Source organism: Gordonia bronchialis DSM 43247 (genome assembly GCF_000024785.1).
GTDB classification, from domain to species: Bacteria; Actinomycetota; Actinomycetes; order Mycobacteriales; family Mycobacteriaceae; genus Gordonia; species Gordonia bronchialis.
The window spans coordinates 572116-626561 of the sequence record NC_013441.1; the positions used below are offsets into that span (position 1 = coordinate 572116).

The following is a 54446-nucleotide window of genomic DNA, read 5'->3' on the forward strand; positions in this document are numbered from 1 at the left end:
GAAGTGGACGAAGACGTCTGCGCCCTGATCGTCGGGAGCGATGAAGCCGAAGCCCTTTTCGCCGTTGAACCACTTGACGGTTCCTTGTGCCATTGCTTTGTACCTTTTTCCTGTGTTGCTGAGAACCATCGTGGCTCTCGGCCTCCATTGTCGCACAGATTCCGGGATGGATCCGAAACGGCGTCCGATACGTCCAAGTAGGTGAGCCGACTTGGGCATGTCACCAGGCGGCTGTCCGACGATCATCCGGGAGGAAATCCATGTCACCCATCCAGAGCGTGCGCCACACCGTCGACCGCCTCGGCGCCCACACGATGCGCGTCATCGCCGACGAGGACGGCATGTCCACGGCGGAATACTCCATAGAACCTAATTACACCCTGCGACACTGAGACCTTCTCGGCGCCTACCGCGATTGACTGTGACAACATAAAGGGCTGTGCCGCAGTAGATTTCGTCGGTACAATCGACACTATGAGCACCCGATCCAGCGCGCCCCGCGAATCCGCCATCGAGCGGCATCTCGTCCAGCGCTGCGCCGAGATCGGCGTCCTCTGCCTGAAGTTCACGTCACCAGGGCACGTCGGCGTACCCGACCGAGTCCTGATGGGCCACGACGCCAACGACGACTCGGTAACCCTGTTCGTCGAGGTCAAGCGGCCCGACGAGGCGCCCCGCCCCAGCCAGGTCGCGATGATCCGGAGGATGCGCGACCACGGCCAGCACGCGGTGGTCGCCGACAGCAAGGCATCCGTCGACGCTCTCATCAGTGACTACTTCACTCACCCCACGGTTCCCATCGCCAAACGCGACCCTCACGCAGCCCCGCTGCCCGGTCGCACCGGGGCCGTCATCACCGCACTGAGATAGACACCACCGGCGCAGCCGGCGGCAAGGACCTCCTCGACACCCATGTCGAGGAGGTCTTCTCATGTCCGCACCCACCACCACCGTCACCGATCCGTGGATCGAACGCCAGATCCAGGCCCATCACCTGTCGCCCGGCGCCCGCGGGCTCACCCGCGAGGAGGCCGCGCACCAGCACAACAGCACAAACGCCCTGACCCCCGAGGACGTCGACTACCTCTACACCCCGGGTCAGGCCCAGGTCGTCGCCCGCGACGCGCTGGCCGTCATCGGCATCGAGGTCGACCCCGACACCCGCGTCGTCCTCACCGACGGTCGCGCCGGGCCACGGTGCAGCTACTACCTGCTCAACCCTGGCCAGGTCGAGGCCGCCGTCGAGCAGCACCGCCTAACCACCAGCGAGAATCTCTCCGCCGACGCACTTATCGCGAGCTTGCCGTGGGAGTGACCGTCACCGCCGCCGAGGCCCTCATCACCCGCGCCTGGGACGTCGCCGAGGCTCACCGCCTCACCGGCAGTCACGCCCTCGTGCAGGCCATTTGGACCCTTGAGTACGCGCTGGACCACAACACCACCGACACCGGCCATGCCGCCGCCCGCGTTGAGACCCTGATCGGAGAGCTGCCATGACCACCGCCCACGACCGCCCCGCCGTCGACGAGCCGCGAGTCTGGATCGGGTGCTTGGAGTGCTACAACGCCGGCCGACTCGTCGGCGACTGGTACGACTGTGCCGACGCTGCCGAGGTCACCACCTCCCAGCTGCACGGTCGGCCGATCCGCGAGCACACGCACGAAGAGCTATGGTGCCTCGACACCGACAACATCCCGGTGGACCGCGAGATGTCGCCGGTGGAGGCCGGCGAGTGGGCCGAGACGTACGACGAGGTCGGCCCCGAGCAGTGGCCAGCACTGTGCGCCTGGGTCCGGTCGGGGAGCTACGTCGCTCAGGGCGACAGCGACCTTCCCTGTGTCGGCGACTTCGAGGAGCGCTACGCGGGAGAGTGGGATAGCTTTCGCGACTACGCATTCCAGCTCGCTGAGGATCTCGCATTGTTCGACGGCCTCGACGACGACCACGTCGCCGTCAGGTACTTCAACTGGGACAGCTGGATCTCCGACCTCGAATCCGACTTCACCGTCGTTCCCACAGGTCACGGAGGCGTCCACGTCTTCCGGAGCCTGTGACATGGAGGATCTCTACCCGTCCGAGCCCTCGATCCTGCGGTGCCCGACGTGCCGCCGCACGGCCCTCCACGACAAGCGGGGTTGCCGGCTGTGCCGCAATGAGGCGCTCGACCGCCTCATCGACAAGACCGCCGGGCAGCCTGGTGTGGATGACAGTTGACCGCCGTCGCGCGGTGGCCGGCCGGAGAGCGTGGCAGGCCACCACGGGCGGACATGTCGTACCCCCACGACAGGATGGCGCGGTGACCGCCATCCGCCACACCGTCGCTGCCCGTGACCTGCGCGGCGGGGACCGGATCGTCGGCTTCACCCACGACGCCGACGTCGGGATCACCGGCATCGAGGTCATGGAATCCGGCGGCATCATGCTGTCGATGGTCGTCATCGACCACGACGGCCACGAAATCGCCGGCCGGACGGTCTTCATTGCCCATCCCGACGTCGAATACAGCATCCGACGTCATCTATAAGGAGGGACCATCTTCTGCGAGTCCACATTCCAGCGAATCAAGTTCGCCGATCTTCGACGCGGTGACGTGCTGATCGACGTGCCCAACATGGTGGGCGTCGCGAACATCGACGGTCCCGTCCATGTCGACGGCCCGGGCCTGGCCCTGGTCACACTCAGGGCCTACACGCCGGGCGGCGCGCGGATCGGCACTCGGGACCAGGCCATTGCGATCGTCGACGACCTCGACAGTGTCCGCCTCGTGGCGGTCCGGGACCGTCCGAGATGGCGGCCGGACCCTCGGATCGCCACCGTTGACCGTTTGATGGCGCGCGTTGGGCCGATCGACCCGACCAGCACGAGGAGTGAGGAGTGACTAACGGGAACCTTCGACGAGCTTGAGATCGACGGGATCACTTGGCAGACAAGGGCTTTCGGCAAGCGCATGGGCGTCCGCCGCCCCGGCGACCCCGTCGAGGTGCAGCGGGTGGCCGGCCCTGACGATCCGGCAGACGTCGCCGCCTACACCTACGGCGCGGTGCCCGAGCGCTACGTCGTGCAGGTCCAGGCACTCGCGTACGCCCTGGTCGTGGACGGCAAACTCGTCGGCCTGGCCAGCGAGACCGATCGCGAGGCGTTGAGCGACGCCGCTTTCGACTACCTCGGCCGTGACGAGCATGACCTGCTCACCCACGACGGGCCGTTCGATCCGCAACGTCCGCGCCGCGCGATGACGCCGGTCCCGCGGTGCAACGGCGACGCGTAAGGTCGACCGCGATTGACCGGTACCCCTTCACCGGCTCACGAGGACCCCGCACCCGACGGCGCGGTGTCCTCGTCTTCATCGTCACAGTCCCGCCGCCGATACCACCTGGCCGGTCCTCTGCGTGACGTGCATGACTCAGCTGGTCAATCGCCTGTGTCCCCGACCTACCCACTCGAAGGCCTGGGCGGTTTGCCGCGCCCACCAGCCGAGCGCTCCTTCATCCACGCTTCGACAGTTTCCCTGCTCCACCCGCGGATCGGCCGGGTCGTATCCCGCCCGATCTCGACGTCGGGGGCGGGCAACTGGCCTCGTCGGTGCATCGACCTGACAGTCTCCACGGGCATCCCGGCGACCTCGGCGAACTGCGCGATCGACAGAGCTTGAATGGTCATGATCGGATTGTACACCGACACCGACTCAAACTTTTAGGAAAATTCCAGTATTATCGCTTGATACTGCATCAGTGTCGGTGCATAATTGAGTCATGCGAAGGCATTCCGCCGACGCGCCAGGCAAAGGAGAGCGAACATGATCACTGCGAACACCACCGACACCCACATCGACGATGACCGCACGCTGGTCGAGGTCGTCCACATCCACAAGGACACGGTTGTCTACACCCAGTACCAGGGCGAATTCGAACCGCAGCCCGTCTCCATCGAGGTCTCGCTCGACACGGGACTGATCATCGTCGACATCGACTCTGAGGTCGGTTGCGTATTCACGCCGCGCCAGTTCGGCGGAGTCGACCGCAACTACTCCATCCCTGCCACCGCGTCGGCCACCGACATCAACAAGCTGCTCGACGTGATCGCCCCGCTGGCCCAGCAGATGATCGACAACGCCGAGACCGGGCTCGACCGCGACGGCAACCCGGTCGGACGGGTGGACGACGATGATGACCAGGAACTCACCGACACCGACATCGAGTTAGGGCTGGACGCCCACGACCCGATCTCGTTGGCGATCGCACGCTTCCCGTTCGAGGGGCAGCACTCTCAGGCGGCGATCGACGGGTTGATCCGCGAAGTCGCCTGCAAATGGGTGCCGGTTCTCAAGAAGGAGTGGGCCGAGCTCGTTGCCGATCCCGACTACGACTTCGAGCCGTTCGCCCTGATCGAGGCCGCCGGCTACGTCGAGAACGCGCTGAGCTTCGATCAGGGCGTTGGGGGTATTTACCCGATTCCGTACGCTCTCGACTACGTCATGGGTGGTACGGAGTTTTCCATGTTCGAGCTGGCCCTGAGGGAGGGCACCGTGCCGGCGGTCGAACTCATCGACTGACAGCGAACTCGCCCACAACGACCGAAGGCCCGCAATGCGTTACATTGCGGGCCTTCGGTCGTACATCCCCGATACGCGGGGAAAAGGTGACCGTTGCGCAAAGCCGAAGCGTCGCGTTTTCGATTCATCCCCGCTTCGCGGGGAAAAGTGCCCATACCTGCCGGGCGCTAGTTCCATTCTCCCTTACTCTAGCGGCGCATGCAAGGGATCGGCTTGACTCGCGTAATCTGCCCGCGAAACATCCTCGGTGGTGCTCGCTCAGTCGGACTCGTGCCGGTACCACGGCGGCGCGTCGATGCCCACCTCCCACAGCTCGCGTTCGTGCGCCAGCAGCGACTCGATCGCCTCCCACATGCCGGGCGGCGGGTCGGGCGGCAGCGGGTCATCCACGCGCCCAACCTATCCCGGGCCGGGACCGTCGGCCGTTCGTCGGTCCACAGGCGCATGGGCGCGGACCTCGTCCGCGACGGCGTCGGCGACCTCCGCCGCCGGTTCGTGCTCCCAGAACCGCAGCACGGTCCAGCCTGCCCCCTCCAGCATCGCGGTTACGCGCCTGTCCCGCTCGCGATTCCCCTCGATCTTCGCCGACCAGAAGTTCGCGTTCCTCCGCGCGGGGCGGTAGTGATCCGGGCACTTGTGCCAGTAGCACCCGTCGATGAACACCGCGACCCGCGCTCGGATGAACACGATGTCGGCGCGATTCCGTCGGGACTCGGGCAGGGGCGCGAGGTCGACCCGGTAGCGCAGCCCCATCGCGTGCAGGAGCCGGCGCACCTCCAGCTCCGGCCGGGTGTCGCGGCGGCGGTTGCCCCGCATCGAGGCCCGCGCCGCGGGGCTCGACGCCCAGCTCTCGCCCATACCAGCCATTGTCGCCGATCGATCCGAGGACATGCCGTGACCCCGCGTGGAATCCCGACCCCGACTGGCTATCCTCGAGGCATGCGAAGTGTCGAGCTGTTCGCCGGCGGGGGCGGTCTGACGCTCGGGACCCACCTGGCCGGGTTCACCACCGAGGTCGTGGCCGAGTGGGACCGGTGGTCCTGCGACACCCTGCGCGAGAACCGCGACGGCGGCTACCCACTCGTCCGCGACATCGACGTCGAGGAGGGCGACGTCCGCTATGTCGATTGGTCGAGCGTCCCCGAGGGAATCGACCTGGTCAGCGGGGGGCCGCCGTGCCAGCCGTTCTCCGCCGGCGGCAAGGGCGCCGCCGCCGACGACAAGCGCGACATGTTCCCGGCCACCGCCGAGGTCATCCGCCAACTCCGTCCCCGCGCGTTCATCGTCGAGAACGTCCGCGGTCTGACCCGCTCGGCGTTCTCCGACTACTACAGCTACATCCAGCTGCGCCTGGGCCACCCCGAGATCGTGGCCAAGGCGGGCGAATCCTGGGGTGACCACTTCGCGCGTCTGCAAGCCGAGCACACCTCCGTGCGCTCCGACCTCCAGTACAAGGTAATGCCGACCCTGGTCAACGCCGCCGACTATGGTGTGCCACAGCAGCGTTGGCGCGTGTTCTTCGTCGGTTTCCGTTCCGACGTCGACGCCGAGTGGAGCTTCCCGTCGCCCACGCACTCCGCGGCGGCGCTGCGCGCCGCGCAGGACAACGGCTCCTATTGGGAATGGCACAAGGTCGCCAAGAAGTACCGAACCCCCACGGTGCGGACCGCCGCGCTCGTCGATGGCCCGCTCAAGCCGTGGCGGACGGTCCGCGACGCGCTGCGCGGGTTGCCCGAACCCACGCGCAACGGGAGTACCAAGTACCTCAACCACGTGCTGCAGCCGGGAGCCAGGTCCTACCCCGGACACACCGGCTCCTACATCGACGCCCCGGCCAAGGCGCTCAAGGCCGGCGTCCACGGCGTGCCCGGCGGCGAGAACATGCTGCGCGACGTCGACGGCTCGGTGCGGTACTTCACCGTCCGCGAGGCGGCCCGCCTGCAGACCTTCCCCGACCGCTACCGACTGCACGGTCCGTGGTCCGAGGCGATGCGCCAACTCGGCAACGCGGTTCCGGTGATGCTGGCCGAGACCGTGGCCCTGTCGGTCCGCGAGCACCTGGACGTCGCCGACTTCAACGCGGCCAGGGCTCAGGCGGTGTCGCGCCAGAGGGCCAAGCGCGGTTCGGCGAGCGCGTGAGCGCGCCGTTCAACCCCCTCGACATGGGCAACCTCGCGAAATCGGTCGTCAACCAGATCGAGGAGATGGAACCGGTCCCGCTCGACGACGTCAAGGCCTTCTACGGGGCCGGTGTCTACGCGCTGTATTATACCGGCGATTTCCCCGCCTACGCCGAACTGGCCGCCGCGAACGCCGAGTCGCTGGTTCAGCCGATCTACGTCGGCAAGGCCGTGCCCAAGGGCGGTCGCCGCGGCCTGGAAGCCGTGTCGCACACCGACACCAAGACACTGTCGTCGCGAATCCGCGAGCACGCGAAGAGCGTCCGCGCCGCCGAGAACCTCGACATCGCCGACTTCCGCGCGCGCTGGCTCGTCGTCGAGGACATCTGGATCGCCCTCGGCGAGTCCGCGATGATCCGCCGCTACCGGCCCGTGTGGAACGCGGTTCTCGACGGCTTCGGCAATCATGATCCCGGCAGCGGCCGCGTCAACGGCAAGCGCTCTATGTGGGACACCCTGCATCCGGGGAGGCCGTGGGCCACCAAATACCCCGAGCGCGACGACACCGCCGCCCAGATCGCCCAGGACGTCACGCAGTACATCGCCGACCGCCTCAACTGAGCGAGGCCCCCGACGGGCCCCTCAGCTCTCGTCCTCGTCATCCTCGACGATCGGCGGCGCCTCGCCCCGAGTCATGCTGTCCACCAACCTCTTGACGACGTCATCCGCCTTCGCGATCGGCGGGTTATCGGCGAAGTGTTTGGCGATCAGCGCCTCGATCTCTGCACGCTCCATTTGGTTCTTTGTCGGTCTCGTCGGGTCCTTGTCGTTCGCCCAAGGGCGTCCCGGATGCAGGGTGTCCCACGGAGACCTTCCGTTGTTCCGCGTGTCCGCGTCATCACCGTTCTTGCCGAACCCATGGACGTATCTCACCGCCCTCCCGGTCACCGGGTCTTTGGACGCCGCCCGCTTGTTCCACACCGGGCGGAACAGGTTGATCAGAGCACCCTCGGTCACCGGCTCCCAGCCGGGGGCGATGACTAGGCGCCGATAGTCGAAGTCATCGACGTCGAGACCGTGGCCCCAGCCGATGGATTTGAAGTGCTTGGTCAGGCGGTCGGTGAGCGCGACACCCTGCTCGACGAGAACGCCGGACGTGGGCGTCTTCGTCTTCCCGACATAGATGGGCGTCTGAGTGCCGAGCAACGGTCGATACAGGTCATTGTCACCCCGGTAGTACAGCGCATAGACCCCGGACCCATAGGTCTTGACGATGTCGTTGAGGGGTTCGAGATCCTGATGCACCAGGCCCACCGCCGCGACGAGCCCAAACAGTCCGGGGTCGGCGGGATTGAACACGCCCGCCGGCATCTCGTGTCTGTACAACTGGCCATCCACGGTCCTGATGAGGTGATCGCGCGCCGCCACGATCGCCGCCCGGTCGTTCTTGACGGGGGCGTCCCAACCGTCGAGTTGTCCGCTTAGGGTCACCGCCGAGTTCAGCGCGTCGATCAGCTCCTGGATCGCCGCGGTCTTCGTCAGGTTCTTCCGTCCCATCCGCAGAGCCTAACCGGCCGCCGGACCGCCTCGGGGGACCGCGCGGGTCGTTTGGCCTCGGTCATCAGCGCGAACGATCTCATCCGATTAGCACAGAGGGGTAATCTTCAGCCATGCCAAGCACTTTCACCATCGACGGCTTCGAGCCCGAGCACGTATGGACCGCCGTGCGCTACGGCCGGCCCTGGAACGGGTGGGCCACCCCGGTCGTCACCCGCGACGTGCTGGAGTCGGTGATCGCCGCCGCCGAGGGCGAGACACTGCACTTCATCGAGACCACCGCCGTCATCTCCGGCGACAAGCTGCGACCCGACGCCGACGGCAACTACGACCTCGGCCAGATCGGCTGGTGCTTCATCGAGACCGATCGGTGGGACTGAGCAGCGCAGCCGCAGGCACCGAGTTCGGCGCCTATTGTCGGTCCGCCGTTCTAGTGTCGTCGCATGCTGCAGATCACCGACTACACGGGCGCCGATCAGTACGATCAGTGCCTGCACTGCGCCCGGAAGCTGGACGCGAAGCCCACGCGAGACCACGTCCCGTCGCTCGGTTTGCTCGCGTCCCCTTATCCCGACAACCTGCCGACGGTGGACATCTGCCCCGAGTGCAACAACGGGTTCAGCGATGATGAGCGGTACCTCTTCCTGCTGCTTGACTGCGTCCTCAGCGGTAGCGCGGACCCGAACGATCAGCCCGACCCGCGCGTCGCCGAACGATTGGGCAAAGCACCGGGTCTTGCGCGCCGCATCGCCGACCAGCAGGTCCTGACACTCCCGCTCGACGTCGAGACGGTGTGGTGGCAGCCAGAGAGCGCCCGCATCAACACTGTGATTGTCAAGAACGCTCGGGGGCACGTCATGTACGAAACCGGTGTCCCGCTGCACCGGCAGCCCGATTCGGTCGCATTCAGCGCGTTGTCCATTCTGACCGCCGAACAGCGACAGGCGTTTGAGCGGGGCGCTGACGACTCCGCGCACGGAGTCTTGCTGCCGGAGGTCGGCACGAGAGCGCTGGCGCGGGCGTTCACGCCCGATGTAGTCGACGGCTGGGTCGTCGTTCAAACCAGCCGGTACCGCTTCGCCGTCGACACCGGAGACTCCGCGGTGAGGGTGCGCTCGGTCATTCGCGAGTATCTAGCGACGGAGACGATCTGGTGTCTCGACTGAGGGGCGCGGCGAACGACCGCCGAAACGCCTGTCCGCAAGCCGGTCGTTGACCGAGACACGTCAACACGCACTGCCCGACCGGCGAATCCGCAGGCCGGACAGTCTCATAAGACCCGTACTCGCCCGAGTCGCACGATCGCCCGCGGAACGGACAGTTTCACCACGCTCCGAGCGGACCCGAAATAGGGCACGGACAGATCAGCCCCGTCACACCGATTGCCGTGACGGGGCTGATCGACTCTGTCTCGTTACACCAGCGCGCAGATCGGCCCGCCCGGGGTGCTGATCCAGGCTCCGGAACCCAGCCACTCACGTACGGGGTCCGGTGCCGGGTCAGTCACGAAGAAGTACCGATCGCCCACGGGCTCGACGTCGACGATCCGACGCATGTGATCCGGACCGACGTAGTCACGCATGCTCGCGTACACCAGCGCCCGCTCGTCGACCAGCTCTGCCAGCAGCTCGCGGTTGACCGGCCACACGCCGGCCCAGCCGCCGAGCTCGTCGTCGCCAGCCGGATTGTCGGTGAAGTCCACCCCGACCCACGAATACGTGACGCCCCGGACGTGATAGACAGCGGAACGCGGCTGACGCGGTTTCACCGAGACGCGGTAGACCAGCCCGTCAGGGTGCAGCGCCCGCACCTCGTCGAGGTCGATGACGAACCGCGTCCGGGCGACGAACTCCTCGACCTGGGCCTGGTCGAACATGTAGCGCGCGCCACTGCCGACGTTCGTCAAACTGCCCGCGTGCGCGAGCGAGACAACCTTGTCGGCGAATACGCTCGGCTCGTGGCCGTCACGGCCGAGGCCGTCTCTGATTGTGTCCGCGGTCTGAGTGGTGGTTAGCAACATGGCCTGTCCTTCCGTCTGTGCCCGTCCATCTCGCCTTCCGCGGTTTTGCGGTTCGGACCTGTGACGGGCACGAGTTCAATGTGTACATCACCCTTATAGATTTCGCAATGGCCGATCTTGGGGGCGGTCATCAGTCAACTTCCCTCGCGCCGTCACCGTTCAACAAACGGTCGTTGGCCGAACGTCATGAACGCTCCACCGGCACACGTTGATTCGCGCTCAGAACTGTTCATAAACCCGTTCAATAACTGGTAGCCTGGAACCAGGATTACGAACACGATTGTGGAACGGAGACGCGCCTCATGGCCCTCGTCGGACTGGTGCGGGTGAGCACCGACAAGCAGGAGACCCGTCGCCAGCACGACGCGCTCGACGCTGCGTGCGTGAAGGTGTTCGAGGAGAAGGTCTCCGGCAAGCTCGGCGTCGACGACCGGCCGGGCCTCAGGGCCGCGCTGGACTACCTGCGCCCCGACGACATGCTCGCGGTGCTGGAGGTCGACCGACTCGGCCGCAACCTCCTCGAAGGCCTCATCGTGCTGACCGACCTGTTCGAGCGGGGCGTCGGCGTGAAGGTATTGGAGGGCGTCGCCGCCGGCGAGCACACCGAACGGTCGCTGATCCTCGACCTGGCCCTCGCATTGGCCGAGGATCGCCGCCGCGACATCAGCCGCAAGACCCGCAGCGGACTGGAGGCGGCACGTCGCCGAGGCAAGGTCGGTGGCCGGCCGAGCGTCGTCGACGACGACAAGCGTGCCGCGATCCTGGCCCGCCGGGAGCGCGACGAGTCGATCCGCGAGATCGCGGCGGGCGTCGGGGTCTCAGTGGGCACTGTGCACCGAGTCATCACCGCCGATGGAGCCAGGCAGACAGCATGACCACAGCACCCCGCGTCATCACGACGTGGGGTGCTGTTTCTGTCATCGCAGCGGCGCCGCCGCTGCACAGGTCTTCTTCGACAGGGAGGCTTCCGATGTCAGCGCAGACCGCTATCCTCGACCGCGTGACACCCAACCCCTACGACCAGCTGGCCGGCCGCCTGTGGCGCGCGGCTTGGCTCGTCGAGCAGGTCGGGACGCTCATGCAGCGCCGCCGCGGTGCCGCCGGGACCGAACTCGCGCGCATCGACGCCGAGCTGCACCGTCTCCGCGCCGATTTCGCCGCTACCGCGGGCGGCCTGATCCCAAAGGCCCTCATCGACGCCGACTCCATCGCCGCCCTCGCGCGCATCGTCGAGACCGGCCGCGCGGCGACCGTTCCCGACGCGCTGCGCGTGCTCGACGCCGATCGGCGTGCCGCCCAGCGCCAGCGTTCCGATGATCGCGTCCGCGCCATCGAGCGGCGGGCCGCCGACCAGGCCCAATTCGCCGCCCGCGAGGCCGTCCACGCCAACGCGCGCCGGACCCGTCGGGCGATCAGGGACCTCGGCCGCAAGCTCCGCTGATCCGGCTACCGGGTTCGCTCGGTGGGCACATCCGGTCCCGACCCGTCGTCAGGCATGTGCCGGTCGAGCTTGCCGATCACCGACTCCGTCCGCTCCCGCGTCTGCCCATGCTCGGCTTCCCACGCGTCCAGAGCGATCCGGCCGTCGTCCAGTTCGGTGTCGCCGAGGAAGTCCCGGACATCCGCGGCGTCCCCCGGGCTCAGCGGGCCATCGCCCAAGGCTGTTGCACCCTGTTCCCGGCGGCGCTGTTCGTAACGGCTGGCCAGCGCGCGACTGTTCCGGTCCCGCATCCTCTGCATCCAGATGATGACCAGCGCGGCGGGTACGCCGATCAGCGGATTCTCCTCGACGAGATCGCCGACCACGTGCGCCCGCGCTTGGCGCGTCTGCATGATGCGCGACACGCGCGCCTGGTCCGCCGCAGCCGCCTCGCGCTGCGCGTCGGCGTCGGCCACCGCGGCCTGCGCCTTGTGCCTCTTCCCGGCCATGAAGTCGCCGAAATTCCCCGTCATCGTCCCTCTTTCGCTGTCCCTACCTGCGGTTTCAAGGCTAGGTCGTCACGAGCACCAGGTCCACTCAAAGTCACAGTCGCATAACAGATTTGGTGCCGTCTGATAGGATTGGCCGGGTATAGAGCGCACAGGAATTTCTATGGCCCTGACCAGGCACTTCTCGCCGCGCCGCCTCCCAGGCATTCGCCTTCTTCCTTGCGTATAAACGTTCCTTGTGGCGTTTACGCAGTTCAATCGGGGTCATCCGGCCGGATTACTTTCTCTGGCCATTCCCCACCCGCCCTCGCGGTCCGCTCGGGTCGCCACTACGCTCGCCGTGTAGCTCTAGCGCTACAGACGCAGTTCGGCGTCGTACAAGAAGGAGAGACGCGGAGAGATGATTCGTCGGCTCATGGGATCATCGTCGGGTGCCAGCACCCGACGATCGCCTCGACGAGGCCCAGCTCAGGGTCCGGCGCGTGCGTAGGCAGGCGCTGGCCAAAGCGCTGGTCACGGCCCGTCATAAGGCGGGACTGACCCAGGGCCAATTGGCCGAACGATCGGGCCTGTCCCGGTCTGCCATCGCCCGCGCTGAGGCCGGCGAGGCTAGCTTGTCCAGCGACCGGTTCTGGGACTTGGCCAAGGCATTGGGCATCCGCCCCAGCGCACTGTGGCTTGCGGCCGAGGCCGACGAGGCCGCGTCCCGCACGCTCGACTGATCATCTCTCCGCGTCTCCTCATCACCACATGAGGAGGAGACACGTGCCCGGAATAGACCTGTACCAAATCTACGGCCTCGACAGGACCCACCCGCCCGAGGCGCTGGCGGCGGCGCTGACCGACCAGCTGAACCGCGTCGATCCGCGAGACACATTGACGCGCAGCAGGATTGACACGGCTCGCGCCATCCTCGGTGATCCGCAGCGTCGTGCCGCGTACGACCGACAGCTCGGCGATCCGTCGGCGCCGTCCGTCACCGAAGAAGCGCTGGCCCGGATCTCGGGCCGGCCGGTGCCCACTGCACCGCGACCGTCGCTCCGCGCGCAGTTCGCATCCAAGCAGGTGCGCATCGTGTCCGCGATCACCGCCGCCCTCGCGCTGGTCCTCGTCGTCGGCATCACCGCCGTCGCGTGCAGCGGTGGTGGCGACAGCGGCACCGCGGCCAGCGGCGGCGATGCCGGGAACGGGAGCACCGCCGCCGCGCCGTCATCTGGGGACGCCGGGTGCGAACCGAGCAATAACGAGTACACGTCCCGGGCGAAGTGGGACGGGTCGCGCTCGACGGCCCCGTCCTACGAGGTGGCCCTGACGCGGCGGATCGCACTCCCTCGCAGCATGCCCTGGACCGACCGAGTTCTCGGCGGCACCGATTACTACCGGATTGGCGACGGTTTCAGGATCAACTATCGGGGGTTGGCACAGCTGCAGGACCGCTCGATCGGTGTCTTCCAGGGGCCCGACCCCAGCGATGCCTCGACCCCGACGGCCATCGTCACCACGGTGAGCCAGGACGGCGCAATTGTTTCCACTCGCGACTACGCGGGCGCCGACGCGCCCCTGCCCGCCGGCTTCGACCTCGCCCGGACGACCTTGGCAGGCTATTTCCGCATCTCTGCGGCTGACGGCGTGAGCATCCCCGCCGCGGCGACCGGCACAGAGCAGGAGCAGGCGTACGCCGAACAGATCCTGCCCGACGCGTTCGATGAGCACACGGTGTGGGTGATCATGCGCGGCGAGGAGGGCGCCATCTTCAAGGCCACGTTCCAACGATGCACGAATTAGGAACAGTCACAACACTATTCGAGAGGAGAGCACCATGAACAGATTCCGCAAGCCCGCTACTGCACTGGCAGCCGCCGGGGCCATCGTCGCCGGCACCCTGGCCGGCACCGTCGTAGGCGCGGGCGACGCCGCCGCCCGCGTCGACGCCGGGAATTACATCTGGACTACGACCAAGACGCTCACGGGAGCCCGTGGCGCCTACCCGGTGACGATCCGCGGCAACGTCCTCACCGTCGACCTGCCCGGCACGGTCATCGGCGCGCCGAGGCACGCACGCCTGCATCCCACCCGCGCTGGCGCGTGGATGGACTACGGCGGCAACCGGTACACCTTCGGCCGCAAGGGGAACAGATACGTTGGCCAAGAGCTGTGGCTGACCATCAACGGCGCCGTCGTCGGCACCACCACGCTGACCCCGCGCCGCTGACCCGCACAACCCAAAACAGAACCCCCGCACCGAGATCGGTGCGGGGGTTCTGCTCTTACTCATCAGTCCTCGGGCCACCCCAGCCGAAAACAGGTGGTGACGAACCAGTCTGCCGACTGATCCCAAGCCGCCGTACCCGCGTTGCGCGCCAACGCTTTTCCCGGGTCCGCGAGCTCGCGGCCGCACTGGCCAGAACTGCCCTCGTCGCCATCATCCCCATCACTTAGCGGCCAGGAGGTGGGCCCACGTGCTGCCGTTGATGACGATGCCGTAGGTGCCGTTCCAGCCGTCGGACAGCACGACCGGCTGCCCGGCAAGGGTCGTGCGCGCGCCGTCCGCCGTCGGCGTGAGGCGGCCGGACAACCCTCCGACGGTGAGCACGCCGTCGGACACCGTCACCGGCACGGTGGCCACCGGCGGCGACGTGACGGGCCGGATCGGATTCAGGACCTCCGCGCTGTAATTGCCGTCGGGCACGCCAGCCGTGTCGGCGGCCGCGGTGCCCGTGCCCGTGCCCAGGGCCAGGGCGCCTGCGGCAGCGCCGGCCAGAGCGGTTGCGGCGAGCATGTTCTTGGTGTTCTTCATTGTGACTCCTTGCGTTGCAACTATTTTGATGGCTGCGGACCGCTCAAACAGGGCGACGACTGGCTGGACTATTTGCTCGGGACTGCGCTGCTCGACGCCGACGCATCACCCCCTTCCGCGTCGTCGGACGCGGCGAGCGTCACCAGGGCGATCGCGTCGCCCATGACCGCCACCGCTTTCGTCGGCTGACCCGCGACACCCTGAATTAGGTGCACCGTCGCGGTGCCGTCCACCAACCCCGCTGCGCCCGCCGGGATCTGCCCCGACACCGCGTACGCGCCAGGTGTGCCGTGCTCGCACGACCCGGCCGTCGGTGCGTCGCCGCCGGGCCAATCGCGGTCGCCGGTCACCGTGATGTCACCGTCAGCGACGGTGACATCGGCCTTGCGCCACGCCGGTGCGGGCGCGTCGTCGGGTGCGGTGTACGCGTAGGCGGCCCAGGAGTCCTTACCGAGCTGGATCAGGTCCAGACGCTTCGCATTCCGCGCCAGCAGTTTCTTCCCCTGACCTGCATCGGCGGCCTCGGCCCCGGCTTTGGCCCGCACAAACGTCGTCGGCAGTGGTGCGGTCGCGTCGATCACCAACTCCAACCGCGGCCGTGCCGACCCCGTCATCACGGCGTCTGCGAGTGTGCCCGTCGGCGATGACGCGGCGGCGGCGCCCACCCGGCACGTGTCGACCGCACCAACCGTCGCGTCGACCTCGCTGCGCACCGCCGATGACTTCGACGCGACCGCACTCGATGCCTGCGCGTACTTGCTCGACGCGCCGGCCTTGACGTCGGCCGCTGTATTCTCGCTGCCAATCTTCGACAGTCCGACCACCAGCGCCCCGCCAACCGCGAGCGCCACCAACCCGACCGCTCCCAAAGTGAGCTTCACGCTCTTGGGCATTCCCGATCCCGTAGCTGTACCCCCGCCGTGGTCACCCGTCACGGGCACTGGTGCTGCCTCGTCCACCGGTTCGGTGACCACTTCTTCGTCAACGATCTCGTACTCGTCGCCCAGTTCGCTGGGATCGACGACATTGCCGTCCTCGTCGACGTACTCAAATTCATTGTCACTCATGATCATTCACATCCTTCTTCTTTACGACGCGGCGCACGACCTTCTTCGTCGCTGGTGAGCTGGTTGTGGGGGTGACAACACTCGTCGTCGGGGCCGCGTTGGCCACGGTGGGTATCACCACCTGTGCAGGGGCGGCCGGTGCCGCGCTGGCCTCGTCGGTGACCTCGCGGTCTCGCAGTGCCTTGAGCATCGTGGGGATCAGCGTCGGCATGACGACCAGCGATCCGATGGCCAACGCAACGCCGCCCGCGATCCACAAATTCTGAAAAACGCTCATAGCCTGCGTCACGATCTCGCGCACGGCCAGCGTCAGCACGCCATATCCCGCCGCCACCGGTAGCAACATCGCCCAGTGGCAGCGCCGCACGAAACCGTCGCTGTTGCTGGTCAATTCGCGAGCAATCCGGTAAACGTGATCGATGCCCTCCTCACCCGGCAACGAGTTCCACTCGATGACTCGTGGCCCTTCACGCCGTGGTGGACCGAACCGACGGTCGGCGAGGTGCTGCGCCAGGAACCCCAATGCCGCCGTCATCGCGATGCTCAGGTACACCGCCGCACCGTCTCCAAAGATCGATGCCATTGCAACGACGATGACCTCGCGGACGAACAAGAACACGAATCCGATACCGATGGCGATGATCAGCAGCGTGAGCGCCCCCCGTCGCGCCAGCTGGGTGGTGACCGCGTTGACCAGCGACTGTCCCAGCGACGCGCCACCGGCGGGCGTGGCCACCGACGGAACGCCGACGACACCGCGCCGCCACAACTGCCGGGCGAAGAACATCGATCCGGCGGCCGCGACGATCGATGCTTGTTCGGCGAGCGGTCCCTGGGATACCGCCCAGACGAGCACGCCGAGACCGCCGAACAATAGCAAGGTGGCCACGATCCTGATCAGTTCCATGCCCGCATTGCTTTGACCCGCGTGGACGTGGATTTCAGGGGTTGGTGTCGGTGCAGTCATGTCAGTTCGCCTTCTTTCTTTCAAATCCATTGTCGTGGTTATCTTTTGCGAGTCCCGGCACCACGACCCGCGCGACGAGCGAGGGCGTGCCCGCGGTCACCGCCGGGGTGCCATGATCAGCCCGCCCACCACGCACGCGAGACCGAGACTCAGCCAGAGATTTCCGAAAACCGCGAGAATGGTGCCCTCGAAGGCCCCGGTGTCGGCGATGCCCCAGAGGCCGACGCCGATGAGCAGCACGGCGGCGACGCCCGCCAGATCCCAAGCCAGCTCCCGACGCGGTTCGGGGTCGGTGTCCTTCATTTCTTCTCCTCGATGTCGTTGTCACACTTGTCTTTTACGAATCCCGGCGCCACGATCGCCGCGATGCCGACCGCCACCGCCGCGCCCGACGCCCACCGCCACGGCCCGCCCAGGGCGATTCCCGCGACGATGGCGGCGAGGCCGGCCAGCACCGCGAGCATCGCGAGCACGGCGGGTAGTCGACTGACCAGCGATTGCTTTGTCACGACCCGTACAGCTCGTCGAGCACGTCACGGGTGCTGTCGGGCTCGTCGGATGCCGTATTCGACTTCGCGATCTGCGCGTCCAGGTCGAGCTGATCCGCCGCCCGCTCCAGCGCCCAGAGCTCGTGGCCATTGCCCGACAGTCGGGGATGCTCACGCAGGTATTCGCCGAGCGCCGTCTCCAACTCCTCGTTGAGCCGCGGCGATACGCCTTCGGCCTTGACGCGGTGCCGCGCGGCTGCGAGCAGCGCCTCCCACAACCCCGGCACGGCATCCACCTGGGCGACCGCCTCGATCACCGCGACGGTGTCGGCCACCCGGGCCAGGGCCACCAGATCGTGCTCGCGGTCCTCGCGGTCGACCTCGTTCGCCGCGGCCAACCGGCCGACACCGGCGACCATCTTGCGGGCACGGCGGGCGTAGATGTTCAGATCAGTCATTTCTGTTCTCCTTGCTCTTCATCGATCCCATTGCGGGTCACGGTGACCCGCACGGTCTTCACCGGCACCGGCCGCACCGGCTCGGTCGGCTCGGTCTCGGGCAGCGTCGGTTCGTCGCCGATGCGCACCCTGATCGGCGCGGGCGCGTCGGCGTCCCGAGCGGGCACCGCATCCCAGCCGTAGGCGTAGGACAACCACGCGGCGTAGGCGATGCCCGCCACCGGCTGGGCGAGCAGCCACCAGCCCCACAGCGGCACACCGCTTCCGAGCCACGCGACCGCGGCGATCACCGCGACCGGGATGGTCGAGGCACTGGCGGCGACCGCCAGCGCCTTCCACCTCAGCGGACCCCACTGGGGGACCGACCGGTACCAGATGCCGTAGATCGCCCAGCCGAGCCCGATCGCCGGACCCGCCAGCAGAATCCGGGCCGCCTCGTGCAGCGCCGCGATCAGCGTCCACCGGCCTTTGTGCTCGTCGCGCTCGAAGGCGATTCGGCGGAACCGTCGCTGCACGAGGGCCTCGGCGGCGGCGGAGTCGCCGGCGCCGGCCTCGTATCGGGCCCGGCGGTTCGCGCGAACCGCGAGCTGCTGGCCACGCCGCTGGGCCGCCGCGCTGTGCCCGGCCCGGGCCTTGACCCAGTTGGCCCGCTCACGGGTGGCGTGCGCGTCAGCCATCGGTGGTGACCGAAGCCGGTGCGCCGCAGCGAGGATTCGCGTCGCGGGTGATCTGGGCCCCGGCGCCGACGGTGAGGCCGACCGCGAACGACGCGATCATCGCGATGGCGATCAGCACCCACCTCCGGCGCCAGATGCGGGGTTTCGCGGCCTTGGCCATCGCGGTCCTCCGGTCTGTGTGAAGCTAAGGAAGTAATTGCATCTCCACTTTAGCAAGAGATGTAGGACTTGCAACAGTAGTTGCTATGATCAGATCGGAGACGCCACATGGCCGACCCCACCGAAGACCCGACTGCCCCGACCGTGAGGACCGCGATGACCGTCAGCCCGATCGACGCCAAACGCCTCAAACAGGTCGGCCTCGACTTCGGCACGCCCGCGGCCGTAGCGGCTCGCACGTTCGTTAATTACTGCCTCGACCGGCTCGACGATCCAGCCATCTCCGGTGCGCTGACCGAGGCCGCGAAGGCCGAGCGCGAGCGGCGCAGCAGAGCCGCGGCCATGGGGGGCAGACTCGGCGGTGGTTCCAATAAGAAAAAGGAGTAGTGCCCGATGTCGCTGTACCGCAAGGACTCCGGCCCCTACAAGCCGAAGCCGACACCGTTCGGGGGTTTCATCGACGGGGCGCGCGCGATCACCGCCCCGCACCTGCTCTGCGTCGGGCCCACCGGGCGTGGCAAGTCTCGGCGCGTCCTGGGACCGGCACTGCTCATGTGGGAGGGCCCCGGCGTCGCGATCTCGTCGAAGCCCGACTTGATCGAGCTGGCGATCGAGAAGCGTCTGGGCATGGGCGGCCACGGCAAGACCTATGTGCTCGACCTGTCCGGCAAGGTGCCGGCGAGTGTCATGCCGGACGGGGCGGAAATGGTCGTGGCCGATCCTGTCGCCCTGATCACCGACGACGACACCGCGATCGACATGACCGAGATCCTGCTGCGCACTTCGGGATCGAGCGCCGGTGGCGGCGACTCAGCCAAAAAGGACCCATTTTTTGGGCTCTCCTGACCGATCCGTGGGTCATGACCGGCCGGGGAGGACTGGTCGGTGGCCGCCGAGGTTGAGCATGGCCAAGGCGATGAGAGCCTCGGGAGACCTGAATCCGAAGGCAACGCGGGTGATCAGCCGGATCTTGGTGTTGACCGACTCGATGCGACCGTTGGACAGACCGTGCTCGATCGCTGCGAGGATCGAGGCCTGGTGTTTGACGATGCGACGCTGCAGCTCCACGAAGGCGGGAATCCGGCAGCGCCGCGCCCACCGGATCCAGACCTCGAGCGCCTCCGCGGCCTCGGCGTGGGGCAGCTGGAAGACCAGTCGCAGGCCTTCTTTGAGCAGGTAGGCACGGTGCAGCCGCGGGTCGGTCTTGGCGACCCAGGCCAGCTTGGCCTGCTGCCTGACCGTGAGGTTCTCGGGGTTCTTCCACAGCGCGTAGCGGGCATGCTTCAACGCCTTCGCGTGTCCCGATGCGCGGCCGGCACGGCGCTGGGTGGCCGCTCCGCGGGCCTGGTTCCAGGCAGCTCGGCGGACCTCGTCGAGGGCGTCGGTGGCCCACCGGACGACGTGGAAGGGGTCGGCGCAGCGGACCGCGTGGGGGCAGTGGTCGGCGACCACAGTGCTGATCCAGTCCGCACCGTCGGCGGAGACGTGGGTGATCTGGCTGCACCGCTCCTCACCGAGGGCGTCGAAGAAGCCCTCGAGGGTGGCCTTGTCCCGGCCGGGGGCGGCCCAGACCAGCCGACCGGTGTCGTGGTCGACGACCACGGTCAGGTAGCGGTGGCCGCGCTTGTAGGAGATCTCATCGATCCCGATCCGGCGTAGGTCGGCGAACCGGTCATGCAGCTTCTCGACGTCGGCCCAGACCCGGGTGATGATCGCCCCCACGGTGCGCCAGGCGATCCGCATCAACTCGGTGACCGCGCTCTTGGAGCACTGGGTGGCCAGCCAGGCGACCTGCTCATCGAACCCGGTGGTGTGTCCGGCGCCATGCCGGGCCCAGGGCACCGCGCGGACCGTGGGCCCGTGCTCGCGGCAGTTGACCCGCGGTGCGTCGGCCTCGAGATGGACCTGGATGGTGCCCAGGTCCAGCGCCCGCCACCGACGACGTCCCTCGCCACGGTCGTACCAAGGAGACCGTCGCTGACATCGTCCGCAGCGAGCTCCCGCACGTCGCGTGGGCCGAACGCAGGCCACCAGAGTCTGCTCGTCCTCGTCGAACTCGATGTCCTCCACGACTGTCTTCTCGACCCCCAACAGGGCTCGCCATAAGGTGGCGTTCTGCACGCCGTTCTCCGCTCACTGGTTCCTGGTCCTAGACAGCTCAGAAACCTAGACAGGGAACGGCGTGCTCACGTTTCAGGCGCGCTCAACCACCCACGGATGCGTCAGGAGAGCCATTTTTTGAAGACTCGTCCGTGGCACCGCTGGCCGGGCTGTTGCGCGCCGCTGGCGAAGACGGCATCCGATGGGTCCGACGGGCGGTGGGCCGCATAGAGCCACCGACGCCGGAGGACAGGGCCACCCCCTGCTGGCTCAACGCCATCGGGCGGCTCGAACAGCTCGGAAGCATGATGCTCGCCGAGGAGCTGGTCAATACCGCGGCTTTCTCGGATCGCTTGCGCGACTCCATCCAGGCGACGATGAAAGTTGCCGTGGCGCCCTGGTGGCGCGAGGCCGTCGTCGGGCCGACCGACGCCAAGCCGTTCATTCCCGCGATGCTCGAAGACCCGCGAAGCACGCTGTTCATGGTCGCTCCGGCCGACGGCATCGCCGCCGCGGCGGCCGTCGGCGTCGTCGACGCGATCAGCGCCCACTGGCGCGATGGCCAGACACGACCAGTTCCGTTGCAGCACTTGCTGATCGTCTGTGATGAGATGTGCAATACCTTGCCCTGGCAAAAACTCCCGATCGTCATAACCGAATCACGAAGCATGGGCATTTCCGTCCTAGCCGCGGTGCAAGACACACAGCAGTTCGCCCGACGCTACAACCGCGAGATCATGGAGGAGCTTCGCCGAGTCTTCCCGAGCATCCTCATCCTCTCCGGCAGCGAGGAGAAGGAACTCCTCGACAAGGCGGCATGGGCCGCCGGACGGACCGAGCGTCACAAACTCTCCCGCGACCACGCCGGAAAGCAGTCCCAGTCCTCGGAGATGGCACCGGCCTATGAGGGGAGCGACCTGCTTCCCAAGCGCATCGGCGAGGGCCGGCTGCTACGCGGCACCCGGCCCGGCGCCAGCCCCGACGATCCGATCGAACCCGCCGGGCTGCTCGTCGACCTGTTCGACATCAGCCAACTCGACATCGACATCGACGTCGCCTGAATCCCGGCAGCGACAGTGCCCGGCAGTCATCGCTGCCGGGGCACTGCCGCATCTTCGGTCACCGACCGCGGGAGGTGTCGCGCTCACGCTCGCGACCCTGCTGCTGCTTCACCGCCGCATCGCGCAGCGGGGTGCGCGATGCCTCGCGTGACCGGGCCTCGTCGACCCCGCGCTCCATCGCCTCCCTCCCACGCCGTTGTGCGGACCGCTGCTGTGCGCGCGCCTTGGCCGCCTCGGGTGACTTCACCGCCGCACCGCCGAACCTTCGGCGCACCGCGTCGTCACCACCCTTGGCCAGCTCGTGCCGGATCTGTCCAACCCTCTCGGCGTCAAGATCCCGCTGCCCCGGCGCTGAGCGCTTCTCCGCGTCATCGAGCACCCGGCGCCGATCGGCCACCTCGCGAGCCGCGTCCTCCTGCTCCCGGCGGCGCTCCTCGATCCGACGATCCGCCTCCTTGGCGGCGTCGAGCCGGTCCCGCACCGACGTCGATTCCTTCGACTCGTCACTCATGGTCTCTCCTCCACTGGTTCGGCCCCGTCAATCAGAGCCACTTGATCTCGCGGATCATCCCGCGAGGGCTTCGGTAGTCGACCTCCTCGTCGGCGTGGTCGGCGCAGCACCACGTCTCGCCCCAGGTGTCCCCGCGGCTGTAGCGCGTGGTGTAGGTGATGCGCACGACGGCGTTGCGGCCGCACAGCGCGCACTTCGGCCGCGTGGCCTCGATGTGTGCGGTGAGCCTGTCCAGGATCGACATTCGCGACCTCACTTCCTGTAAATCCGCGCCAGCGCGTGACCGGCCTTGTAGACGCCAAAGCCGAGCACGCCGAGCGCGGCGAACCAGCCCGAGGCGATGGCCGCGCGCATCGGCCAGCCGTCCGCCGTCTCGAAGCCGCCCCAGACCCACCGCGACAGCGGGCCGATCCCGGTCACCTCGGCGGCGGGGACCACGAGGAACAGCAGCAGCGCGATCACCACCGCGTACGGGATCGCGGCCAGCGCCAGCTTGGTCAGCCCGGCCACCGCCAGCGAATCGTTCAACCGCGCCGCCCGGTCGCCTACCCGATCCAGACGATCGGTCGCCCGGTCGAGCGCGGCCGCCACCTCGTCCGCGTGCTGCACCGCGCGCTGTGACACCTCATCGCCAAGATTGGCCACGAGGTGTTTGCCGACCGCGGTGCTGTTCAACAACGGGTTGAGGTCGGCGATCCCCGCCTCAATCACCGATTTCACGGCCTCCGTCATCGCGTCCAACTGCGTCGGCGACAGCTCGGTCCCGGAGCGGGGTCGCTCGTTCAGCGCATTGATCCGCTCCTCCAGGCCCGCCACCCGATCGGTCAGCGTCTTCGTCGCGGCCTCGCGCGCCTCCACCGCCGACGTGAGCGACTTCAGCCCGGCCACCGCCTCGTTCTGCGCCGCGGCCAGCTCCTTCAGCAGCTCCGCCGAACCGCTCGATCTCGATCCCGTCGAGGTCGATGATGTCGTCGAGGTCATCCCGCTCCTCCTCCTTCGCTGATTCGTTGATGTCGATGCGGTCGATGCGGTCCACCCGCACTTCGCCCAGGTCGAGCGGCTCGACCGAGCGCACCCGCTCGGCCCTCTCGGTATCGAGCGCGACCGCGACCCGCCCGCGCCTGCCGGACCGGACCCGGACGGTGTCGTCCCCGGCGATCTCCACCCCGTGCTCGGCGGCCACCGCCACCAGGTCGTCGCGGTCGAGCGCGTCGGCGAGCGCCGCGTCCACGGCCTCTCGCGCCCGCCCCTCATACGTGCCGCCCGATTCCCGGACCCGCGCGGCGAAAGCATCGGCGTCGCGCTCCCACGGAGGCCGCCCGCCCGGGGTCAAATACACCGGCACCGGCCGTTCCGCCGGCGCCGGAGGCGCGGGCACCGGCGCTCGTTCGGGCACGTCGAGGGTCTCGCCCCGCCCGATCCGTTCGGCGTTGATCGCGCACTGCGCCTCGACCTCGGCCCGGGTGAAGTCGTTGCCCAAGCCGTCCCGGCCCTTTCGGCTGCGCGCCGACGCCTTGTGCTCCACACCGTCGTCGCTCACCCACGCATAGGAGACACCGCTCGCACCAGTCACACGGGTGTGTACTCCGTCGGCGGCCAACCGCGCGGTGTAGTCATCCCACGAGTCGGCCAGCGCCCGCGCCGCACGGAGCTTGACCCGCACCTCGTCGTGGTTGCTGTACCCACGGCCGTCGGGATCGGCCCGCTGGACCACGTCCCTCGTCGTCGCCCGGTCGCCGCGACCCTTGGCCGCGCTCCGGCACTCCTCGACATATCGAGCGTTGTCGTAGCCGAAGTGTTCGAGGATCTGCTCGTCGGTGCCACCAGGGCCGTGACGGATCTGGTGGATGTTTTTCTTCGCCCCGTCGATCGCGCGGCCGGCGGCATAGTGCCGTTCGTGCCGTTCGTGCGGCGTGCCATCCTTGTCGACCAGCTCCAGCACCGCTTCACGGCTGGAGACATTTGCGATGATGCAATGCGTATGCCATTTGCCCGGCTGCCAGACTCGCTCGCCGTCGACCTCGACCCATCTGCCGTTGTCGCGCTGGGTCACCAGCTTGGCCATGTGACCCGGGAACCGACGCCTCGCCAGCTCTCGGACCATCGTGTGCTGACGGTGCCCGGCCTGCGGGTCGCGCTGGTCGGCCTCCTCATGCGTCTGGCTGACGATCAGGTGATACGCCTCGTGCTTCAGTTTCTCCTTGCCGAACCGGCGGGCGTTCGCGCGGACTCGATCAACGAAGTGCTCCGGCGTGCAGTCGCCGATCGTCGAGACGAACTCATCACGTTGCGTCGGCTCCGGAGAATCCGCGTCCTTCGCCGCGATGCTGCCGGTATAGCGGTCGAGCGCTTCGAGGTTCCCGGCCGGAGAGATCTCGGTGATCGCCATCAGCGCGCCTCCACCAGGACGGCCAACTCTTGCCGGATGAATCGCAGCTGGGTCAAAATCTGCTCGCGCTGGACAACTATTTTCGAGACTTCCTCTCTCAACCCCACCGGAAGCTCGCGATACGTGTTTAAGAAATGCTGCATCTGGTTGTAGTTCCGGGCCACCCCGGCCTCCTGATGCGCCACCTCGGCGAGCCGATCGCCGATCGCCGACAGCTCCGCCGCCAGGTGATCCCGCAGCACCGGATCGACCTCGGCGACCTTGCGGCCGAGCCAGGCGTCGACCGCCAACTCGACCTCGTGCGAGATCGACCGACCGCCCGCCCGCTTCGCCAGACGGGCCCGCGTACCCGGCCGCGGACGGAACGCGATCGGCGCCTCTTTCCGCGCTCCGCGCGGCTTCGGCGACCTCTCCGCCGCGGCAGTGCCGACAGCGCCCGGCACGCCGGGATCGGGCGCTGTCGCGCCCTGCCCCTCTGTGCCGATCACCGTCGTCATCGCTTCGCTCCTGCCCTAGCAACTGCTGTTGCAGTTCCTACGACAGTAGCTCAGATCCTGCGATGCCGCAACGGGGATAGACCCCGGCAAGCATCCCCGTTGTAAACACTTCGGCCTTCGGCCTCGCGTTTCCACCCTCGCTGCGCTCGGGACCGGGGACTCGCCAAGGAGGGGCTGCGCCCCTCCCTGGACCCTCCCCAAAGAGCCTGTGGCGTCCGGTATCCCGACGTTGATCCCAACGGGGGCCTGGGGCGGTGCCGGGGCCGGCGGGCCACCACACAACGCATCGGCACCGGCCCCCGGTCCCACCTGCTCGGCGGGATCGTCGGACCGGTCGCTCGACCGGATGAGCCGGCCTCGACCACTCGCTCGCTCGCGGTCGTCGGCAGGCCACCGGCGGAGGGGACGAAACCCAGCGGCTGCGGATCTGCTGCCCCCACACCGACGCCCGCCACGGCCACCGGCACCGGTGCGCCGACCCGGCCAGCCGGGGTCGTGACGACGGCATCGGAATGGGTGTCGTGGGGAAGTGAAAGGGCCTGCGAGACGGCCGAATTGAGCCCCCGAACTTTTTCTGCGGGTATTTTCGGACGTCACTGTTGGCTACGTTGGCCTTCTGTGACGGCTTTTCATGGTCGACACTGTTGGCTACGTTCGCCTCTTGACAGCACTACTGTCCCTTGATGGTCGACAGCGTCGGCTATTGATAGCCAACACTGTTGGCTACGTTCGCCTCTCGTAGAGCCTGTTGACCATCAAGGGACAGTATTGTCGTCCCGATTCGCCTCCACTGCTGTCCTTGTTCGCCTCCACTGTCGACCACGTTCGCCTCTTCGGGGCGGTAGAGGCGAATTGGGACGGTAATGCTGGCTACGTTCGCCTCTCGTGTCGACCATCGACAGCCACCTATGTCGGCTACGTTCGCCTCTTGGCCATGAAGCGGCTCTTAGCAGCCAGCAGTGTTGGCTATCAATAGCCAACAATGCTGTCCACGTTCGCCTCTACCGAAGCCTGTCGACCATCAAACGGCTCTTGAAGGACGGCAATGTCGTCCATCTTCGCCTCCTCTGTCGGCTATGTTCGCCCTACAGACGACAGGAACCCCGTCCCAGATCGATCCGGGACGGGGCTTCTTGCTCGCGGGGAAACGCGTTACGCCACCGCGGCGAGCTTCCTGATCCTCTCGGGACGGAAGCCGGACCAGTGCTGGTCGCCCGCGACCACGACCGGCGCCTGGAGGTACCCCAGGGCCATCACGTAGTCGCGCGCGGCGTCGTCCTGACTGATGTCGACGACGTCGTACTCGAGGCGGGCCTTGTCGAGTGCCGCCTTGGTGGCCCTGCACGGGCCGCACGAGGGTCGGGTGTAAACGGTAATGCTCATGTCACTCTCCTGCGTCCGGTGCGTACGGATTGTTGATGAACGTGTAGCCGGGGGCGAACGGATTGCACCCGGGTTCGGCCGGTACGGGCGGCGTGGGCCGCTTCACCCGCTTGGGTTTCGACCTCGGCGTCGTGGGCTTGGCCGGCGGTGCGGGCGTCGGCCGCTCTCCCGTGGCCACCAGGCCGCCGACCACCGCCGGGCCCATCGATGCCTGATCGACCGGAGGGTCGACAGGGCCGTCGGTGTCGGCTAATGGATCGGCGAACCCTACGTTGACCACGTCGACGTCGTCGCGGCGCAACAGGCCGCGGTAGTTGGCCTTGAGCATGTCGCCGGGGATGGTGGCCCGGCGGGTCCGGTAGTTCTTGTCGCCGGGCTTGGTCGAGGTGTCGCCCCAGTTGACCAGGGAGTACTCGACGATCAGCGGCTCGGGGTCGACCATGCGCCGGGCCGGACGATGCTGGGCGGTGTGGTCGTCGCAGTACCACTGCGAGGTGGGATCGGCGTCGACGAGCTGGACCAGCTCGGAGATGAACTTGTTCTTGCCGATCGGCTTGGAGTTGGGCATGTAGCGGCCCATCCAGGCCACGTAGAACTCGTGCAGGAACGGGAACGGCAGCAGATCCCACTGGAAGAGCATCTGGTTCTCGTTCCAGAACGCGCGCACGGGGTCGTTGGACTCGCGGAACTGGTTGAGCGCGGCCTGCACGGCGGCGGGCTCGGGCAGCTCGTAGTAGTCCATGGTGAGCACCCGGCGGAGCACGTACTCGAGCACCTCGGGCCGGCGGAGGTAGTCGTCCTTGATGTATTTGCGCTCGGCGCCGGTGAAGCACTTCTCGAAGGGCACGAAGATCTGCCGGCGGTAGATCGACTCCGACTTGTCCTTGAAGACGGGCTCGTCGTTGAGGCACTGCACCATGAAGCCGAAGTGCTGGTGGGCGATCGGCGCCTTGTACTTGCGGTTGATGGTGATCACGTCGTTGGTGATCACCGCCTTGAAGTTGGCGGCCTTCTCCACGAAGGTGCCCACGTCGTTCTCGTCGACGAGGATGGCATTGGCCCTGGTCAGCGGCTCCAGCAGAAAGTCCTTGCCGAAGTCGGCCAGCGGGATGGAGGCGTAGTTGCCCACCCCGAGCATGTTGCGCATGAGCGACAACAGCGTGCCCTTGCCGTTGTTGCCCTTGCGCGAATAGAAGAACATGGCTTTGTTCCAGCTGTTGTAGGGCCGCGCGATGGCGCCGATGCCCTTCCACAGCAGGTCGACGACCTCGGGATCGTCGGACAGGCTGGCCATCCAGCTCTCGACGTCCCACTGGTCGCCGTCGGGGGTGTCGAAGACGGGGTTCTGCGCATCGGGGTTCCAGTCGACGTCGAGCTTGGCCAGGAAGACGTACTTCGGATCAAATTCGTGGAACACCGGCGAGCCGCCGTTGTAGTCGACCACGCCGTTGCGGCAAGCGATCAGGTCGCGGTCGCCGCCGCGGGTGACGGTGGGCGCGAAATCACCCATCGCGGCGAGCACGTCGGAGAACTCCTTGACCGACATGTTCGGCTGGTAACGGCGCGCGATCTTGCGCAGGTGGCCGACCTCGGAGCGGTAGGTGCCGAAGTGCTCGCTGGTGGGGTCGTCGTCGTAGGCGGCCAGGATGTTGAGGTCGGGATCGGTGTTGGAGGTCGAGGGCGTGATCGACACGACCGAGTAGAGAGCGCCCATCAGGCGGGCGACCTCGGCGAAACCGAGCTGCGTGAGCATGTTGCGCTTGGTACCGATCAGCGCCGGCGGATTGTCCTCAGAGCCCTTGATCAGGGCGTTCTCATACGCGATGCGGTCGTTGATGCGGCCGACGAGATCCTGGGCCACATCGCGGGTGCCCTGCTTGGCGCATTCGGCGCGCTGGGCGGGGGTGCCCTTGGTGCCGCCGGAGACCATGTGGCGCAGCGTCGGCAGGTTGTCGGGCGAGAGGTAATCATCGGTGACCGTGGCCGCGAGGATGGCGGTCGGGGTGGCATAGGGGATGCCGTCGCGGTTACGCCCGGGAGCGGTGCTGGCCGACCCCCGGAGGGACTCTTTGACATCCGCGACGCGCCGTAGCAGCGCTTCCTCGGGATCTGTCGGCCCGCCCGGAACAGCCTCGACGACGTCGTCGGGGAGGTCCGGAGCAGAAATTGAATCGAGATCAACGGCGTCGAAATCGACGCCGTTGCTTTCATTGTTATACACTGATCGTGACTTTCTGGTCAGAGCGCGTCAGGTCCGTCAAAAACGTGAAGCGCTTGGTTTTCGGAGACGCCGCCCCCTTCGGGCGGCGTTTCTGCTTTCTTATGCGGCCGGCGCGGCAGGCGAATCGGCCCCGGCTTCGGCCGGGACGGCCGCGCGCGGAATCCGATAGGTCGCACCCTTTGCGATCTGGTGGACGCCCGGGATGAGCCCAGCCCGAATCCGGTCGTAGACGGCCCATTTCGAGATCCGCATCAAGGCGGCGTATTCCGAAACTGTCAAGTATCCCGCCGTTTTCGCCATTGTCGCCCCGCTTCCATTCGTCGAATTCCTGACCCCAAATCTACCCACAGAAACACCCTTGTCCACGGCATCGCCGCAGGCAGTGGCCGATTCTGTCCTCGTCAGGGCATCGATTTCCGACCCGTCACAAAGAACTCGACTTTCACATTTACCCAGGTCGCAGAAAATGGGACTTTCTTCATATGAATTCACTTCAGGCCTCCGACGCGCGCGCAGAAACACCAGTGTGATCCTGGTCATAATCACGTCGGTGAGTAGCCCGGAGTCCGTCGCCGACCGCTCGCGCGACAACGCCGATCTGCGCATCGGTCAGCGGCGGTGCGGCGGCCACCAGCGCGGCGACGGCGGCATCCACCTCGCTCGGCACCGTTGGCGGGATCGAGGGTCGGCAGCGCCCGGCCATCCAGGCGGCCCAGTCGGCCTCGGTGACGCGCCACCCCGTGCTGACGAAGACGGCGGGTAGACGGCCGGACCTGATCGCGCGCAGCACTGTAGCCCTGCACGGCGCACCAGGCAGAGCTATGTAATGGGCGACGGGACGGTAGCCGGGGTCGGCGGTGATGGCGATGGATTCAAAAACGGCAGGCAAGGCCCACTCCTCGGAGTTGGGCACCCTGCACATTTCGCAGGGCCCCTGCCGGGGTAGATCCCTGCTAGCGCGGTTATGGCCCGCGCGGGCCTCGTCGTCAGTCGATCCCCCGGCATACGCAGCTGACGGCCTGCTGTGCCGGATCGGCGGGAATAAACGTTACAGCCGGGGGGAATCCCACCCCGCACCCGGCGTGGTGCATTGGTAAGTCGGCAACAACGATACCGCACCAGAACAACCGGCACCACCCAAAACACACCATTGCAGACCGGTATTCCGATCCGCGACAGACTGTCCTAAATGTCCGATTATCCGCCATGTACCGTTTTTGCACCGTCTTCGCGAATCAGTCCGCGGTGCACAATTCACGGCATCGTCGCAGGTCAGACAGGGTGTGTCCTGTTGTCCCGAAAGATGCCCCCATTTCAAAAAGTCCTACGCCTCCGACTGGCTCGAGGCGGATTCACGATGTTGGCCATAGAAGTTGTCGACGATGTCGCAATCCGCGGTGCAAATCGCCACCACAACCCTGTGACCTGCGGAAACGATGGAATTGCACCTGTACCGCGGATTTCCAAGATCCGGTACACGATGTCGCTAGGCGGCTGACCTGCGACGATGCTTAATTACTTGTACCTACTTTGAGCTTAGAAAAACGGTACACGAGAAAAAGCGGTACAGAAGGAGATGAGAGCGGCGGTTGAGGTGGCCGACACGGGAAGAGATGAGAGCGGCGGTTGAGGTGGCCGACACGGGAAGAGATGAGAGCGGCGGTTGAGGTGGCCGACACGGGAAGAGATGAGAGCGGCGGTTGAGGTGGCCGACACGGGAAGAGATGAGAGCGGCGGTTGAGGTGGCCGACACGGGAAGAGATGAGAGCGGCGGTTGAGGTGGCCGACACGGGAAGAGATGAGAGCGGCGGTTGAGGTGGCCGACACGGGAAGAGATGAGAGCGGCGGTTGAGGTGGCCGACACGGGAAGAGATGAGAGCGGCGGTTGAGGTGGCCGACACGGGAAGAGATGAGAGCGGCGGTTGAGGTGGCCGACACGGGAAGAGATGAGAGCGGCGGTTGAGGTGGCCGACACGGGAAGAGATGAGAGCGGCGGTTGAGGTGGCCGTCGTCTTACTCCACCGAATCGCCCTCGTCAGGATCTCCCTGCGTCCAATGGATCTGAGCGAGTACATCCGGCAGCGACTCCTCCGCCCGCTTCAAAACCGGATCATCGACGGACCATGCCCAGCCGCCCCGCGCTTTTAGTTCCGCCGCCGATGCCACCCACCCCGGCAGTGCCCCCGACTCCAAATTCGGCGCGCCCATGTCGATCTCGAAAGAATCGATCTTCGTCCGACCGCCCTCGGTGCTCGACAACCACGTCGCTCGTATCCCGTGCTCCCGCAACCAAGCCGTCCGCGTCGCCGAGTCCGATCTTTCCCACCACGCCCGCACGGTCTCACCGGTGCCCTCGTACCGCCACGACGGCGCTTCGACGGGCCGGACGCGCAACTCCTCCTGCCGTTCCGTCAGCGCTCGGATGCGGCCATCCAGCCGTTCACGCTGCGGCGTGCCGCGCCTGAACGCCCCCGTGCCGAGTTGGTCGGTGAGGTCGCCGAGCAGCTCGTCGACCTCAGCCAGCTCGCTGCGCGAATCGTTGCCGCTGAACCAGACTCGCGTCATCCGCTCCATCGAGCCCAGCCGCTCCAGGACGTGCGCCTCGACCTCGTGGTCGGCCCAGTCGAGCGGCACGCTCCTGTTGTCGCACGGACCGAGCGCCCCGGCCGCACCCGAACGGTCTTGGGCGAACGCGCAGCGATACCGCGGCTTGCGGCCCGGTCCGCCCGTGAGCCGGTATGCGGGTCTGCCACACTCGCCGCAAAACAGGACCTGTAAGAGCAATCCCGACGTCACCGTCGCGGTGCGATCGACCTCGCGCGACCGCAGCGCCGCGCCGAGACGGTCGAAAACCGCTCGGGTCAGGATCGGCTCGGCCCGCACCACCGGAGCCCCCGTCTCGTCGGTGACGACGAACTCAGGACCTAAGATCCGCTGTCCCTTGGCGTCACGCTGAATCTCCCCCTTCGCGTCGAGCACGGGGTCGCGGGTGACGATCTGACCCAACAGCGTTCGCGACAGCAAGCTCTCTTTCATCCTCTGGCTCGACCACGCGTAGCCCTTGACCTCCCGTCCCTTGACCTGGGCGAATCGGTCTTTTGGCGTCAGTACCCCGCGCTTGGTCAGGTCCGCGGCAATCGGCCGCAGCCGCTCGCCAGCCAGGACGCGCTCGGCGACCTCCTGGATGACCTCGACCTGCTGCGGATCTTGAACGAGCCGCCACACTTTGTCGTCGCCGCGCTCGGGCACGTACCCCCACGGCGGCACCCCGCCGCGCCACTTGCCCGACCTGATGTTGTGCGTCGACGCCGAGGCGTTACGGGCGCTGATCGCCGCCAGCTCCATCTCCGCCGTTTTGGCGACGAGCATCGCGATGATGTCACCGAACGGCGCGGTCAGGTCCAGAAACGCCTCGGTCGCGCTCACGATCGCGACGTCGCGCTCCTGTCCCCAACGGATCACGTCGGCGAGGTCAAGGAGCCGCCTGACAAGCCGGTCCATGCGATACATGACGATCACGTCGATCTCGTTGTGTCTGTTGGCCAGCCAAGGACCGAGCTGCGGCCGATCGAAAGGCGTTGTCGCACCGGCACTTACATCGAGGTCTTCGGCGACGCCTACAACCTCGTATCCGCGCTGATCGCACAACTCGCGACACGCCTCCAGTTGGCGCTCCGGCGATGTGGTCGCGTCGGTGACCCGCGACAGTCGGACGACGATCAGCGCCCTCGGCCTCGATTTCCCCATGTTGGATCATCCTACAAGGGCATGAATAACGACTTACTGAGTACGCGATCGGCACCATCGCGGCCGCGGCCTTCGGCGCCATCCTCTACACGGTCGTCACCGGCGACAACATTGTCAGCGCGCTCACCGGCATCATCGGTAAGGCGCTCAACACCTCGGTCGGGTGAGCTCGCCGGAGTGCATCTGGAAGCGGTTGCGCCGCATCGCCTCCGACGAGCGGGGGATGGTCACTGTGGAGGCGGCGTATGCGATCGCCGCAATCGTGGTGACCGTTCTCATCGCCGTCGGCGGGGTCAGCGCGATGATCGCGCAGATCCGCTGTACCGACGCCGCGCGTGAGGTGGCGCGGCTGACCGCGGCAGGTGACGGTGGTGCGCGCGACGCCGGGCAGCGGATGGTCGGCGACGATGTGACCATCGCGATTGCCGAAGAGCACGAACGGGTTTCGGTGGTCGTCAGCTCGCATGTGCTGTTCCTGCCCGGGCTGACGGTATCGGCGACGGCGGTGGCCGTGAAGGAGCCGCGGGGTGAGGACCAGGTGGACTTCGCACCGGGTGTGACGCCGTGAGGGCAACCGGATCGCTGGTCTCCGACGAGCGTGGCGTCGCAACGGTGTTGGGCGCCTTTGTGATTGCCGCACTCGCGGCCGTCACCGTGCTGGTGCTCTACATCGGTGCCGCGGTCGTGGCCAGGCATCGCGCGCAGTCGGCGGCGGATCTGTCGGCGCTGGCGGCGACCGTCGCCCACGCCGAGGCGCAGCAGGAGCCCTGCGTGGCGGCGCGGGAGCTGGCGTCGGCGCAGCGTCCGCCGGCACAGCTGACCGACTGCCGCATCGACGGCGACGACGTGATCGTGCGGACGACCATTCCGATCGACCTGGGTCTATTCGGGGTGCGGGCGGCGTCGGCGCAGGCCCGGGCGGGTCCGGTCGGATGAGATCACCGGTCAGTCCTCGGTGTCGTCGCCGCTGTCGACGACGATCTCCTTGGGATACACCCGCACCGATTTCAGTGGCGCGAACCAGATCTGGTGGAAGTGCACGGCGGTGTCGCCGCGGTAGGCGAGTTCGAAGATCTCCGCGGTGCCCGGCGTGGGAATCCACGGACGCACCGCCCGCACGAATGCCGACCAGTGGATGAGCTCACCCTCGGTGAGGAAGCCGCCGGCCGCGGCCCAGGTCTCCCCGGAGTGGTTGTCGGTCGCGGCGAGGTAGACCTCGCCGAGCGCGGGTGCGATCCGCGGCCCCACCAGCGCGCTCTGCAGATACCACTGGGCGGTGGTCACCACGCGGGTGAACCCGCCGGAACGGGCGGCGCACCACGCGTAGTGCACATCGAGGGCGTCGAGTGCCTCCGCCTCGGAGAAGAACACGTCGCTCTCACCGATGGAAGAGGGCAGGCTGTCGGTGTCCTCGATGGGCCGCGCCAGCAGGAAGTACACCTGCGACTGGCGGGTGATCAGGCGAGGCGCGTCGATCCCCCGGTTTGACGCATCGTCATACATGTGTCAAGTATTGCCGACCGAGCAACTCCAGGACGGCTACCGCACCGGATTTGTCGAGCGGCTCGTTCCCGTTCCCGCATTTCGGGCTCTGCACGCACGACGGGCACCCCGAATCGCACTCGCATCCGGCGACCGCGGCGCGGGTGGCCTCGATCCACGTCGCGAACGCGCCATACCCGCGGTCGGCGAAGCCGGCGCCACCGAGGTAGCCGTCGTAGACGAACACCGTCGGCAATCCGGTGTCGGGATGCAGATCGGTCGACAGGCCACCGATATCGGCGCGATCACAGGTAGCCACGAGCGGCAGCAACCCGATCGCGGCGTGTTCGGCCGCGTGCAACGATCCGGGCAGTCGGGTGGCGTCGATACCGGCGGACTCCAGCGACTCCGGGGTGAGGGTGTACATGACGGCCCGGGTATGCAGCGTCTGGCGTGGCATGTCGAGTTCGACGGCGTCGAGGACCTCGCCGGAGTAGAGCGTGCGCAGATAGCCGACGACCTGATGGGTCACATCCACCTCCACGAGTGCCACGGTCAGCGGGCCGTACACCTCGCTCTCGATGACGCGGATGATCGAGACGTCGGTGATGTCACGGGCCGATGTGGTCCAGTCGGGTTCCTCGGGATGCGCCAGGGCCAGCCCGTCGTCGAGGTCGAGCTCGTCGATCAGGTAGGTACGTCCCTGATGAATGTGCACCGCACCCGGATGGACGGTGCCGGGAGCGCGCCCGGAGTCGACGGTGCCCAGCAACTGGGAGGTGGTGGTGTCCACGATCAGTACCTGGCCACCGATGCCGCCGCGAATGTCGATGTCGGCGTGCGGTTCCACGCCCGGCGTCACATACCAGCCGGCCTTGCGTCGGCGCAGCAGACCGTCGGCCGCGAGTTCCGCGGCGACCTCGCTCGCGCCCCAGGCGTCGATCTCCTTGTCCGACAGTGGTATCTCGGCGGCCGCGCACAGTAGATGCGGACCCAGGACATACGGGTTGCCCGGGTCGAAGACGGTCGCCTCCACCGGTTTACCCAGCAGGGCGGCGGGATGGTGTACCAGGTACGTGTCGAGCGGATCGTCGCGCGCCACCAGCACCACCAGCGAATCGCCCGATTCCCGCTGGCGCCCGGCGCGGCCGGCCTGCTGCCAGAACGACGCGACCGTCCCCGGGTAGCCGCTGACGATCACCGCGTCCAAACCACTGATGTCGACACCCAATTCGAGTGCGTTGGTGGTCGCGACCCCCACCAGCGACCCGTCGTTGATCGCCTGCTCGAGCCGCCGTCGATCCTCGGCGAGATACCCGGCGCGGTAGGCGGCCACCCGGTCGACGAGTTGCGGGGCGCTTTCGGCCAGCAGCCGCGCAGCGCCGAGCGCGGTGAGTTCGACGCCGCGCCGGCTGCGCGCGAAACACAGTGTCCGGGCGCCCTCCACCACGAAATCGGCCAGCAGACGCGCGGATTCGGAGCCGGCGGAGCGTCGGACCGGGGCTCCGTTCTCCCCGGTCACCGCCGGCAGGAAGTCCGGTTCCCACAACGCGACGGTCCGTTCGCCGCGTGGGGATCCGTCCTGGGTCACCGCGACCGCGGGCTCGCCTATCAAGCGGCTCAACGACTCTGCCGGATCGGCCACCGTTGCGCTGGCCGCGATCACGGTGACCTCGGCACCCGCGGCCCGCGCGATCCGCAGCAGACGCCGCATCACCAGCGAGGTGTGGGCGCCGAAGACGCCACGGTAGTGGTGACATTCGTCGATCACGATGTAGCGCAGATGCCGAAAGAACTGGCGCCAGCGGGCATGCCCACTGAGGATGCCGATATGGAGCATGTCCGGATTGGTGAAGATCCATCGCGAGTGGGCGCGAGCCCATTGACGTATTTCCGGGTCGGTGTCTCCGTCGTACGCACATGGTTGCAAATGGGAATACTCTTCGCGACCGGCAATGAGAGCGGACACCGACCTGATCTGATCAGCACCCAATGCCTTTGTGGGGGAGAGGTATAGGGCGGTGGAATGTGGGTCGGTGAGCAACTCGGTGAGTATTGGCATCTGGTACGCCAACGATTTGCCAGATGCTGTACCGGTGCATATCACGACATGCTCGCCGCGTCGGGCAGCACACGCCGCACTCACCTGGTGTGTCCACGGCCGCTGGATCCCGTCGGCGCCGAAGGCGTCGATCAGCGCAGGCGGCAGCCATTCCGGCCAGTCGTCGAAAGACGGTGGGGCTGAGGGTATTACTTCGATGTGGGTGATCGGTGAACTCTCGGAGTCGCTGCCGGCGAGGCTGCGGCGCAGGAGCTCGGTGCCGTAGGTCGAGTTATGCATTGATGATGTGAATTTTCTACGTCGGCAGCACGTCCGAGTGCCGCCCACCGGGCGCCGATGTTACTTCGCGATGTCGTTTTGCTGAAATCTGCCAGGTTTTCGCTCTCGTTGGTTGGTGCGACTATCGCGGCGCGACCGAACATGATTGACTAGGTGCGGCCGCAAGCTTTCGCCCATCACCGAGGGGTGGTGTCCGCGGGATCGAGTTGCAGCCGTGGTACTGAGGTTAGTTTGGCGGATCAGTTCTGATCTTCGCGGGGCTCTTTGAGGTATGGCGGTCAGACCGGCCACGGCACGGTGACCATCGTGTCGCGACATGAGGATGTAAAGGATTGCAGTAATGGCACAGGGAACTGTGAAGTGGTTCAACGCGGAAAAGGGCTTCGGCTTCATCGCACCTGATGAGGGGTCCGACGACGTGTTCGTCCACTACTCCGAGATCCAGGGATCCGGTTTCCGCACTCTCGAAGAGAACCAGCGGGTCGAGTTCGAAGTTGGCCAGGGCACCAAGGGCCCGCAGGCCACCGGTGTTCGCGCCGTCTAGGACGCACCCGCACACTGCGTGACACGCAGCTTCACCCGCCCCCGGTCGTCTGGCCGGGGGTGGGTTCGTGTCTGGAGCGTTTGCGTCTCACCGAAGGGAGGGGCATGGGTAATGTCGATCACGTGGGCCAGTTGTCGTTCTACTCGGCGGAAACCGAGCAGCCCGCATACGACGACCTCGCGGGACTGCTGGCCGCGCACGGGCAATCGGCGCGCTCCGATTCCGGTACGCGGGTCTCGATCGTCGTGCCCGCACGGTGGCGCGCCGAGCACATCGTCGAAGAGATGACCGCCGCCGGCCTCACCGCCGAGTCCGCCACCTCCGACGAGGGCACCCCGCTGGCGCGGACCGCGGCCTGTCCCGAACTCGACGCCCTGCACCGCGCCTGGACGTCGGGAGCGGTCAAGGCCGTGCCGGCCGGGTGGACCCCGACCCCACGGGTCCTGCGGCTGTGGGTACTGGCCGCCGGCCGCCCCGAAGGCGACCGGTACCTGCTCGGACTCGACCCGTATGCCCCCGACACCCACAGCCCGCTTGCCACCGCATTGATGCGGGTGGGTATCGCACCCACACTGGTCGGAGCGCGCAGCGGACACCCACCCGCCCTGCGCGTCGCGGGCCGTCGTCGGCTGACCCGCCTCGTCGAGTACATCGGCGACCCGCCCTCGGCGGCCGCGACCGCCGACTGGCCGACGGCGATGTGATCGCCGGTCACCGACAGAATGGGGATTTGGTCCCACCGGAGGGCGCTGACCAGCGACGAATGCGGGTCGACGACGCGTTCTCGGTCACACCCGGGGGTGCCGGGCGGAATTCAGATGTGCAAATGACGCTATACATAAGGTACAAACCAGTCGAACAGGCTTGCTCGATGCACATCCTGCCGAAGCAGGCACGAGACCACGCTCGTTCACACTCCGAGTTCAACGCGAAGGATCGCCGGTGGCCGATACCAGCACCGCAACCCCCACGAATGGGCGCACGCTCCGACGACTCGTGATCGTCGAGTCCCCGACCAAGGCCCGCAAGATCGCCGGCTACCTCGGGTCGAACTACGTCGTGGAGTCGTCTCGCGGACACATCCGTGACCTGCCGCGCGGCGCCGCCGATGTGCCGGCCAAGTACAAGGGCCAGCCGTGGGCGCGTCTCGGCGTGAACGTCGACGAGAACTTCGAGCCGCTCTATGTGGTCTCGCCGGACAAGAAGTCCACGGTCACCGAGCTGAAGTCGCTGATGCGGGACGTCGACGAGCTCTACCTCGCCACCGACGGTGACCGCGAGGGTGAGGCGATCGCCTGGCATCTGCTTGAGACGCTCAAGCCCAAGATCCCGGTCAAGCGGATGGTGTTCCACGAGATCACCGAACCCGCCATCCGCGCCGCCGCCGAGAACCCCCGCGACCTCGACATCGACCTCGTCGACGCCCAGGAGACCCGCCGCATCCTCGACCGCCTATACGGCTACGAGGTGTCGCCGGTGCTGTGGAAGAAGGTCATGCCGAAGCTGTCGGCGGGCCGCGTGCAGTCGGTGGCCACCCGCATCATCGTCGAGCGCGAACGTGAGCGGATGGCGTTCGTGTCCGCCGAGTACTGGGACATCGACGCCAACATGGATGCGGGCAAGGACGCCAGCCCGCAGACCTTCAACGCGCGGTTGGTGGGCGTCGACGACGCCCGGGTCGCGACCGGACGCGACTTCGACTCGCGGGGTGCGCTCAAGCGTGCCGACGGTGTGGTGGTGCTCGACGAGACACGTGCCCGGGCACTGGCCGACGCCCTCGACGGCGCCGACATCACCGTCAGCTCGGTGGAGGAGAAGCCCTACACCCGTCGCCCGTACGCGCCGTTCATGACCTCGACGCTGCAGCAGGAGGCCGGCCGCAAGCTGCGGTTCTCCTCCGACCGCACTATGCGCATCGCGCAGCGCCTGTACGAGAACGGTTTCATCACCTACATGCGTACCGACTCGACGACGCTGAGCGAGTCGGCGATCAACGCGGCACGCGCGCAGGCACGAGAGCTGTACGGCGACAACTACGTTCACCCGACCCCGCGCCAGCACACCCGCAAGGTGAAGAACGCGCAGGAGGCACACGAGGCGATCCGCCCGGCCGGCGAGTCGTTCCGGACGCCCGGTCAGGTGGCGGGGCAGCTCGAAGCCGACGAGTTCCGTCTCTACGAGCTGATCTGGCAGCGCACCGTCGCCTCCCAGATGGCTGACGCCAAGGGCACCACCCTGAGCCTGCGGATGACCGGCACCGCGTCCACCGGCGAGACCTGTGTGTTCGCCGCGTCGGGCCGTACCATCACCTTCCCCGGCTTCCTGTCGGCCTACGTGGAGACCGTCGACGATCTCGCCGGTGGTCAGGCCGACGACGCCGAGAACCGTCTGCCGCAGCTGCGCGAGGGGCAGGCGCTGCGGGCCACCGAGCTCTCGGCCGACGGGCACTCCACCAACCCGCCCGCCCGGTTCACCGAGGCGTCGCTGGTCAAGGTGCTCGAAGAACTCGGCATCGGCCGGCCGTCGACGTACGCGTCGATCATCGGGACCATCCAGGACCGCGGTTACGTCGTCAAGAAGGGCAACGCCCTGGTGCCGTCGTGGATCGCGTTCGCGGTCGTCGGGCTGCTCGAGGCGTACTTCCAGGGCCTGGTGGACTACGACTTCACCGCATCCCTCGAGGACGACCTCGACGAGATCGCCAGCGGCCGCGAGAACCGGACACGCTGGCTGACCGAGTTCTACTTCGGCGACGCGGCACCCAACGCGGAGCACGACGCTGAAATAGCCGGTTCGGAGATCGCCAAGCACGGTGGCCTGAAGAAGCTCGTGGGCGTCAATCTCGAGGAGATCGACGCCCGCGAGGTCAACTCCATCCGGCTCTTCGACGACGAGCAGGGCCGGCCGGTGTACGTGCGTGTCGGACGGTTCGGCCCGTACCTGGAACGCAATCTGTCTGCCGCCTCAGCAGCCTCGCCGGACGCCGAGCCGGATCTGCAGCGAGCCAACCTGCCCGCCGACATCACCCCGGACGAACTGACCCTCGCCCTCGCCGAAAAGCTGTTCTCGACGCCGCAGGAGGGACGCTCGCTGGGCGTCGACCCGGTGACCGGGCACGAGATCGTCGCCAAGGAGGGCCGCTTCGGTCCGTACGTCACCGAGATCCTGCCGTCGGACGACGACGATGACGATGGCAACAGCCCCGCAACCGTGCCGGCCGGTCCGACGCCGCGCGATGGTGGTGGCACGGGTGGTCAGGGCTCCGACGCCGAGGTGGTCCCGCTGGACACGCCGTCGGGTGGCGGAACGGCCACCAAGACCGCGGCCAAGGCTGCCGCCAAGAAGACCACCGCGAAGAAGGCGGCCAAGAAGGCAGGGCCGAAGCCGCGGACCGGTTCGCTGTTCAAGACGATGGACATCTCCACCGTCACCCTCGACGACGCACTGAAGTTGCTGTCGCTGCCCCGCGTCGTCGGCGTCGACCCGGAGTCGGGTGACGAGATCACCGCACAGAACGGCCGGTACGGTCCGTATCTGAAGAAGGGGACCGACTCGCGGTCGCTGACCAGCGAGGAGCAGCTCTTCTCGATCACCCTCGACGAGGCGCTGAAGATCTATTCCGAGCCCAAACGCCGCGGTCGTCAGGCCGCTGCGCCGCCGCTGCGCGACCTGGGCAAGGAGGATTCGGTGAGCGGGAAGCCGATGGTGATCAAGGACGGCCGCTTCGGCCCGTACGTCACCGACGGCGAGACCAACGCCAGCCTGCGCAAGGGCGACGAGGTGGCCACCATCACCCCTGAGCGGGCGATGGAGCTGCTCGCCGATCGCCGGGCCCGCGGTCCGGCCACCAAGCGCGCCAAGAAGGCCCCGGCCAAGAAGGCGACGGCTGCGAAGAAGACTGCCGCGAAGAAGACTGCTGCCAAGAAGACCGCCGCGAAGAAGACGACAGCGAAGAAGACGACAGCGAAGAAGACGACAGCGAAGAAGACCGCCGCGAAGAAGACCACCGCGAAGAAGACCACCGACACCGGCGAGTAGTGCGTCGATCGTCGGATACCGGCGAATTGAGGCATTCGAATTCCGTCGTCGGCTGAGACACACTCGACGACGTGGCGAGCGTCGACGTCCCGTTGACCCTGCACACCGCGTTGACGTCGTGGCGTGCCGATCCGACGACGCTGGTGCTCGCGATACTGGCGGCTGGGACCTACTGGTTGAGCTGGCGTCGCTCGTCGCTTCCGCGCTCTCGCGGCTGGTGGTGTTCGGCGCCGCGTGTGTGGTGTGGCTGATCAGCGGATGCGGCTTCGTCGGCGTCTACGGCGACACGCTGTTCTGGGTGCGGGCACTGCAGTTCGTGATGATCCTGTTCCTCGCGCCGCTGCTGCTGGCGCTCGCGATGCCGGTGACCGCGCTGCGCGACGCGAGTTCACCGCGGTGGCGTGCGCGCGGCCGACGGATGATGGCGAGTCGCGTGGCCCGGATGCTCGCCCATCCGGCCACGACGTCGGCGGCGATGCTTGTCATGCCGTGGCTGATCTACCTCACCGCCTGGTATCCAGCCCTGCTGGCCGATCGGGTGGTCGACGACGTCACCCGAATCCTGTTGTTGCTCATCGGTTGTGGCTACTTCTACGTACGCCTGCAGCTCGATCCGGTGCCCCATCGGCGTCCGCAGTCGGTGTCGTTGCTCATCAGTCTCGTCGAGACGCTCGGCGACGGAGTGCTCGGTGTGGTGATCTGGCAGGGCGCGATCCTGGCACCCGACCACTACTCCGCGTTGCACCGCACGTGGGGTCCGTCGATCCGGACCGATCAGACCATCGGGGCCGGGGTGTTCTGGATTCTCGGGGACCTCGTCGGGTTGCCGTTCCTGATGCTGGTGCTCGGCCGGTTCCGTGCCGATGAGCGGGTTCGCGAGATCGAGGTCGACGCGGTCCTCGACGGGACGGTCCCTGGCAGGACGGTCCTATACGGCGAGCCGCCGGACGCGCCGACGTCGGATTCCGGTCTGTGGTGGGAACACGATCCCGCCTTCCGGAACCGCCGTTAGCCCCCGTCAGCGCAGCCTCGGACGGGCCGTCAGGCCTGGCGATACGGTGCCATCAGCGGCCGCGCGAGCAGTGTCTCGATGCCGCGGCCCCGTAGTTCCACGCCTTCGCCGATCTCCCAGTGCTCGGCCTCCTCGCGCGACGCGAGGAACACCGCGCGGGCCGAGCCGAGCACCCGGGTCGGCTCGTCCTTGGCGAGTTCGGTGAGTCGCGCGGCCTCGTTGACCGGATCGCCGATCACGGTGTACTCGAGTCGCTGCTCGGCCCCGATGTGCCCGGCGATCGCCTTGCCCGCGGACACCCCGATCCCGATGTCGGTGTCGCCGAGGGTCTCGTACAGTTCGGCGCGCAGTTCGCGGGCCGATGCCAGGGCCCGGCCGGCGAAGTCCTCGAGATCGAGCGGCGCCCCGAAGATGGCCAGCGCCGCGTCGCCCTGGAATTTGTTGACGAACCCGCCATGGCGTCCGACCACCTCGACCACCACGCGGAAGAACTCGTTGAGCAGTTCGACGATCTCGCGGGGCGGCCGGTTGACGGCCAGCCGGGTCGATCCGACGATGTCGACGAACAGCACCCCCACGTAGCGTTCCTCGCCGCCGAGTTCGGTGCCGGTCTCGATGGCCTTGCGGGCCACGTCCTCGCCCACGTACCGGCCGAACAGGTTGCGCAGCTGCTGGCGTTCGCGCAGGTCGGACACCATGTCGTTGAACCCGGCTTGCAGCAGGCCCAGGTCGCTGCCGTCGTAGATCTTGACCGCGACGTCGAGGTTGCCCGCGCTGACCTGGCTCTGCGCACGCCGAAGCTGCTTGATGGGGTCGTTGATGGCCGACACCACCCGCACGATCGCGAGGAGGCTGAACGCGAGCGCCGACAACGCCATCCACAGGATGGGGCGCTCGAGGCCGGTGGCGTCGGCTTCGATGAACCCGAGTCGGTGCAACACGATGAGGCCGACGATCACCATCATCGGCGCCACCGCGCTGATCACCCAGAAGGTGGTGATGCGGGTGGTGACGCTCGGGGCGATGGCGTTGTCGGGATCGTTGGCCATCGCCGCGACGGTGATCGGGCGCAGCACCTTCTCGGCCTGCATGTAACTGAGGGCACAGGTGACGAGCGCACCGATGACGCTCGCGATCGCCACGATGAAGGCGTTCTTGTTCGACACGGTCAGGTTGACCAGCGTGAACAGCACCCCACCGATCATCCACAGCGCGGCGTTGACCGCCGACAGCAACATCGGCAGGGCCAGCGCGCGGCGTCGGGCCGACTCGTTGTCCAGGCGCGTACGTCGTCGATGCCAGATCAGGACCGGCAACGAGAGCTGGATACTGAGGAACCCGCCGACCAGCATCGCGATGATCAGATAGAACGCGAAGATCACCTGGTTGAGCGCGGTGATCTCGTCGAGACTGATGGAATCCTGTAGCGGCATCCCGAACCGCAGGAACGCGAACGTGAACAGCGCACCGACGAGATTCGCCCGCAACATGTCGAGGGCGAGAATCGGCCACGGCGTATGCACCAGCCATCGGGCGAGATGCACGCCCTTTGACCACCGAGACCGTTGCTGTATCACGCCAACCACGGTAGCTGGCTGCTTGCAATTGTTAAACAACACCGATGTGGCTCGATCGGCGTCGAATCGCCGCAATCGGGCACATCGCCCTGTTCAGCGCGGTGCTTCGTCGAGCGGGCCGGGTGGGAGGGTGTGACAAACTTGGCGTGCGAGCGGTCGCTTCCGGGGGGTTGTGGAGTCATCGCGTCCGGTCAGGGACATGTCCGTGCAGCCGATTACGCTGTGGCGTGTGACAAGTGTCTTCGATCGGCTGACGGGTCAGACGGCCATCGCCGACGATCTGCGATCGGCCGCCCGGGCCGCCCGCGGCCTCGCCAATCGCCTCGACGAGGGTGACGTCGGGGCGGAGAGCATGTTCGCCGACACCGCAGAGCAGGCCGACGACGTCTGCGACGCGGCCTCACGCGCCTCGATGACGCACTCCTGGCTGTTCACCGGGCCACCCGGCAGCGGTCGGTCGGTGGCGGCCACCTGTTTCGCGGCCGCGCTGCAATGCCAGGCCGACGACCCGGCCGACATCGGCTGCGGGCAGTGCCGGGCCTGCGTCACCGTGATGGCCGGCACCCACGCCGACGTGCGCAGCATCGCCCCCGACGGTCTGACATTGTCGGTGAAGTCGATGCGCGAGATCGTGCAGACGGCGTCTCGACGGCCGGGCACCGGACGCTGGCAGATCGTCATCGTCGAAGACGCCGACCGTCTGACCGAGCAGGCGGCCAACGCGCTGCTGAAGGTTGTGGAGGAGCCGCCGTCGCGGACCGTGTTCCTGCTGTGCGCACCGTCGGTGGACCCCGACGACATCTCGGTCACGCTGCGGTCGCGTTGCCGGCATGTCGCGCTGACGAGCCCGTCGGTGGCCGACATCGAGCGGGTGCTGGTCGACCGCGACGGCATCGATCCGGCCCAGGCCGCGTGGGCCGCGTCGGTCTGTGGCGGTCACATCGGTCGCGCTCGGCGCCTGGCCACCGACGCCGACGCGCGCGAACAACGCGAGATGGCACTGCGGCTGGCCCGCGCGGCGACCGTCGACTCGACCGCCTACAAAGCCGCCGAGGAACTCGTCCGCACCGCCGAGGCCGCGTCCAAGGCGATCGCCGCCGAACTCAACGAGCCCGAACTCGAGGAGATGAAGACCGCGCTCGGCGCCGGCGGCACCGGTAAGGGCACCGCCCGCGCGCCCCGCGGCAGTGCCGGTGCGATCAAGGAACTCGAGAAGCGGCAGAAGTCGCGGGAGACCCGCGTCGGCCGGGACGTCCTCGACCGCGCGCTCGTCGACCTCGCCGCCCTGTTCCGTGATGCGCTGGTGGTGGGTGTCGGGGCGCAGGTGACACCGATGCACCCGGACAAGGCCGACGACGTCGTCATCCCGATGGCCGGCTTCGCCCGCCCCGAGCAACTCCTGCAATGCGTCGAGGCCGTGCTGGCCTGTCGTGAGGCTCTCGACGTGAACGTCAAACCCAAGTTCGCGGTGGACGCGATGGTCGCGAGTATCGGACTTGCCATGCGGCGCAACGCTTCTGCTTGAGATGGTCCGATCTGTTTTGACACGGCTCGGGCTCGCTACGCTCGGCCGTGCCGGCTAAACCGGGCTCAACCGGGAGTGGAGGCCCTATTGCTGGTTGAGCCGCCCACCCCCTGTGCTGGTTGAGCCGAGACAGACGAGCTTGCGAGTCTGCCTCGTGTCGAAACCACCAGTGAGACAACGACGTCCGCAACCGCCGACACTCACGAACCCGGAACAGCAACCTCCAGCAGATCCCGTGCCGGCCCGCGCAGCGTAACGTGCGGCGTCCACACCGCACGCAGTGGCCGGATCATGCGCAGACCCTGCACCGATACCCAAACCAAGCGCCCGGCGGCGATGTCGTCGGCCACCGACAACTGCGAAAGAACCGTCGCCACAGGCGAACTGAGAACAGAAGCACGGATCGCGGTGACCGACCGCAGCTCGATGACCGGGTCGGCGGCGCGCAGCCCGAGATCGGCCAGTGCGGCTTCGAAGGTGACTCGGGTACCCGAGCCCGGTTCGCGTTGGATCAGGGGCGTCGCGGCGAGTTCGTCGACACTCACCCCATCCGACGATGCCCACGGATGGTCGGGTGCACACACCACCAGGAGTTCATCCATGGCCACCGTCGTTGAATCGAGTTCCCTTGTCGGTCCGGGTATCTCGATGAAACCCAGATGTGCGTCGGCGGCCCGCACCGCGTCGAGCACCTCCGTCGAATTCATCGGTCGAACCGAGATCTTGGCGTCCGTGCGGGAGGCCAAGGTAATGATCCACGACGGAACCAGGTATTCGGCAACGGTTTTCGACGCGGCGACGATCAGCGTCGCCTGTCGGGCGGCGACGAGCGAGTCGACGCCCGCGGTGAACTCGGCGGCGCGGTCGACGAGGGCCGTGGCCCATTCGAGCACGATCACACCGTTGGTGGTGGCCTCCACACCGGAGGGGGACCGCAGGAACAGTTCCACGCCGAGTTCGTGTTCGATGCTGCGGACGCGAGCGCTGACGGCCTGCTGGCTGAGGCCGAGTTCGCGCGCGGCGGCACCCATGCTGCCGAGCCGGCCGACGGTCACGAGCACTTCGAGTGCGGCGAGGTCGGGAAGACGGCGCGCGACCATGCTGAACACCGTAGCCGCTGAGCCGACACATCTATAGTGGGGACGGCAGACACCGACGGCAGGGAGCGAGCGATGTCGGACTTCATCAAGAAGGTCAAGGACGAGGCCAAGGCGGTGTCCGCGGCCATCGACCAGGAACTGACCGTGCTCGAGGGCGTCGACGGCTACGACCCGCTCCGTGGCGACGATGAGTCCCCGACCGATGCAGCCGCACCGACCGACGCGTCCACCGAAGACGCCGAACCGAGCAGCGCCGATCCCACCGATGCGGGGCGCGGCGACAAGTCCTGAGCGTCGTCTGCTGTTCACCTGAATCAGCGCAATAGGCTTGTCGGTGCGCGTTAGGGTCGACGTCGGGGGAGGACCGGTCCGACATCCTCCGAGAAGTAGGTGAGTGACATGTCCGAATAGACCTTCAGCGCGGCCGTGGTGACCGAATTCGGTGCGCCCCTGAGCATCAACGAGCTCCCACTTCCCACGCCGGGCCCCGGTCAGGCCCTCGTCAAACTCGATACCTCGGGTGTGTGCCACACCGATCTGCATGCGGCACATGGTGATTGGCCAGTCAAGCCGTCGCCGCCCTTTGTGCCCGGGCACGAGGGCTACGGCACGGTCGTCGAGGTGGGGCCCGGTGTCACCGAGATCGCCGTCGGCGACAAAGTGGGCAACGCGTGGTTGTGGTCGGCGTGCGGGCACTGCGAATACTGCCGCACCGGCTGGGAGACGCTGTGCGAGCGGCAGAGCAACGGTGGCTACTCGGTCAACGGGTCCTTCGGGACCTACATGCTCGTCGACGAGCGCTTCGCCGCCCGCATCCCCGAGGCCTGCGATCCGGTGGAGGTGGCACCCATTCTGTGCGCCGGCGTCACCGTCTACAAGGGACTCAAGGTGGCCGACACCAAACCCGGTCAGTGGATGGTGATCTCGGGCATCGGCGGGCTCGGGCACGTCGCCGTGCAGTATGCCAAGGCGATGGGCATGCGGGTGGCGGCCGTCGACATCGACGACAAACTCGACCTCGCCCGCGAACTCGGCGCCGAGGTGACGGTCAACGCGGCCACCACCAGCGACGTCGCGGCGGCCATCCAGGAGCAGACCGGCGGCGCGCACGGCGTCCTCGTCACCGCGGTGCATCCGCAGGCGTTCGGTCAGGCGATCGGCATGGCCCGACGCGGCGGCACCATCGTCTTCGTCGGACTGCCGCCCGGCGACTTCCCGGCTCCCATCTTCGACGTCGTGCTCAAGGGTCTGACGATCCGCGGCTCGATCGTCGGGACCCGGCAGGACATGGTCGAGGCCCTCGACTTCTACGCCCGCGGTCTCATCAAACCGACTGTGGCCACCACTCGCCTCGAGGACATCAAACGACGTCTTCCGGCAGATGGAGGAGGGCAAGATCGAGGGACGGATCGTCATCGACTATCGGTGAGTGCGCGCTCTCCTCGCGGGGAGAGAAATGAAGACTACCGGTGGCCGGCCTCGGTCGGGGTGTCCGGAAGTTTTCGGGGGCGGCTATGGTCGGCGCGTGGGTGAGATTCCTGAGCGGAGGTCTTCGCTGCGCCTGGTCGGGGCGTGGGTGTGGTGGTTGAGTCAGTGCCTGTTTCTGACTGTTATCCAGTTTGTTCCCGGGTCCAGTGTTGTTCCCGACTATCCCGAGGTTCCACGGCGGGACTGCTCTGATCTTCGTCGGGCGCGCCAGAAGCGTGATGCCGAGGTTGCTCGTTCGCGGGCTGCTCGGCGCCGTTGGGCCGCGAAGTTGCCTCGCTGACCCAGGCTGACGCGACGATGACCCGTACCCGGTGCGGGGTCGTGTGGTCTGCGCGTGAGTCCGGCTTCGAGGCGGCAAGTCCACTGTCTAGACCGGGCCTCTGGCGAACCATGCGTTCCCCTACGGCCTCGGATGGGGACCCGGGGTGCGCTTGACACGTCGGGGGTCGCGCGGGCGTATCCGTGCCCTGAAACGAATGAAGGTCGGGAGACGCGGAATGAAAACCGCCATCTACAGGGCCTTTCTGAGCCGCCCAGGGGAATCGAACCCCTGACCTATTCATTACGAGTGAATTGCTCTACCGACTGAGCTAGGGCGGCGTGCTGCACAAGGCAGCGCCCACGAGTGTAGCGAGGACGCGGCGCGGAACAAAAATCAGGCCGGGTAGTCGTGGCCGCAGGGGACGGCCACCCGGTGAGCCGGGTCGAGGGCGTTGCGGACCAGCGCGGCGACGGTCGGGGAGTAGGCCATGCCGACGTGCCCGATCTTCGACGACGGGCAGACGTCCTGGATCAGGGTGTTGGTGACGTTGGGGCCGGGCGGCATCAGCGTGATCGGATACGGCGTGGAGATCTCGTCGAAGCGGGTGGCGAGGTTGATGTACCGGATGTTGGGGTGGGTGGGGCCCCAGTAGTTTTGACCGGGCTCGCGTGCGGCGGGCAGACGGTCGGTGATCGAGCCGATCCGCGAATGCCCACGATTGGGCGACGAGAGGCCGATGATCGTGTCGATCTGGGCCGCCCGCCCGGGCAGTTGCGAGACGAGTTGCGCGATGGCGCCGCCTTGGGAATGCCCCACGAAATCGACCTGGCGCGCACCCGTCCGGCGCAACACCTCGCCGAGGAAGTCGGCGACCTGCCGAGCCGAGCGATCCTTGTTGCCCAGCCCGCCGATGTTCCCGCTCCAACTCGTCTGGCCGTAGGTGAAGCTGAAGACGCAATAGCCCGCGTTGGCCAGAGTCGGCGCGAGGTAGCCCCAGTTCGCGTTCTGGTTCAGCGACGTGCCGTGCAGCAGGATCACCGGGTCACGGCCGAACCGATCGCGACAAGTGAAGCGGTTCGACCCGGCAGGTGCGGTGGTGGCCGGTGCGCTGAAACCGGCGGCGATGGAACGCTCGACCGACGTCGTGACCGGATACGGTGCGGCCTGGGCGGGACCGGCCGTGACGACGCCGCCGATGAGCGCGACGAGGGACGCGACGACGGCTACGAGAGTGCTGCGTGGCATGGCGTCATTGTGCCCGGAGGATGCTCGGCGGCGGGGTGGTTCTGTGCCTGCGGGCGATCCGGGTTCTGTTGGTGTCGGCGCTGGGCGCTGACATTGTTGTCCTGCGGGTGGTTTCGACGCGGCTCGGGCTCGCTTCGCTCGCCCGTGCCGGCTCAACCAGCTGGTTGAGGCGCGGGCTCGGCAAGGCGACCGAGCGGCGGGGCTCAGAGCTCGGCGAAGTTCTCCGCGAGCTGGGTCAGCCGGACGCTGTTGCCGGACGGGTCGCGGAAGCCGGCGTCGATGCCGTACGGGCGTTGCTCGGGAGCCTCGGTGAACTCGACGCCGCGTGCGACGAGGTCGTCGTAGGCGGCCTGGCAGTCCTCAGTGGTCAGGAATACCGTTCCGGCAAAGCCTTTCGCGGTGAGAGAGGCGATCTCGTCGGTGAGGGAGGCGTCGATCAGCGGTGGGCCGGGGATGGCCATCAGCACGATGGTGACGTCGTCTTGTCCGGGTGGCCCGACGGTCAGCCACCGGAAGTTGCCCAACTCGGGCATGGTCACGTCGGAGCGGACCTCCATGCCGACCTTGGTTGTCCAGAAATCGAGGGCCACATCCTGGTCGTGTACCCAGAGTTGGGCGCTGGCGATGCGAATCATGTTGTCCACCTGTCGATGTCGTTACCCTGGCGGCGATTTGTCCGGGGTGTGTGACTCAACGCTACGACGGGGGCTCGCTGCGGTCTTCTTCCCGTGTGCTGTCTTCTCGACGCGTGTCGATGGTCCCGGCCGCGAATACACGCGCAGGACGCAGGCGGGCACATGCGCGAACGTCGCCGCGGCCGGGAACGAGGCCCGATAGGCGGTCGGGGTCCTCCCGAACGCCCTCGTGAAACTGGTGGTGAACGACCCGACGCTGGACAGGCCGACCGCCATGCAGATGTCGGCCACCGAGCGATCGGTGGAACGCAACATCGCGGCCGCGCGTTCGAGCCGTCGGGTCTGCAGGTAGGCATGCGGAGACTCGCCGAAGGCGGTGGTGAACGCGCGGGTGAAATGCGCCCGGGACAGTCCGGCTGCAGCCGCCATGTGGTCCACGGTGACCGGTTCGGCGAATCGGACGTCGACCAAATCCTTGGCACGCAACAGATGTCGCGCCGGATGCACGGCGGTCATGAGTCGATCTCGGTGGCCGCGAGGTAGGCACGGCCACGCGGTGACAACTCGTATCCGACATCGAGACTGTGGGTCAAGCCGAGAGCCTTGAGCTTTCGCACATCGAGTTTGAAATCCGGTCGCGGGCGGCCGAGTTCGGCGGCGAGTTCGGTGGACACCACCGCCGGCCGACGTCCGATGAGCCCCAGCACCTCCCGGGTCCACGGGCCGTGCGTGGAACGCGAGTCCAGCCGGTCGAGGCGAGTGGTGAGGTCGGCGAGGTCGTCGTCGGAGAGTGTGTCGTCGGCGCGCAACGCGATGCGCGGATCCGCGCCCTGCCAGCGCAGGCCGATGCGGAAGGTCGGGTACTCGTCGGGTCCGCGCAGGCGTGCGCGCAGCTTGTCGACATCGTCGAAGCCCGCGCGCGTAGCGTCCCGTGCGCTGATGCGCTGCGGGTCGACCCGCTTGACCGACGCGATCTCGATGACCCCGGCCGGCGAGATGAACGTCGACCCGGCCTTGACCCGTGCGGTGGCCCAGCGTCGAAACGCGAGGTCCACCGAACCGTCGGCAACCCGCTGCGCGATCGGCTTGGGCAGCAGCATGACAACGACGGTAGTCCTGCCGGCAGGTCGGGGAAAGACGTACGGTCGAGGTATGACCGGATCCAGTGGAACCCCAGTCAGTGCCGCCGCCGCAACCGAGGTGGTCTCCGACCCCTGGCGCGTCCTCGCCGACAAACTCGTCGCCGCTTACCAGACCGGCTCGATGGTCAAGGGAGGCGAGTTCGTCGCCAGGATCATCGACGCCGCAGAGGCCGCAGGCCACCACCCCGACATCGACCTTCGTTACGGCACAGTGCATCTGGTGTTGACGACGCACAGTGCGCATCAGCTCACCGAAGCCGACGTGGCGCTCGCGAACACCATCGCGCAGATCGCGTCCGAACTCGGGATCGAGCCGTCCGGTACATCGGTGGCCCAGGTGGACATCGCCATCGATGCCCTCGACATCGCCGCCATCCGTCCCTTCTGGACAGCGGTGCTCGGGTTTCGCGATGCCGCCGAGTCCGAGCCGATCGACCTGGTCGACCCGGACGGCCGTTTACCCGGGGTGTGGTTCCAGCAGATGGACGAGGCCCGTCCGCAACGCAATCGCATCCACCTCGACGTCCTGGTTCCGCACGACGTGGTGCATGAACGCCTGCAGGCCGCGCTCACCGCAGGTGGGCAACTGCTCAGCGACGAGTACGCACCGGCGTTCTGGGTGCTCGCCGACGCCGAGGGCAACGAGGCGTGCCTGTGCACCTGGCAGGGGCGGAACAGCGAGCGATAGTGACTGAGAACGGGCCCCTGAGCGTCCTCCTCGGGAATAATCCATATCTGGCTGCTCAGGGGCCCGTTTTCAGTCATTCGCTGAGGTGCCTCGCCGGATGCGGTGTCGTTGGGGCAGGGTCACCTCGCGAATGTCGGCGAGCGTCTCATCCCATCCGTAGAGGGCGTCATCGTAGGTGAGGCGCATGGTCATGTACTTGTGTCCCAACGACTTCCGGTCCCGTCGTCGGTCCTTGCGGTAGTTCTCCAGGCTGGTGTGATGCAGTTTGCTGTCGCACTCGAGCAGAAGGCGCCCGACCTTCAGATCGACATGCCCCACGTCGGGGATCTTGGGTTGCACCTCCACCCGAAAGCCCAGCGCCCGCAGCCGGACACGCACGATGCTCTCGGTTCCCGACTGCGAACGTGAATCGCAACGGCTCAGAAGATGATCAATCCGCGCATCGGTCCGCGGCATCTGCTCATGGAGGTCCGCGATATCGAGGTCGAGGGAGTTGAGTGCAGAGTCGGTCACCGCAATCCAGTCCTCGGCGGTCATGCATCCCGCCGCGCAGCACAGACACAGCGGAATCTCGTCGAGAATCGTGCCGACGGGCAACGGGCGGCCAGGCAGGTGGCAGTAGTCACGCCGACGACCCTGCGCCGCCTTTCCGGCCCGGACATGCAGGGAGTCGTAGCCCGGCGGTATCCACAGCCCGTGCTTGCGGAGGCCGGTGACGCAGCTGATGGCACCGAAGCGCCGGGCGGCGATCACCGCGTCGTCGTCGGCATCGCGGCCGGCATACCAGCCCGATCGCAGGCGCGTCAGCTCGCCGGAACGGACCTTCCGACGCAGGTCGGCGTCGGTGAGATCGGTGGCGAGCAACTCGGCACGGTTGAGAACTCCGAGATCCATGCCATATTCGACGGCCCCCGGGCCGATCAGGTTCCGTGACGAACCGTCAGTGCCCTTCGGCGCGCGCCACCTCGGCGACGGCCGCGGCCACCGCGGGGGCGACCCGGTCGTCGAGCGGGCTGGGCACGATGCGGTCGACGGACAGATCGTCGGCGACCACGGAGAAGATGGCGTCGGCGGCGGCGATCTTCATGCTCTCGGTGATCCGACGCGCACCGGCGTCGAGCGCCCCCTTGAAGACGCCGGGGAAGGCGAGCACGTTGTTGATCTGGTTCGGGAAGTCGCTGCGTCCGGTGGCGACGACGGCCGCGTATTTGGCAGCGACCTCCGGGTGGATCTCCGGGTCGGGGTTGGACAGTGCGAACACGATCGCCTGATCGCTCATGGTTGCGATCAACGATTCGTCGATCCGGCCGGCGGATACGCCGAGGACGACGTCGGCACCGTCGAGGGCCTCTGCGGCGCCGCCGGTCAGCCCGCGCGGGTTGGTGCGCTCGGCGAGATCTTCCTTGAAGCTGTTGAGGCCGTCGCGGCCCCGCGACACGATGCCCTTGGAGTCGAGCACCACGACGTCGCTGATGCCGGCGGCGAGCAGGATGTTGGCGCAGGCGACACCGGCCGCACCGGCGCCCGAGATGACCACGCGCAGCGCGGTGAGGTCACGTCCGAGGATGGTGGTGGCGCCCTTCAGTGCGGCGAGGACCACGATGGCGGTGCCGTGCTGGTCGTCGTGCATGACCGGGCAGTCGAGGGCGTCGATGACGCGGCGTTCGATCTCGAAGCAGCGGGGTGCGGAAATGTCCTCGAGGTTCACCGCGCCGAAGCTGGGGCGCAGGCGGATGAGGGTCTCGACGATCTCGTCGGGGTCCTGGGTGTCGAGGACGATCGGGATCGAGTTCAGACCCGCGAAGGTGCGGAACAGCGCCGACTTGCCCTCCATCACGGGCAGCGACGCCCGCGGGCCGATGTCACCGAGGCCGAGCACTGCCGAGCCGTCGCTGACGACCGCGACCAGACGGTCGGTCCAGGTGTACTTGTTGACCAGGTGGGACTCGGCGTCGATGGCCCGCGACACCTGGGCCACGCCCGGGGTGTAGGCGATCGACAGATCACGCTGGGTGTCGATCGGGGAACGCAACTCCACCGAGAGCTTGCCCCCGACGTGGGCCAAAAAGATCTCCTCATCGGTGATGGGCAGATCGGCGATGCTGGGCTCGGTACACGGGGCGTCGGGTGTTGCGGCGTTGCCATCCGTATTCGTCACGTGCTGTCCTCCTGGGTCCCCGCACCTGCGGTCTGCGGCGCGGAACCTTCCCAGTGTCCCACCGCACCGAAGGCGCGATCAAGGAGGGTGGTCACACGTCGGGACCTGTTAAGGTACAACTTGTGTCTATGTTGAATCCGACGCGCGAATCTGCTGCTGAACGCGTATATGGCGAGGTCAAAGAGCTGATTCTCACCAACGGCATCGCCGGCGGTGAGCTCATCAGCGAGGGTGAGATCGCGCAGCGCTGCTCGGTTAGCCGCACCCCTGTGCGTGAGGCGTTCCTCCGTCTGGAGGCCGAGGGTTGGATGCGGCTCTACCCGAAACGGGGGGCACTTGTGGTGCCGGTCGGGCAGAGCGAGGCCTGCGACGTCGTCGACGCACGGCTGCTGCTCGAAGGGCATGCGGTGCGCGCGGTCGCGGCTCGACCGGGCGCTGCCGACGAACTCGTCGCGCGCCTGCGGGAGAACCTCGATGCCCATCGCGCCGCCGACGCCGACGACATCGCC

At 67.2% G+C, this 54446-nt stretch carries 65 protein-coding genes, 1 tRNA gene and 3 pseudogenes (2 of these 69 only partly in view); 33 read left to right on the top strand and 36 right to left on the bottom strand.

Translation table 11 applies throughout. From position 1 onward, the window contains the following. Positions 1–93, bottom strand: the start of a protein-coding gene (locus GBRO_RS02570) for a cold-shock protein (protein WP_041919688.1). The gene continues 111 nt to the left of window position 1, outside the view; the window shows 93 of its 204 coding nt (coding positions 1–93); the start codon lies at positions 91–93; the stop codon falls past the left edge of the window. A gap of 167 nt (positions 94–260) precedes the next feature. Between GBRO_RS02570 and GBRO_RS26600 the strand changes: the two genes are divergently transcribed. The 9 genes from GBRO_RS26600 (at position 261) to GBRO_RS02615 (ending at position 4552) form a co-directional block, all read left to right on the top strand. Further along, positions 261–392 (top strand): hypothetical protein, encoded by a 132-nt coding sequence (locus tag GBRO_RS26600; RefSeq protein ID WP_012832440.1) that lies wholly within the window; start codon positions 261–263, stop codon positions 390–392. An 82-nt stretch (positions 393–474) separates the two neighbouring features. Next, positions 475–870, top strand: a complete 396-nt coding sequence (locus GBRO_RS02575) for a PDDEXK family nuclease (RefSeq protein ID WP_012832441.1) — start codon at positions 475–477, stop codon at positions 868–870. A 61-nt stretch (positions 871–931) separates the two neighbouring features. Beyond that, the gene (locus tag GBRO_RS02580) at positions 932–1315 is read left to right on the top strand and encodes a hypothetical protein (protein ID WP_012832442.1); all 384 of its coding nucleotides are present in this window, start codon (positions 932–934) and stop codon (positions 1313–1315) included. Continuing rightward, the gene (locus GBRO_RS02585; RefSeq protein WP_012832443.1) at positions 1306–1497 is read left to right on the top strand and encodes a hypothetical protein; all 192 of its coding nucleotides are present in this window, start codon (positions 1306–1308) and stop codon (positions 1495–1497) included. Before GBRO_RS02580 ends, GBRO_RS02585 begins: the two co-directional genes overlap by 10 nt. Next, positions 1494–2054: an antirestriction protein ArdA gene (locus GBRO_RS02590; protein ID WP_012832444.1), complete on the top strand. Its 561-nt coding sequence runs from the start codon at positions 1494–1496 to the stop codon at positions 2052–2054. Before GBRO_RS02585 ends, GBRO_RS02590 begins: the two co-directional genes overlap by 4 nt. 149 nt (positions 2055–2203) lie before the next feature. Beyond that, positions 2204–2524, top strand: a complete 321-nt coding sequence (locus GBRO_RS02595; RefSeq protein WP_227892842.1) for a hypothetical protein — start codon at positions 2204–2206, stop codon at positions 2522–2524. A gap of 66 nt (positions 2525–2590) precedes the next feature. After that, positions 2591–2878, top strand: coding sequence for a hypothetical protein (locus GBRO_RS02600; RefSeq protein ID WP_012832447.1), 288 nt, complete (start codon positions 2591–2593; stop codon positions 2876–2878). A 69-nt stretch (positions 2879–2947) separates the two neighbouring features. Next, entirely contained in the window at positions 2948–3268 is a 321-nt protein-coding gene (locus GBRO_RS02605) for a hypothetical protein (RefSeq protein ID WP_012832448.1), read from the top strand. Between the two features lie 528 nt (positions 3269–3796). Next, on the top strand, positions 3797–4552 hold the full coding sequence (locus GBRO_RS02615) for a hypothetical protein (protein WP_012832449.1): 756 nt from the start codon (positions 3797–3799) through the stop codon (positions 4550–4552). A 258-nt stretch (positions 4553–4810) separates the two neighbouring features. On the opposite strand, the gene GBRO_RS27340 is transcribed toward GBRO_RS02615, so the two are convergent. Beyond that, positions 4811–4942: a hypothetical protein gene (locus tag GBRO_RS27340; RefSeq protein ID WP_012832450.1), complete on the bottom strand. Its 132-nt coding sequence runs from the start codon at positions 4940–4942 to the stop codon at positions 4811–4813. A gap of 9 nt (positions 4943–4951) precedes the next feature. Then, entirely contained in the window at positions 4952–5419 is a 468-nt protein-coding gene (locus GBRO_RS02620; RefSeq protein ID WP_012832451.1) for a very short patch repair endonuclease, read from the bottom strand. A 72-nt stretch (positions 5420–5491) separates the two neighbouring features. Here GBRO_RS02620 and GBRO_RS02625 point away from each other — a divergent pair, with 72 nt between their 5' ends. Continuing rightward, a complete protein-coding gene (locus GBRO_RS02625) occupies positions 5492–6691 on the top strand; it encodes a DNA cytosine methyltransferase (RefSeq protein ID WP_012832452.1) in 1200 nt (399 codons plus the stop codon). Beyond that, positions 6688–7293, top strand: coding sequence for an Eco29kI family restriction endonuclease (locus GBRO_RS02630; protein ID WP_012832453.1), 606 nt, complete (start codon positions 6688–6690; stop codon positions 7291–7293). Before GBRO_RS02625 ends, GBRO_RS02630 begins: the two co-directional genes overlap by 4 nt. Positions 7294–7314: 21 nt before the next feature. Here the strand turns inward: GBRO_RS02630 and GBRO_RS24570 are convergent, their stop codons facing one another. Further along, a complete protein-coding gene (locus tag GBRO_RS24570) occupies positions 7315–8229 on the bottom strand; it encodes an Eco29kI family restriction endonuclease (protein ID WP_012832454.1) in 915 nt (304 codons plus the stop codon). Between the two features lie 113 nt (positions 8230–8342). Here GBRO_RS24570 and GBRO_RS02640 point away from each other — a divergent pair, with 113 nt between their 5' ends. After that, entirely contained in the window at positions 8343–8609 is a 267-nt protein-coding gene (locus tag GBRO_RS02640; RefSeq protein WP_012832455.1) for a hypothetical protein, read from the top strand. Between the two features lie 63 nt (positions 8610–8672). Then, positions 8673–9395, top strand: coding sequence for a hypothetical protein (locus tag GBRO_RS02645; protein ID WP_012832456.1), 723 nt, complete (start codon positions 8673–8675; stop codon positions 9393–9395). Between the two features lie 248 nt (positions 9396–9643). Here the strand turns inward: GBRO_RS02645 and GBRO_RS02650 are convergent, their stop codons facing one another. Beyond that, complete coding sequence (locus tag GBRO_RS02650; RefSeq protein WP_012832457.1) at positions 9644–10249, bottom strand: hypothetical protein; 606 nt, start codon at positions 10247–10249, stop codon at positions 9644–9646. Between the two features lie 302 nt (positions 10250–10551). Here GBRO_RS02650 and GBRO_RS02655 point away from each other — a divergent pair, with 302 nt between their 5' ends. Next, positions 10552–11124, top strand: a complete 573-nt coding sequence (locus GBRO_RS02655; RefSeq protein ID WP_012832458.1) for a recombinase family protein — start codon at positions 10552–10554, stop codon at positions 11122–11124. A 95-nt stretch (positions 11125–11219) separates the two neighbouring features. Next, positions 11220–11690, top strand: coding sequence for a hypothetical protein (locus tag GBRO_RS02660; RefSeq protein ID WP_012832459.1), 471 nt, complete (start codon positions 11220–11222; stop codon positions 11688–11690). 5 nt (positions 11691–11695) lie between these two features. On the opposite strand, the gene GBRO_RS02665 is transcribed toward GBRO_RS02660, so the two are convergent. Continuing rightward, complete coding sequence (locus tag GBRO_RS02665) at positions 11696–12202, bottom strand: hypothetical protein (protein WP_012832460.1); 507 nt, start codon at positions 12200–12202, stop codon at positions 11696–11698. A 407-nt stretch (positions 12203–12609) separates the two neighbouring features. Between GBRO_RS02665 and GBRO_RS02670 the strand changes: the two genes are divergently transcribed. From GBRO_RS02670 to GBRO_RS02680, 3 genes are read left to right on the top strand one after another with little or no spacing between them, the layout of a single operon-like run. Beyond that, positions 12610–12900, top strand: coding sequence for a helix-turn-helix domain-containing protein (locus GBRO_RS02670; RefSeq protein ID WP_012832461.1), 291 nt, complete (start codon positions 12610–12612; stop codon positions 12898–12900). Between the two features lie 43 nt (positions 12901–12943). Then, positions 12944–13963 carry a hypothetical protein gene (locus GBRO_RS02675; RefSeq protein ID WP_012832462.1) on the top strand — a complete coding sequence of 340 codons (1020 nt, stop codon included), beginning with the start codon at positions 12944–12946 and terminating at the stop codon, positions 13961–13963. A gap of 34 nt (positions 13964–13997) precedes the next feature. Continuing rightward, a complete protein-coding gene (locus tag GBRO_RS02680) occupies positions 13998–14390 on the top strand; it encodes a hypothetical protein (protein WP_012832463.1) in 393 nt (130 codons plus the stop codon). 219 nt (positions 14391–14609) lie between these two features. Here the strand turns inward: GBRO_RS02680 and GBRO_RS02685 are convergent, their stop codons facing one another. The 8 genes from GBRO_RS02685 to GBRO_RS26200 form a co-directional block, all read right to left on the bottom strand. Next, on the bottom strand, positions 14610–14975 hold the full coding sequence (locus tag GBRO_RS02685) for a hypothetical protein (RefSeq protein ID WP_012832464.1): 366 nt from the start codon (positions 14973–14975) through the stop codon (positions 14610–14612). 68 nt (positions 14976–15043) lie between these two features. Beyond that, positions 15044–16042: a hypothetical protein gene (locus GBRO_RS02690; protein ID WP_147290619.1), complete on the bottom strand. Its 999-nt coding sequence runs from the start codon at positions 16040–16042 to the stop codon at positions 15044–15046. Next, positions 16035–16949: a hypothetical protein gene (locus GBRO_RS02695; RefSeq protein ID WP_041919691.1), complete on the bottom strand. Its 915-nt coding sequence runs from the start codon at positions 16947–16949 to the stop codon at positions 16035–16037. The genes GBRO_RS02690 and GBRO_RS02695 overlap by 8 nt, the downstream gene beginning before the upstream one ends. Before the next feature lie 156 nt (positions 16950–17105). Further along, positions 17106–17312 carry a hypothetical protein gene (locus GBRO_RS02700; protein WP_012832467.1) on the bottom strand — a complete coding sequence of 69 codons (207 nt, stop codon included), beginning with the start codon at positions 17310–17312 and terminating at the stop codon, positions 17106–17108. Then, positions 17309–17518, bottom strand: a complete 210-nt coding sequence (locus GBRO_RS02705) for a hypothetical protein (protein ID WP_012832468.1) — start codon at positions 17516–17518, stop codon at positions 17309–17311. Before GBRO_RS02705 ends, GBRO_RS02700 begins: the two co-directional genes overlap by 4 nt. Beyond that, positions 17515–17955 carry a hypothetical protein gene (locus GBRO_RS02710; protein ID WP_012832469.1) on the bottom strand — a complete coding sequence of 147 codons (441 nt, stop codon included), beginning with the start codon at positions 17953–17955 and terminating at the stop codon, positions 17515–17517. Before GBRO_RS02710 ends, GBRO_RS02705 begins: the two co-directional genes overlap by 4 nt. Beyond that, positions 17952–18632 carry a hypothetical protein gene (locus GBRO_RS02715; protein WP_012832470.1) on the bottom strand — a complete coding sequence of 227 codons (681 nt, stop codon included), beginning with the start codon at positions 18630–18632 and terminating at the stop codon, positions 17952–17954. The genes GBRO_RS02710 and GBRO_RS02715 overlap by 4 nt, the downstream gene beginning before the upstream one ends. Beyond that, on the bottom strand, positions 18625–18792 hold the full coding sequence (locus GBRO_RS26200; protein WP_012832471.1) for a hypothetical protein: 168 nt from the start codon (positions 18790–18792) through the stop codon (positions 18625–18627). The genes GBRO_RS02715 and GBRO_RS26200 overlap by 8 nt, the downstream gene beginning before the upstream one ends. A gap of 107 nt (positions 18793–18899) precedes the next feature. Here GBRO_RS26200 and GBRO_RS02720 point away from each other — a divergent pair, with 107 nt between their 5' ends. Together GBRO_RS02720 and GBRO_RS02725 are read left to right on the top strand one after the other, a co-directional pair. Beyond that, entirely contained in the window at positions 18900–19178 is a 279-nt protein-coding gene (locus GBRO_RS02720) for a hypothetical protein (RefSeq protein WP_012832472.1), read from the top strand. A 6-nt stretch (positions 19179–19184) separates the two neighbouring features. Then, positions 19185–19637 carry a type IV secretory system conjugative DNA transfer family protein gene (locus GBRO_RS02725; protein WP_012832473.1) on the top strand — a complete coding sequence of 151 codons (453 nt, stop codon included), beginning with the start codon at positions 19185–19187 and terminating at the stop codon, positions 19635–19637. Between the two features lie 12 nt (positions 19638–19649). On the opposite strand, the gene GBRO_RS02730 is transcribed toward GBRO_RS02725, so the two are convergent. Next, positions 19650–20912, bottom strand: a complete 1263-nt coding sequence (locus GBRO_RS02730) for an ISL3 family transposase (RefSeq protein ID WP_012832474.1) — start codon at positions 20910–20912, stop codon at positions 19650–19652. A 131-nt stretch (positions 20913–21043) separates the two neighbouring features. Here GBRO_RS02730 and GBRO_RS02735 point away from each other — a divergent pair, with 131 nt between their 5' ends. Further along, the gene (locus GBRO_RS02735) at positions 21044–21952 is read left to right on the top strand and encodes a TraM recognition domain-containing protein (RefSeq protein ID WP_012832475.1); all 909 of its coding nucleotides are present in this window, start codon (positions 21044–21046) and stop codon (positions 21950–21952) included. Between the two features lie 58 nt (positions 21953–22010). Here the strand turns inward: GBRO_RS02735 and GBRO_RS02740 are convergent, their stop codons facing one another. The 10 genes from GBRO_RS02740 to GBRO_RS02785 form a co-directional block, all read right to left on the bottom strand. Next, positions 22011–22463: a hypothetical protein gene (locus GBRO_RS02740; RefSeq protein WP_012832476.1), complete on the bottom strand. Its 453-nt coding sequence runs from the start codon at positions 22461–22463 to the stop codon at positions 22011–22013. Positions 22464–22494: 31 nt separating this feature from the next. Next, entirely contained in the window at positions 22495–22707 is a 213-nt protein-coding gene (locus tag GBRO_RS02745; RefSeq protein WP_012832477.1) for a hypothetical protein, read from the bottom strand. An 8-nt stretch (positions 22708–22715) separates the two neighbouring features. Next, positions 22716–23195, bottom strand: a complete 480-nt coding sequence (locus GBRO_RS26205) for a hypothetical protein (RefSeq protein WP_012832478.1) — start codon at positions 23193–23195, stop codon at positions 22716–22718. Continuing rightward, a complete protein-coding gene (locus GBRO_RS02755) occupies positions 23167–24852 on the bottom strand; it encodes a hypothetical protein (RefSeq protein WP_012832479.1) in 1686 nt (561 codons plus the stop codon). Before GBRO_RS02755 ends, GBRO_RS26205 begins: the two co-directional genes overlap by 29 nt. Further along, positions 24852–25349: a hypothetical protein gene (locus GBRO_RS24575; protein WP_012832480.1), complete on the bottom strand. Its 498-nt coding sequence runs from the start codon at positions 25347–25349 to the stop codon at positions 24852–24854. Before GBRO_RS24575 ends, GBRO_RS02755 begins: the two co-directional genes overlap by 1 nt. Positions 25350–26501: 1152 nt before the next feature. Next, complete coding sequence (locus GBRO_RS02765; protein ID WP_012832481.1) at positions 26502–26732, bottom strand: glutaredoxin family protein; 231 nt, start codon at positions 26730–26732, stop codon at positions 26502–26504. Between the two features lies 1 nt (position 26733). Then, on the bottom strand, positions 26734–28953 hold the full coding sequence (locus GBRO_RS02770; protein ID WP_012832482.1) for a DNA primase family protein: 2220 nt from the start codon (positions 28951–28953) through the stop codon (positions 26734–26736). A 99-nt stretch (positions 28954–29052) separates the two neighbouring features. Beyond that, complete coding sequence (locus GBRO_RS27455; protein ID WP_324608858.1) at positions 29053–29559, bottom strand: helix-turn-helix domain-containing protein; 507 nt, start codon at positions 29557–29559, stop codon at positions 29053–29055. Continuing rightward, positions 29447–29842 carry a helix-turn-helix domain-containing protein gene (locus GBRO_RS02780; RefSeq protein ID WP_147290620.1) on the bottom strand — a complete coding sequence of 132 codons (396 nt, stop codon included), beginning with the start codon at positions 29840–29842 and terminating at the stop codon, positions 29447–29449. Before GBRO_RS02780 ends, GBRO_RS27455 begins: the two co-directional genes overlap by 113 nt. 1124 nt (positions 29843–30966) lie before the next feature. Beyond that, positions 30967–32700, bottom strand: a complete 1734-nt coding sequence (locus GBRO_RS02785; protein ID WP_012832485.1) for a recombinase family protein — start codon at positions 32698–32700, stop codon at positions 30967–30969. 38 nt (positions 32701–32738) lie between these two features. Here GBRO_RS02785 and GBRO_RS25070 point away from each other — a divergent pair. The 3 genes and pseudogenes from GBRO_RS25070 to GBRO_RS02795 all read left to right on the top strand — a co-directional run. Then, positions 32739–32867 (top strand): annotated as a pseudogene (locus tag GBRO_RS25070) (DUF4244 domain-containing protein); the annotation flags it as partial. Positions 32868–32923: 56 nt separating this feature from the next. Then, positions 32924–33268, top strand: coding sequence for a TadE family type IV pilus minor pilin (locus GBRO_RS02790; RefSeq protein WP_012832486.1), 345 nt, complete (start codon positions 32924–32926; stop codon positions 33266–33268). Next, positions 33265–33636: an Rv3654c family TadE-like protein gene (locus GBRO_RS02795; protein ID WP_012832487.1), complete on the top strand. Its 372-nt coding sequence runs from the start codon at positions 33265–33267 to the stop codon at positions 33634–33636. The genes GBRO_RS02790 and GBRO_RS02795 overlap by 4 nt, the downstream gene beginning before the upstream one ends. A 9-nt stretch (positions 33637–33645) precedes the next feature. Here the strand turns inward: GBRO_RS02795 and GBRO_RS02800 are convergent, their stop codons facing one another. Continuing rightward, positions 33646–34203 (bottom strand): hypothetical protein, encoded by a 558-nt coding sequence (locus GBRO_RS02800; protein WP_012832488.1) that lies wholly within the window; start codon positions 34201–34203, stop codon positions 33646–33648. Next, the gene (locus GBRO_RS02805) at positions 34196–36523 is read right to left on the bottom strand and encodes a DEAD/DEAH box helicase (protein ID WP_012832489.1); all 2328 of its coding nucleotides are present in this window, start codon (positions 36521–36523) and stop codon (positions 34196–34198) included. Before GBRO_RS02805 ends, GBRO_RS02800 begins: the two co-directional genes overlap by 8 nt. Positions 36524–36863: 340 nt before the next feature. Between GBRO_RS02805 and GBRO_RS02810 the strand changes: the two genes are divergently transcribed. The 4 genes and pseudogenes from GBRO_RS02810 to GBRO_RS02825 all read left to right on the top strand — a co-directional run bounded on the left by GBRO_RS02810 (position 36864) and on the right by GBRO_RS02825 (position 42117). Then, positions 36864–37067, top strand: coding sequence for a cold-shock protein (locus GBRO_RS02810; protein WP_004022110.1), 204 nt, complete (start codon positions 36864–36866; stop codon positions 37065–37067). 122 nt (positions 37068–37189) lie between these two features. Continuing rightward, positions 37190–37771: a hypothetical protein gene (locus GBRO_RS02815; protein WP_041919693.1), complete on the top strand. Its 582-nt coding sequence runs from the start codon at positions 37190–37192 to the stop codon at positions 37769–37771. Between the two features lie 238 nt (positions 37772–38009). Then, positions 38010–41105 (top strand): type I DNA topoisomerase, encoded by a 3096-nt coding sequence (gene topA / locus GBRO_RS02820; RefSeq protein WP_012832491.1) that lies wholly within the window; start codon positions 38010–38012, stop codon positions 41103–41105. 71 nt (positions 41106–41176) lie between these two features. Further along, positions 41177–42117: pseudogene (locus tag GBRO_RS02825) on the top strand (cytochrome c oxidase assembly protein). 29 nt (positions 42118–42146) lie between these two features. On the opposite strand, the gene GBRO_RS02830 reads toward GBRO_RS02825, so the two are convergent. Continuing rightward, on the bottom strand, positions 42147–43607 hold the full coding sequence (locus GBRO_RS02830; RefSeq protein WP_223375481.1) for an adenylate/guanylate cyclase domain-containing protein: 1461 nt from the start codon (positions 43605–43607) through the stop codon (positions 42147–42149). A 316-nt stretch (positions 43608–43923) separates the two neighbouring features. Here GBRO_RS02830 and GBRO_RS02835 point away from each other — a divergent pair, with 316 nt between their 5' ends. After that, complete coding sequence (locus GBRO_RS02835) at positions 43924–45219, top strand: DNA polymerase III subunit delta' (RefSeq protein ID WP_012832493.1); 1296 nt, start codon at positions 43924–43926, stop codon at positions 45217–45219. A gap of 200 nt (positions 45220–45419) precedes the next feature. Here GBRO_RS02835 and GBRO_RS02840 read toward each other — a convergent pair whose 3' ends face one another. Continuing rightward, positions 45420–46319: a LysR family transcriptional regulator gene (locus GBRO_RS02840; protein ID WP_012832494.1), complete on the bottom strand. Its 900-nt coding sequence runs from the start codon at positions 46317–46319 to the stop codon at positions 45420–45422. A gap of 72 nt (positions 46320–46391) precedes the next feature. Here GBRO_RS02840 and GBRO_RS02845 point away from each other — a divergent pair, with 72 nt between their 5' ends. Both GBRO_RS02845 and adhP read left to right on the top strand, forming a co-directional pair. Further along, positions 46392–46610 carry a hypothetical protein gene (locus GBRO_RS02845; protein ID WP_012832495.1) on the top strand — a complete coding sequence of 73 codons (219 nt, stop codon included), beginning with the start codon at positions 46392–46394 and terminating at the stop codon, positions 46608–46610. Positions 46611–46745: 135 nt separating this feature from the next. Further along, a pseudogene (gene adhP / locus GBRO_RS02850) lies at positions 46746–47748 on the top strand (alcohol dehydrogenase AdhP). Positions 47749–48334: 586 nt separating this feature from the next. Here the strand turns inward: adhP and GBRO_RS02855 are convergent. The 5 genes from GBRO_RS02855 to GBRO_RS02875 form a co-directional block, all read right to left on the bottom strand. Then, positions 48335–48407 (bottom strand) — tRNA-Thr (locus tag GBRO_RS02855). Between the two features lie 55 nt (positions 48408–48462). Then, positions 48463–49314 carry an esterase/lipase family protein gene (locus GBRO_RS02860; protein ID WP_012832497.1) on the bottom strand — a complete coding sequence of 284 codons (852 nt, stop codon included), beginning with the start codon at positions 49312–49314 and terminating at the stop codon, positions 48463–48465. Positions 49315–49517: 203 nt separating this feature from the next. Continuing rightward, positions 49518–49949 (bottom strand): VOC family protein, encoded by a 432-nt coding sequence (locus GBRO_RS02865; RefSeq protein WP_012832498.1) that lies wholly within the window; start codon positions 49947–49949, stop codon positions 49518–49520. Between the two features lie 21 nt (positions 49950–49970). Beyond that, entirely contained in the window at positions 49971–50465 is a 495-nt protein-coding gene (locus GBRO_RS02870; protein WP_012832499.1) for a helix-turn-helix domain-containing protein, read from the bottom strand. Continuing rightward, positions 50462–51049, bottom strand: a complete 588-nt coding sequence (locus tag GBRO_RS02875) for a hypothetical protein (RefSeq protein WP_012832500.1) — start codon at positions 51047–51049, stop codon at positions 50462–50464. Before GBRO_RS02875 ends, GBRO_RS02870 begins: the two co-directional genes overlap by 4 nt. 52 nt (positions 51050–51101) lie before the next feature. On the opposite strand from GBRO_RS02875, the gene GBRO_RS02880 reads away from it, so the two are divergent. Beyond that, positions 51102–51779, top strand: a complete 678-nt coding sequence (locus GBRO_RS02880) for a VOC family protein (RefSeq protein ID WP_012832501.1) — start codon at positions 51102–51104, stop codon at positions 51777–51779. Positions 51780–51848: 69 nt separating this feature from the next. On the opposite strand, the gene GBRO_RS02885 is transcribed toward GBRO_RS02880, so the two are convergent. After that, a complete protein-coding gene (locus GBRO_RS02885; RefSeq protein ID WP_012832502.1) occupies positions 51849–52673 on the bottom strand; it encodes a hypothetical protein in 825 nt (274 codons plus the stop codon). Positions 52674–52719: 46 nt separating this feature from the next. Then, positions 52720–53937, bottom strand: coding sequence for an NAD(P)-dependent malic enzyme (locus GBRO_RS02890; protein WP_012832503.1), 1218 nt, complete (start codon positions 53935–53937; stop codon positions 52720–52722). Positions 53938–54065: 128 nt separating this feature from the next. On the opposite strand from GBRO_RS02890, the gene GBRO_RS02895 reads away from it, so the two are divergent. Next, a protein-coding gene (locus GBRO_RS02895) for a GntR family transcriptional regulator (RefSeq protein WP_012832504.1) crosses the window boundary here: on the top strand, positions 54066–54446 show its 5' portion. Its footprint extends 270 nt past the window's final position; only the first 381 of its 651 coding nucleotides appear in the window; its start codon is at positions 54066–54068; the stop codon falls past the right edge of the window.

Excerpts from the sequence above, each read along its gene's own strand:
- GBRO_RS24570 (WP_012832454.1), bottom strand. The coding sequence starts at position 8,229 with ATGGGACGGAAGAACCTGACGAAGACCGCGGCGATCCAGGAGCTGATC.
- GBRO_RS02845 (WP_012832495.1), top strand. The coding sequence starts at position 46,392 with ATGTCGGACTTCATCAAGAAGGTCAAGGACGAGGCCAAGGCGGTGTCC.
- GBRO_RS02765 (WP_012832481.1), bottom strand. The coding sequence starts at position 26,732 with ATGAGCATTACCGTTTACACCCGACCCTCGTGCGGCCCGTGCAGGGCC.
- GBRO_RS26600 (WP_012832440.1), top strand. The coding sequence starts at position 261 with ATGTCACCCATCCAGAGCGTGCGCCACACCGTCGACCGCCTCGGCGCC.
- GBRO_RS02755 (WP_012832479.1), bottom strand. The coding sequence starts at position 24,852 with ATGGCGATCACCGAGATCTCTCCGGCCGGGAACCTCGAAGCGCTCGAC.
- GBRO_RS02665 (WP_012832460.1), bottom strand. The coding sequence starts at position 12,202 with ATGACGGGGAATTTCGGCGACTTCATGGCCGGGAAGAGGCACAAGGCG.
- GBRO_RS02595 (WP_227892842.1), top strand. The coding sequence starts at position 2,204 with ATGACAGTTGACCGCCGTCGCGCGGTGGCCGGCCGGAGAGCGTGGCAG.
- GBRO_RS02745 (WP_012832477.1), bottom strand. The coding sequence starts at position 22,707 with ATGTCGATCCTGGACAGGCTCACCGCACACATCGAGGCCACGCGGCCG.
- GBRO_RS02615 (WP_012832449.1), top strand. The coding sequence starts at position 3,797 with ATGATCACTGCGAACACCACCGACACCCACATCGACGATGACCGCACG.
- GBRO_RS02655 (WP_012832458.1), top strand. The coding sequence starts at position 10,552 with ATGGCCCTCGTCGGACTGGTGCGGGTGAGCACCGACAAGCAGGAGACC.
- GBRO_RS02800 (WP_012832488.1), bottom strand. The coding sequence starts at position 34,203 with ATGTATGACGATGCGTCAAACCGGGGGATCGACGCGCCTCGCCTGATC.
- GBRO_RS02785 (WP_012832485.1), bottom strand. The coding sequence starts at position 32,700 with ATGGGGAAATCGAGGCCGAGGGCGCTGATCGTCGTCCGACTGTCGCGG.
- GBRO_RS02790 (WP_012832486.1), top strand. The coding sequence starts at position 32,924 with ATGGTCACTGTGGAGGCGGCGTATGCGATCGCCGCAATCGTGGTGACC.
- GBRO_RS02860 (WP_012832497.1), bottom strand. The coding sequence starts at position 49,314 with ATGCCACGCAGCACTCTCGTAGCCGTCGTCGCGTCCCTCGTCGCGCTC.
- GBRO_RS02695 (WP_041919691.1), bottom strand. The coding sequence starts at position 16,949 with ATGGAACTGATCAGGATCGTGGCCACCTTGCTATTGTTCGGCGGTCTC.
- GBRO_RS02645 (WP_012832456.1), top strand. The coding sequence starts at position 8,673 with ATGCTGCAGATCACCGACTACACGGGCGCCGATCAGTACGATCAGTGC.
- GBRO_RS02830 (WP_223375481.1), bottom strand. The coding sequence starts at position 43,607 with ATGTTGCGGGCGAATCTCGTCGGTGCGCTGTTCACGTTCGCGTTCCTG.
- GBRO_RS02865 (WP_012832498.1), bottom strand. The coding sequence starts at position 49,949 with ATGATTCGCATCGCCAGCGCCCAACTCTGGGTACACGACCAGGATGTG.
- GBRO_RS27455 (WP_324608858.1), bottom strand. The coding sequence starts at position 29,559 with ATGCGCAGATCGGCGTTGTCGCGCGAGCGGTCGGCGACGGACTCCGGG.
- GBRO_RS02580 (WP_012832442.1), top strand. The coding sequence starts at position 932 with ATGTCCGCACCCACCACCACCGTCACCGATCCGTGGATCGAACGCCAG.
- GBRO_RS02885 (WP_012832502.1), bottom strand. The coding sequence starts at position 52,673 with ATGGATCTCGGAGTTCTCAACCGTGCCGAGTTGCTCGCCACCGATCTC.
- GBRO_RS02685 (WP_012832464.1), bottom strand. The coding sequence starts at position 14,975 with ATGAAGAACACCAAGAACATGCTCGCCGCAACCGCTCTGGCCGGCGCT.
- GBRO_RS02605 (WP_012832448.1), top strand. The coding sequence starts at position 2,948 with ATGGGCGTCCGCCGCCCCGGCGACCCCGTCGAGGTGCAGCGGGTGGCC.
- GBRO_RS26200 (WP_012832471.1), bottom strand. The coding sequence starts at position 18,792 with ATGGCCAAGGCCGCGAAACCCCGCATCTGGCGCCGGAGGTGGGTGCTG.
- GBRO_RS26205 (WP_012832478.1), bottom strand. The coding sequence starts at position 23,195 with ATGACGGAGGCCGTGAAATCGGTGATTGAGGCGGGGATCGCCGACCTC.
- GBRO_RS02720 (WP_012832472.1), top strand. The coding sequence starts at position 18,900 with ATGGCCGACCCCACCGAAGACCCGACTGCCCCGACCGTGAGGACCGCG.
- GBRO_RS02620 (WP_012832451.1), bottom strand. The coding sequence starts at position 5,419 with ATGGCTGGTATGGGCGAGAGCTGGGCGTCGAGCCCCGCGGCGCGGGCC.
- GBRO_RS02660 (WP_012832459.1), top strand. The coding sequence starts at position 11,220 with ATGTCAGCGCAGACCGCTATCCTCGACCGCGTGACACCCAACCCCTAC.
- GBRO_RS02680 (WP_012832463.1), top strand. The coding sequence starts at position 13,998 with ATGAACAGATTCCGCAAGCCCGCTACTGCACTGGCAGCCGCCGGGGCC.
- GBRO_RS02840 (WP_012832494.1), bottom strand. The coding sequence starts at position 46,319 with ATGGTCGCGCGCCGTCTTCCCGACCTCGCCGCACTCGAAGTGCTCGTG.
- GBRO_RS02875 (WP_012832500.1), bottom strand. The coding sequence starts at position 51,049 with ATGCTGCTGCCCAAGCCGATCGCGCAGCGGGTTGCCGACGGTTCGGTG.
- GBRO_RS02880 (WP_012832501.1), top strand. The coding sequence starts at position 51,102 with ATGACCGGATCCAGTGGAACCCCAGTCAGTGCCGCCGCCGCAACCGAG.
- GBRO_RS02805 (WP_012832489.1), bottom strand. The coding sequence starts at position 36,523 with ATGCATAACTCGACCTACGGCACCGAGCTCCTGCGCCGCAGCCTCGCC.
- GBRO_RS02640 (WP_012832455.1), top strand. The coding sequence starts at position 8,343 with ATGCCAAGCACTTTCACCATCGACGGCTTCGAGCCCGAGCACGTATGG.
- GBRO_RS02725 (WP_012832473.1), top strand. The coding sequence starts at position 19,185 with ATGTCGCTGTACCGCAAGGACTCCGGCCCCTACAAGCCGAAGCCGACA.
- GBRO_RS02740 (WP_012832476.1), bottom strand. The coding sequence starts at position 22,463 with ATGAGTGACGAGTCGAAGGAATCGACGTCGGTGCGGGACCGGCTCGAC.
- GBRO_RS02700 (WP_012832467.1), bottom strand. The coding sequence starts at position 17,312 with ATGAAGGACACCGACCCCGAACCGCGTCGGGAGCTGGCTTGGGATCTG.
- GBRO_RS24575 (WP_012832480.1), bottom strand. The coding sequence starts at position 25,349 with ATGACGACGGTGATCGGCACAGAGGGGCAGGGCGCGACAGCGCCCGAT.
- GBRO_RS02575 (WP_012832441.1), top strand. The coding sequence starts at position 475 with ATGAGCACCCGATCCAGCGCGCCCCGCGAATCCGCCATCGAGCGGCAT.
- GBRO_RS02590 (WP_012832444.1), top strand. The coding sequence starts at position 1,494 with ATGACCACCGCCCACGACCGCCCCGCCGTCGACGAGCCGCGAGTCTGG.
- GBRO_RS02625 (WP_012832452.1), top strand. The coding sequence starts at position 5,492 with ATGCGAAGTGTCGAGCTGTTCGCCGGCGGGGGCGGTCTGACGCTCGGG.
- GBRO_RS02650 (WP_012832457.1), bottom strand. The coding sequence starts at position 10,249 with ATGTTGCTAACCACCACTCAGACCGCGGACACAATCAGAGACGGCCTC.
- GBRO_RS02715 (WP_012832470.1), bottom strand. The coding sequence starts at position 18,632 with ATGGCTGACGCGCACGCCACCCGTGAGCGGGCCAACTGGGTCAAGGCC.
- GBRO_RS02690 (WP_147290619.1), bottom strand. The coding sequence starts at position 16,042 with ATGAGTGACAATGAATTTGAGTACGTCGACGAGGACGGCAATGTCGTC.
- GBRO_RS02710 (WP_012832469.1), bottom strand. The coding sequence starts at position 17,955 with ATGACTGATCTGAACATCTACGCCCGCCGTGCCCGCAAGATGGTCGCC.
- GBRO_RS02810 (WP_004022110.1), top strand. The coding sequence starts at position 36,864 with ATGGCACAGGGAACTGTGAAGTGGTTCAACGCGGAAAAGGGCTTCGGC.
- GBRO_RS02870 (WP_012832499.1), bottom strand. The coding sequence starts at position 50,465 with ATGACCGCCGTGCATCCGGCGCGACATCTGTTGCGTGCCAAGGATTTG.